This is a genomic window from Streptomyces paromomycinus, from assembly GCF_003865155.1.
GTDB classification, from domain to species: domain Bacteria; phylum Actinomycetota; class Actinomycetes; order Streptomycetales; family Streptomycetaceae; genus Streptomyces; species Streptomyces chrestomyceticus.
This window is the reverse complement of the sequence record NZ_BHZD01000001.1, coordinates 1,145,831-1,202,948: the sequence shown is the minus strand read 5'-3', so window position 1 is coordinate 1,202,948 and position 57,118 is coordinate 1,145,831. Positions and strand designations below refer to the sequence as shown.

At 72.7% G+C, this 57,118-nt stretch carries 43 protein-coding genes and 2 pseudogenes (1 of these 45 only partly in view); 21 read left to right on the top strand and 24 right to left on the bottom strand.

The features are described from left to right. The 5 genes in view from glgX to OEIGOIKO_RS04510 are tightly spaced (at most 12 nt apart) and all read right to left on the bottom strand, a layout consistent with a single transcriptional unit that may run on beyond the window. Positions 1 to 1,313: the 5' portion of a glycogen debranching protein GlgX gene (gene glgX / locus OEIGOIKO_RS04530; protein WP_125052062.1), read on the bottom strand. It extends 709 nt beyond the left edge of the window; the window shows 1,313 of its 2,022 coding nt (coding positions 1-1,313); the start codon lies at positions 1,311 to 1,313; its stop codon lies off the left edge, out of view. Beyond that, positions 1,313 to 2,566 (bottom strand): cupin domain-containing protein, encoded by a 1,254-nt coding sequence (locus OEIGOIKO_RS04525; RefSeq protein WP_125052060.1) that lies wholly within the window; start codon positions 2,564 to 2,566, stop codon positions 1,313 to 1,315. Before OEIGOIKO_RS04525 ends, glgX begins: the two co-directional genes overlap by 1 nt. A gap of 12 nt (positions 2,567 to 2,578) precedes the next feature. Continuing rightward, entirely contained in the window at positions 2,579 to 3,709 is a 1,131-nt protein-coding gene (locus tag OEIGOIKO_RS04520; RefSeq protein WP_125052059.1) for a cupin domain-containing protein, read from the bottom strand. Between the two features lies 1 nt (position 3,710). Continuing rightward, a complete protein-coding gene (locus OEIGOIKO_RS04515) occupies positions 3,711 to 5,519 on the bottom strand; it encodes a GMC oxidoreductase (protein WP_125052057.1) in 1,809 nt (602 codons plus the stop codon). 10 nt (positions 5,520 to 5,529) lie between these two features. Further along, positions 5,530 to 6,600 carry a gluconate 2-dehydrogenase subunit 3 family protein gene (locus OEIGOIKO_RS04510; RefSeq protein WP_125052055.1) on the bottom strand — a complete coding sequence of 357 codons (1,071 nt, stop codon included), beginning with the start codon at positions 6,598 to 6,600 and terminating at the stop codon, positions 5,530 to 5,532. A gap of 92 nt (positions 6,601 to 6,692) precedes the next feature. Here OEIGOIKO_RS04510 and OEIGOIKO_RS04505 point away from each other — a divergent pair, with 92 nt between their 5' ends. The 3 genes from OEIGOIKO_RS04505 (at position 6,693) to OEIGOIKO_RS04495 (ending at position 11,171) form a co-directional block, all read left to right on the top strand. Then, the gene (locus tag OEIGOIKO_RS04505) at positions 6,693 to 7,679 is read left to right on the top strand and encodes an NADPH:quinone reductase (protein ID WP_125052053.1); all 987 of its coding nucleotides are present in this window, start codon (positions 6,693 to 6,695) and stop codon (positions 7,677 to 7,679) included. 154 nt (positions 7,680 to 7,833) lie between these two features. Further along, positions 7,834 to 9,303: an NAD(P)/FAD-dependent oxidoreductase gene (locus OEIGOIKO_RS04500; RefSeq protein ID WP_125052051.1), complete on the top strand. Its 1,470-nt coding sequence runs from the start codon at positions 7,834 to 7,836 to the stop codon at positions 9,301 to 9,303. Further along, positions 9,303 to 11,171, top strand: coding sequence for a transketolase (locus tag OEIGOIKO_RS04495; RefSeq protein ID WP_125052049.1), 1,869 nt, complete (start codon positions 9,303 to 9,305; stop codon positions 11,169 to 11,171). The genes OEIGOIKO_RS04500 and OEIGOIKO_RS04495 overlap by 1 nt, the downstream gene beginning before the upstream one ends. A gap of 51 nt (positions 11,172 to 11,222) precedes the next feature. Here OEIGOIKO_RS04495 and OEIGOIKO_RS04490 read toward each other — a convergent pair whose 3' ends face one another. After that, on the bottom strand, positions 11,223 to 11,870 hold the full coding sequence (locus tag OEIGOIKO_RS04490; RefSeq protein WP_125052047.1) for an HhH-GDP family DNA glycosylase: 648 nt from the start codon (positions 11,868 to 11,870) through the stop codon (positions 11,223 to 11,225). A gap of 231 nt (positions 11,871 to 12,101) precedes the next feature. Between OEIGOIKO_RS04490 and OEIGOIKO_RS04485 the strand changes: the two genes are divergently transcribed. Beyond that, complete coding sequence (locus OEIGOIKO_RS04485; protein ID WP_125052045.1) at positions 12,102 to 13,136, top strand: phosphatidylinositol-specific phospholipase C domain-containing protein; 1,035 nt, start codon at positions 12,102 to 12,104, stop codon at positions 13,134 to 13,136. 19 nt (positions 13,137 to 13,155) lie between these two features. Here the strand turns inward: OEIGOIKO_RS04485 and OEIGOIKO_RS04480 are convergent, their stop codons facing one another. The 6 genes from OEIGOIKO_RS04480 to OEIGOIKO_RS41395 all read right to left on the bottom strand — a co-directional run bounded on the left by OEIGOIKO_RS04480 (position 13,156) and on the right by OEIGOIKO_RS41395 (position 18,544). Beyond that, complete coding sequence (locus tag OEIGOIKO_RS04480; protein ID WP_246177198.1) at positions 13,156 to 14,202, bottom strand: trypsin-like serine peptidase; 1,047 nt, start codon at positions 14,200 to 14,202, stop codon at positions 13,156 to 13,158. Positions 14,203 to 14,276: 74 nt separating this feature from the next. Next, entirely contained in the window at positions 14,277 to 15,422 is a 1,146-nt protein-coding gene (locus OEIGOIKO_RS04475; RefSeq protein ID WP_125052041.1) for an alpha/beta hydrolase, read from the bottom strand. 2 nt (positions 15,423 to 15,424) lie between these two features. Next, positions 15,425 to 16,336 carry a phosphatidylinositol-specific phospholipase C domain-containing protein gene (locus OEIGOIKO_RS04470; protein WP_125052039.1) on the bottom strand — a complete coding sequence of 304 codons (912 nt, stop codon included), beginning with the start codon at positions 16,334 to 16,336 and terminating at the stop codon, positions 15,425 to 15,427. A gap of 142 nt (positions 16,337 to 16,478) precedes the next feature. Continuing rightward, positions 16,479 to 17,528 carry an aminoglycoside phosphotransferase family protein gene (locus OEIGOIKO_RS04465; protein ID WP_125052037.1) on the bottom strand — a complete coding sequence of 350 codons (1,050 nt, stop codon included), beginning with the start codon at positions 17,526 to 17,528 and terminating at the stop codon, positions 16,479 to 16,481. A gap of 83 nt (positions 17,529 to 17,611) precedes the next feature. Beyond that, positions 17,612 to 18,370: a bestrophin-like domain gene (locus OEIGOIKO_RS04460; RefSeq protein WP_125052035.1), complete on the bottom strand. Its 759-nt coding sequence runs from the start codon at positions 18,368 to 18,370 to the stop codon at positions 17,612 to 17,614. A gap of 9 nt (positions 18,371 to 18,379) precedes the next feature. Further along, positions 18,380 to 18,544 carry a hypothetical protein gene (locus tag OEIGOIKO_RS41395; protein WP_170251551.1) on the bottom strand — a complete coding sequence of 55 codons (165 nt, stop codon included), beginning with the start codon at positions 18,542 to 18,544 and terminating at the stop codon, positions 18,380 to 18,382. A 767-nt stretch (positions 18,545 to 19,311) separates the two neighbouring features. Between OEIGOIKO_RS41395 and OEIGOIKO_RS04455 the strand changes: the two genes are divergently transcribed. Together OEIGOIKO_RS04455 and OEIGOIKO_RS04450 are read left to right on the top strand one after the other, a co-directional pair. After that, positions 19,312 to 20,694 (top strand): hypothetical protein, encoded by a 1,383-nt coding sequence (locus OEIGOIKO_RS04455; RefSeq protein WP_125052033.1) that lies wholly within the window; start codon positions 19,312 to 19,314, stop codon positions 20,692 to 20,694. A 149-nt stretch (positions 20,695 to 20,843) separates the two neighbouring features. Then, positions 20,844 to 21,659 carry a thioesterase family protein gene (locus OEIGOIKO_RS04450; protein WP_125052031.1) on the top strand — a complete coding sequence of 272 codons (816 nt, stop codon included), beginning with the start codon at positions 20,844 to 20,846 and terminating at the stop codon, positions 21,657 to 21,659. A gap of 242 nt (positions 21,660 to 21,901) precedes the next feature. Here OEIGOIKO_RS04450 and OEIGOIKO_RS04445 read toward each other — a convergent pair. Then, a pseudogene (locus OEIGOIKO_RS04445) lies at positions 21,902 to 22,687 on the bottom strand (IS5 family transposase). Between the two features lie 20 nt (positions 22,688 to 22,707). On the opposite strand from OEIGOIKO_RS04445, the gene OEIGOIKO_RS43430 reads away from it, so the two are divergent. Beyond that, positions 22,708 to 26,973: a polymorphic toxin-type HINT domain-containing protein gene (locus tag OEIGOIKO_RS43430; RefSeq protein ID WP_125052029.1), complete on the top strand. Its 4,266-nt coding sequence runs from the start codon at positions 22,708 to 22,710 to the stop codon at positions 26,971 to 26,973. A 605-nt stretch (positions 26,974 to 27,578) separates the two neighbouring features. Here OEIGOIKO_RS43430 and egtD read toward each other — a convergent pair. From egtD to OEIGOIKO_RS04405, 6 genes and pseudogenes are all read right to left on the bottom strand, one after another. After that, the gene (gene egtD / locus OEIGOIKO_RS04430; protein ID WP_125052027.1) at positions 27,579 to 28,541 is read right to left on the bottom strand and encodes an L-histidine N(alpha)-methyltransferase; all 963 of its coding nucleotides are present in this window, start codon (positions 28,539 to 28,541) and stop codon (positions 27,579 to 27,581) included. After that, positions 28,538 to 29,293, bottom strand: coding sequence for an ergothioneine biosynthesis protein EgtC (gene egtC, locus OEIGOIKO_RS04425; protein WP_125052025.1), 756 nt, complete (start codon positions 29,291 to 29,293; stop codon positions 28,538 to 28,540). The genes egtD and egtC overlap by 4 nt, the downstream gene beginning before the upstream one ends. A gap of 166 nt (positions 29,294 to 29,459) precedes the next feature. Beyond that, the gene (gene egtB / locus OEIGOIKO_RS04420; RefSeq protein ID WP_246177197.1) at positions 29,460 to 30,800 is read right to left on the bottom strand and encodes an ergothioneine biosynthesis protein EgtB; all 1,341 of its coding nucleotides are present in this window, start codon (positions 30,798 to 30,800) and stop codon (positions 29,460 to 29,462) included. Between the two features lie 317 nt (positions 30,801 to 31,117). Further along, positions 31,118 to 32,356 (bottom strand): annotated as a pseudogene (gene egtA, locus OEIGOIKO_RS04415) (ergothioneine biosynthesis glutamate--cysteine ligase EgtA); the annotation flags it as partial. A 299-nt stretch (positions 32,357 to 32,655) separates the two neighbouring features. Next, a complete protein-coding gene (locus OEIGOIKO_RS04410) occupies positions 32,656 to 34,161 on the bottom strand; it encodes a carboxylesterase/lipase family protein (protein ID WP_125052023.1) in 1,506 nt (501 codons plus the stop codon). A gap of 75 nt (positions 34,162 to 34,236) precedes the next feature. Next, positions 34,237 to 35,163 (bottom strand): MBL fold metallo-hydrolase, encoded by a 927-nt coding sequence (locus OEIGOIKO_RS04405; RefSeq protein WP_125052021.1) that lies wholly within the window; start codon positions 35,161 to 35,163, stop codon positions 34,237 to 34,239. Positions 35,164 to 35,356: 193 nt separating this feature from the next. Here OEIGOIKO_RS04405 and OEIGOIKO_RS04400 point away from each other — a divergent pair, with 193 nt between their 5' ends. The 5 genes from OEIGOIKO_RS04400 (at position 35,357) to OEIGOIKO_RS04380 (ending at position 41,835) form a co-directional block, all read left to right on the top strand. Beyond that, on the top strand, positions 35,357 to 38,173 hold the full coding sequence (locus tag OEIGOIKO_RS04400; RefSeq protein WP_125052019.1) for an ATP-binding protein: 2,817 nt from the start codon (positions 35,357 to 35,359) through the stop codon (positions 38,171 to 38,173). Positions 38,174 to 38,352: 179 nt separating this feature from the next. Beyond that, positions 38,353 to 38,874, top strand: a complete 522-nt coding sequence (locus OEIGOIKO_RS04395) for a phosphatase domain-containing protein (RefSeq protein WP_125052017.1) — start codon at positions 38,353 to 38,355, stop codon at positions 38,872 to 38,874. 85 nt (positions 38,875 to 38,959) lie between these two features. Continuing rightward, positions 38,960 to 39,283, top strand: coding sequence for a DUF6980 family protein (locus tag OEIGOIKO_RS04390; protein WP_125052015.1), 324 nt, complete (start codon positions 38,960 to 38,962; stop codon positions 39,281 to 39,283). A gap of 214 nt (positions 39,284 to 39,497) precedes the next feature. Next, positions 39,498 to 40,367, top strand: coding sequence for an alpha/beta fold hydrolase (locus tag OEIGOIKO_RS04385; protein WP_125052013.1), 870 nt, complete (start codon positions 39,498 to 39,500; stop codon positions 40,365 to 40,367). A gap of 340 nt (positions 40,368 to 40,707) precedes the next feature. Then, entirely contained in the window at positions 40,708 to 41,835 is a 1,128-nt protein-coding gene (locus OEIGOIKO_RS04380) for a selina-4(15),7(11)-diene synthase (RefSeq protein ID WP_246177196.1), read from the top strand. 44 nt (positions 41,836 to 41,879) lie between these two features. Here OEIGOIKO_RS04380 and OEIGOIKO_RS04375 read toward each other — a convergent pair whose 3' ends face one another. After that, positions 41,880 to 43,517 carry a phytoene desaturase family protein gene (locus OEIGOIKO_RS04375; RefSeq protein ID WP_125052011.1) on the bottom strand — a complete coding sequence of 546 codons (1,638 nt, stop codon included), beginning with the start codon at positions 43,515 to 43,517 and terminating at the stop codon, positions 41,880 to 41,882. Positions 43,518 to 43,623: 106 nt separating this feature from the next. After that, complete coding sequence (locus OEIGOIKO_RS04365; protein ID WP_125052009.1) at positions 43,624 to 44,079, bottom strand: SRPBCC family protein; 456 nt, start codon at positions 44,077 to 44,079, stop codon at positions 43,624 to 43,626. Positions 44,080 to 44,340: 261 nt separating this feature from the next. Here OEIGOIKO_RS04365 and OEIGOIKO_RS04360 point away from each other — a divergent pair, with 261 nt between their 5' ends. Continuing rightward, entirely contained in the window at positions 44,341 to 45,225 is an 885-nt protein-coding gene (locus OEIGOIKO_RS04360) for an SDR family oxidoreductase (RefSeq protein WP_125052007.1), read from the top strand. Positions 45,226 to 45,306: 81 nt separating this feature from the next. Further along, entirely contained in the window at positions 45,307 to 46,398 is a 1,092-nt protein-coding gene (locus tag OEIGOIKO_RS04355) for a glycosyl hydrolase family 18 protein (protein ID WP_125052005.1), read from the top strand. On the opposite strand, the gene OEIGOIKO_RS04350 is transcribed toward OEIGOIKO_RS04355, so the two are convergent. Then, a complete protein-coding gene (locus OEIGOIKO_RS04350; protein ID WP_125052003.1) occupies positions 46,342 to 47,223 on the bottom strand; it encodes a helix-turn-helix domain-containing protein in 882 nt (293 codons plus the stop codon). The genes OEIGOIKO_RS04355 and OEIGOIKO_RS04350 overlap by 57 nt on opposite strands. 196 nt (positions 47,224 to 47,419) lie before the next feature. On the opposite strand from OEIGOIKO_RS04350, the gene OEIGOIKO_RS04345 reads away from it, so the two are divergent. The 3 genes from OEIGOIKO_RS04345 to OEIGOIKO_RS04335 are packed head-to-tail and all read left to right on the top strand — an operon-like array spanning position 47,420 to position 50,804. Then, a complete protein-coding gene (locus OEIGOIKO_RS04345) occupies positions 47,420 to 48,418 on the top strand; it encodes an NADPH:quinone oxidoreductase family protein (RefSeq protein WP_125052001.1) in 999 nt (332 codons plus the stop codon). Beyond that, positions 48,415 to 49,632, top strand: a complete 1,218-nt coding sequence (locus OEIGOIKO_RS04340; RefSeq protein ID WP_125051999.1) for an acyl-CoA dehydrogenase family protein — start codon at positions 48,415 to 48,417, stop codon at positions 49,630 to 49,632. Before OEIGOIKO_RS04345 ends, OEIGOIKO_RS04340 begins: the two co-directional genes overlap by 4 nt. After that, positions 49,629 to 50,804 (top strand): acyl-CoA dehydrogenase family protein, encoded by a 1,176-nt coding sequence (locus OEIGOIKO_RS04335; protein ID WP_125051997.1) that lies wholly within the window; start codon positions 49,629 to 49,631, stop codon positions 50,802 to 50,804. The genes OEIGOIKO_RS04340 and OEIGOIKO_RS04335 overlap by 4 nt, the downstream gene beginning before the upstream one ends. 133 nt (positions 50,805 to 50,937) lie before the next feature. Here the strand turns inward: OEIGOIKO_RS04335 and OEIGOIKO_RS04330 are convergent, their stop codons facing one another. Then, positions 50,938 to 51,336 (bottom strand): hypothetical protein, encoded by a 399-nt coding sequence (locus OEIGOIKO_RS04330; RefSeq protein WP_125051995.1) that lies wholly within the window; start codon positions 51,334 to 51,336, stop codon positions 50,938 to 50,940. A gap of 237 nt (positions 51,337 to 51,573) precedes the next feature. Here OEIGOIKO_RS04330 and OEIGOIKO_RS04325 point away from each other — a divergent pair, with 237 nt between their 5' ends. Next, positions 51,574 to 52,971 (top strand): hypothetical protein, encoded by a 1,398-nt coding sequence (locus tag OEIGOIKO_RS04325; protein WP_125051993.1) that lies wholly within the window; start codon positions 51,574 to 51,576, stop codon positions 52,969 to 52,971. A 56-nt stretch (positions 52,972 to 53,027) separates the two neighbouring features. Here the strand turns inward: OEIGOIKO_RS04325 and OEIGOIKO_RS04320 are convergent, their stop codons facing one another. Next, positions 53,028 to 53,486 (bottom strand): CHAP domain-containing protein, encoded by a 459-nt coding sequence (locus OEIGOIKO_RS04320; RefSeq protein ID WP_125051991.1) that lies wholly within the window; start codon positions 53,484 to 53,486, stop codon positions 53,028 to 53,030. Positions 53,487 to 53,595: 109 nt separating this feature from the next. Between OEIGOIKO_RS04320 and OEIGOIKO_RS04315 the strand changes: the two genes are divergently transcribed. From OEIGOIKO_RS04315 to OEIGOIKO_RS04305, 3 genes are read left to right on the top strand one after another with little or no spacing between them, the layout of a single operon-like run. Continuing rightward, entirely contained in the window at positions 53,596 to 55,194 is a 1,599-nt protein-coding gene (locus OEIGOIKO_RS04315) for an ABC transporter substrate-binding protein (protein WP_125051989.1), read from the top strand. Between the two features lie 29 nt (positions 55,195 to 55,223). Next, entirely contained in the window at positions 55,224 to 56,189 is a 966-nt protein-coding gene (locus tag OEIGOIKO_RS04310) for an ABC transporter permease (RefSeq protein ID WP_125058436.1), read from the top strand. After that, on the top strand, positions 56,182 to 57,108 hold the full coding sequence (locus tag OEIGOIKO_RS04305; protein WP_125051986.1) for an ABC transporter permease: 927 nt from the start codon (positions 56,182 to 56,184) through the stop codon (positions 57,106 to 57,108). The genes OEIGOIKO_RS04310 and OEIGOIKO_RS04305 overlap by 8 nt, the downstream gene beginning before the upstream one ends. Positions 57,109 to 57,118: the final 10 nt, after the last annotated feature.

The window sequence follows — 57,118 nt, the reverse complement described above, 5'->3', positions numbered from 1 at the left end:
AGGGTCATGCCGTCGTGGCAGGTGAGGAAGTTGACGGAGGCGTCGGGGCCGCGCCGTTCGGGGGCGTACAGGTCGGCGGAGCCGGCGATCCGGCTCGCCAGGTCGCCGACGGCCGGGCGGCCCCGCCAGAAGTCGCGCACGGTGTTGCGGTAGCGGTCGTTCCATTCGTTCCAGCCGGGCGGGAAGCGGCCCACCTGGTAGCTGTCGGGCGCGCCGACGTCCCAGGGTTCGGCGATGAGTTTGACACGGCCGACGACCGGGTCCTGGTAGAGCAGGCCGAAGAAGGCGGCCAGCCGGTCGACGTAGCCGTACTGGCGGGCCAGGGTCGCGGCCAGGTCGAAGCGGAAGCCGTCCACGTGCATCTCGGTGATCCAGTACCGCAGCGAGTCCATGATCAGGCGCAGTACTTCGGGGCGGCCCGCGTTCAGTGTGTTGCGGGTGCCGGTGGTGTCGACGTAGCGGGCCGGGTCGGCCGGGTCCAGGCGGTAGTAGATCTCGTTGGCCAGGCCGCGGAAACTCAGGGTCGGGTCGTCCGGCGGGCCTTCGGCGGTGTGGTTGTAGACGACGTCGAGGATCACTTCGACGCCCGCCGCGTGCAGGGCCTTGACCATCGCCTTGAACTCGGTGACCTGGCCTCCTTCGTGGCCCGTCGAGCTGTAGGCGGCGTGCGGCGCGAAGAAGCCGACGGTCGAGTAGCCCCAGTAGTTGGTCAGATCGCGGTCGAGGAGGAACAGCTCGGGGAGGAACTGGTGCACCGGCATCAGCTCCACGGCCGTCACGCCGAGGCGGTTCAGGTGCCCGATGACGGCGGGGTGGGCCAGCCCGGCGTACGTGCCGCGCAGGGGCGCGGGCACCTCGGGGTGCTGCGCGGTCAGGCCCTTGACGTGCGTCTCGTACAGGAACGTCCGGGACCACGGGTGGCGTGGCGCCCGGTCGTCGCCCCAGTCGAACGCCGGGTCGGCGACCAGCGGGAGCAGCGTGCGCTTCCCGGTCGGCTTCAGGACGCGCGCGTACGGGTCGAGCAGCAGCCTGGACGGGTCGAAGCGCAGGCCGCGTGCGGGCGCGAACGGGCCGTGTGCGCGGTATCCGTAGCCCTGGCCAGGTCCCGCTCCCTGGACGTACGTGTGCCAGATGTCGTGGTCCACCGCCATCGGGAGCCGCCGCTCGCCGTCTTCGCCGAGCAGGCACAGTTCGACGGAGCCGCCGTACGCGCCCGCCGAGGAGTACACGGCGAAGGAGGTGCCGGAGCCGTCCCAGTGGGCGCCGAGCCGGTACGGGTCGCCGGGGGCGGGGGAGGCCGGGGGGACAGTCATCAGTCGTAACCGCCGAACATGAAGAGGGACGCCCGCTGGTCGGCGGGGTTCATCAGCCCGTGCAGGTTGCCGCCCTTGAGGAGGGCGAGGTGTCCGGCGGGCAGCCGGCGCACCTCGAAGGAGCGCACCCGGCTGCCGGAGTCGGCCCAGTCGCCGATCACCATCAGCCCGTCGCCCTCCAGCATCAGGAAGACCTCCTGGTTGTCGCGGTGCCGGTGCAGACCGATGCCGCAGGCCGGGTCGAGGACGTGCAGGTCCATGTAGGTGACGGCGAGGAAGGGTTCGACGTCGCCGCTCGCGTGCCCCTTGGTGCCGTACGCGTCGAGGTTGTACGGCTCCAGGGTGCGCCGCAGGTCGTCGGTGCCCGCCCAGCGGCCGTACTCGCTGAACAGGGTGCGGTATTCGAGGAAGCCCACACCGCCGTGCGGGTTGGGGCTGGTGCCGACGCCGAGGTAGTTGTCCCAGCCGCGGACCTTCATCTCGAAGCCGAGACGTACCGAACCGGAGGGCGGGTCGGCCGAGCCCGCGCCGTCGGGGCTCGCGGTCCAGCGCACGTCGAGGTAGCAGGGGAGCACAGGATGCATGGCGTGCCGCGGGGCGACCAGCCGCAGGTCCTGGTTGGTCATCTGGTCGCGGAGGAAGTCCTGGCCCAGGCCGGTGACGAGGTCGGGGCGGGGCTGGAGGAGTCCGGAGTCCAGTGCCGTCCGGCCGCGCGGGCCGAGCAGGTCGCGGAGGCCGTCGCCGACCCGGCCCCACAGCTCGACGGTGTAGAAGTCGGTCTCCTCGTCGTACGGCACCCGGACCGGCAGCGGGCGGCTGCCCTGGACGGAGAGGACGCAGCCGATGGCGTCACCGAGCTGACCGGCCTCGCGCCACAGCGCGGAGTCCGGGCCGCCCCGGTAGGACAGCTGGAGGAACGGGCCGCGCCAGTCGCCGATCTCGGCCCAGCCGCGTACCGCGCGGGTGTCGGCGAGGGTGAAGTCGCGGACGTTCTGCTTCTGGAAGTCGGTCTTGTCGTCCTGCTGTGCCGGGTCGAGCTGGTCCTGGTCGGGGGAGGCGGGCCCGTACAGCTGGAGCGTGCGCAGCGGGAACAGGTGCTGGAGCGAGTCCGGCTCGTACAGTTCGCGTTCGGCGGCGAACCGGGTGCGCTCGACCAGGCCCAGCAGTTTCAGCAGCGGGTTGGCCTCCGCGTAGTCCGGGGGCTTGACCGGGTCGACGCGGAAGACCGAGTCGGTGTGCACGATCTTGGGCATCGCGGGACCGCCTCAGGTGGTGTGGTAGAGGAACGCGACGAACTTCAGCGGCTCGGTGCCCGGGTTGCGGATGCCGTGCACGCCGCCGCTCTTGGTGTAGAGCACGCTGCCCGGTTTGACCGGCAGTTCACGGCACTTGACCGGGCCGATGCCGAAGACGGGCCGCTCGACCAGCGGGTAGTTCGCGGTCGTCGGGTCGTCGCCGTCGCTCAGGTACGCGGTGCCGGTGCCGGAGACGACGTAGTACAGCTCCTCCGAGCCGATGTGCCGGTGCGTGCCCTCCACCGCGCCCGGCGGCACCGTCACCTCGTGGAAGAACACCAGGTCGCTGCCGAGTTCACGCTGGAACAGCCAGCGCATCTGCACGATGTTGTCGTCCCGGCGCTCCGGATTGCCCTCGTCGGTCATGGCGTTGCGGTAATTGACGGGCGCGATCTGCGAGGCGTCCGGGATGAAGAAGCCGCGCTGGAAGTCGAGCAGGTAGTTGCTGTCGGCGACGGTGTTGCGGGGGTCGCTGGGCTCCTGGGTGCGGGGTTCCTGGTGGGAGCGGAGGTAGGCGTTGTCCCACTGCGGGTTGCCCAGCCGCTGGCCCGTCGGGTAGAGCACGCCGTCCTCGCGGAAGGCCATCGCCACCTCGGAGACCGAGCCGAGCAGCGGGGACAGCTGCGGTACGCGGGTGATGGGCGCGTTACGGCCCATCAGCGGCAGCACGCGGTGGTCGTGCGCGGTGCCGTCCGGCGGCTCCAGCGTCTCCCAGATCTCCGCCGCGTACGCGCCGATCGCCGGGTCCCAGTGCAGGGTGACGATGGCCTCGGCGGAGTCCGCCGGGTCCTCGCCGGTGACTTTCAACCAAGCCTTCGTACGGGGCCCCAGGCGCCGGTTGAACTCCCTGGCCTGCTCCACGAGCCGGATGCCGGAGTACTCGATGCGCAGCATCGGGCACAGCTTGGTGCCGCCGAGGAAGACGTCGCCCTTGATGGCGGTGCCGTCCGCCGAGCCGCGCACCTCGGCGACGTAGTAGCGGTAGCGGGAGGAGCGGGTCGCGTTCAGATAGCGGGCGTGGTAGATCCGGTCCGGGTAGAAGACGACGCGGAAGATCTCGTTCTCGGGGTGGGTGTAGACCTCGTCGAAGCGGCTGTCCATGTCACGGCCTCCCGACCCTGTCCAGCAGCGCGTCGCCGACGCGGAAGGAGTTCGCCTCGATGGTCAGCGTCGGGTTGGCGCTGCCCGAGGTCGGCATGAACGCCCCGTCGGTGACGTAGAGGTTGTCGAAGTTCCAGGCCCGGCAGTCGGGGTCGAGGACGGAGTCCGCGGCGTCCGCGCCGAACCGGGCCCCGCCCAGTACGTGGTTGGCGATCCGTACCACCGAACCGCCCACCGACCCCGAACTGACGTCGCGCACGTCACCACCGCGCACCAGGATCTGCCGGCACTGCTCGGCGAGCGCGTCCATCAGTGCCCGGTCGTGCGGGTGCCAGGTCTTGACGATGTACGCGACCGGGCGGCCCCACTTGTCCTTGACGCTCGGGTGCAGCTCGATGCGGTTCTCCCGCTGCGGCACCTGGTTGGCCATGAACGCCACGGACAGGCGCCGCCCGAAGCTCTCCTCCAGGTAGTCCTCGAAGCCGTTGCCGACGATGCCCGTGTCGTAGAGGTAGCCCTTCCACATGTTGTCCATGTCCATCGCGTGCCAGGTGCGGGCGAGGGAGATGGGCAGGGCGCCGTCGGAGGTGTTGTTGTAGATCACGCCGCCCGCCCACAGGCCCTGGGCGCGGAACCACCCGGGGCGCGCGCAGTGGTCGGTGGCCCAGTCCGAGTCCAGCGTCTTGGACTTGTCCGAGCGGTCCGGCACGATGCACTGCGCGCCGCCGAAGCAGTGCGTCAGGAAGTAGCGGCCCAGCAGGCCGTTGGCGTTGACGCGCTTGTCGAAGGCCGGGTCGAGCAGCCCGGAGAGCTGGAGCAGCCGTACGGACTCGATCGCCGAGCAGGCCACGACGACGGTGCCGGCGGTGAGCGTGCGCGGGCGGCCGCCCGGGTCGCGGTAGTGCACCTTCGTCACGCGCGGGCCGTCCGCCTCCAGGTGCGTGACGGTGCAGTTGGCCCGCAGGTCCAGGGCGCCGCCGCCGTTCACGTCGCGCAGCGGCGCCAGCAGCGACACCCAGGCGTTGGACTTCAGGCCCAGCGGGTCGCCGTAGCGGTTGACGAACGCCGTCTTGATGGTGTCGGTGTCGGCGGGCACGGTACGGCCGCTGGGCGCGTGGTCGCGGGTGATGACCGCGAGCGGGGTGCGGTAGCGGCGCATCCCGAGCGCGTCCATGCCGGCGGCCGCGTACGCGCTGATCGGGTTGGGCTCCAGCGGCGGCTGGTAGCGGTCCTGGGACGGGACCTTGGCCTGGCCCTCCCAGGTTCCGTTGATCCCGACCAGCTCCTCGGCCTTGGTGTAGTACGGCTCCAGCGCGGCGTAGTCCAGCGGCCAGTCCCGGGCCTCCCTGCGCACGTCGCCGCCCGGGTCGTCGCGCAGGTCGCCGCGCGACGCGTTGAGGGTGGCCAGCCGCAGGTCCTCCGGGGTGAAGCGGGGAGAGACACCGCCGTACAACTGGGTTCCGCCGCCCACGACTTGGGCGGTGTAGCCCTCGATGGTGACCCGGTCCCGGCCGTCGCTGTCGCGGTAGACGTGCGGCTCGTCGTTCAGGTCCGGTTCCACATGGCTGGAGTAGTACGACTCGCCGGTGTTGGCCACGCCCTGCACGGTGATGCGCTTCTCCGACCCGGTGGCGAAGCACTCGTCGCGCTTGAAGTCCGACAGGCCGGTGGGGCTCTGCGCCTGGGTGCGCAGCAGCGGCCCCTTCTCCAGGACGACCACCCGGTGGCCGGCCCGTACGAGCGTATGGGTGAGCGGTGCGCCGCCCGCGCCGCTGCCGATGACGACGACTTCGGCGCTCTCCCCGTCCATGCCGTCCCCCTCAGCCGCGGTAGTCGGTGTTGTGGCCCAGCGGCGACTCCAGCGCCCGCCGCCAGTCGAAGAGCGTGCCGTCCCGCGCGTCCCGGAACCGGCTCTCCAGATACATCCAGCCCGCCGCGCCGGAATTACCGCCGTGTTTCGGGTGCGCGAAGGCACCGGTCATCGCATGCCGCCGCAGGAGCAGCAGGAAGAACCGCGGACTTCCGTACCGGGAGTAGTCCCAGCCGTCCACCTTTTCGGTTTCCATCTGCCGGTAGAGATCCGCGTACAGATCCGCGGGCGCGGCCGCCGGGTCGAGTCCGCCGAAACGGGACCGGATGATTTCCCCGATGATTTTGAGGCAGGTGTGGTAATCATCGGCGTGGTGCTGTTCCTGGCGGGCGATCAGTTTGTCGATGTAGTTGACCGTGCCCACCTCGTCGTCCAGGAGATAGGACAGCGGGAATTCCTCGTCCCGGCGCGCACGGTCCAGCGACTCGTACACCCCGCGGATCAGACGCCGGTTCTCGTCGAGCCGGAAGGGCAGCAGATGGCACACCAGCCGGCCCAGCAGATCGCGCTCGGTACGGCTGAGCGACAGCGGCACGGTGCAGGCGTCGGTGAAGAAGCGGGACCACGGCTCGCCGTTGTCCAGGACGGTGCGCTGCGGGTTGACCGGGTCGAGCGGGTACGCCCCGTCCACCGCGAACTTGTACGTGTGGACCTGCCCCTTCGGGACGCGCACGGTGGTCGCCCAGAAGCCGGTCGGCTCGCCCGCGAACACCAGCGGACGCAGCGGCACCGGCGAGTGCAGCGGCCCGAAGGTGCCCAGTACGGCCACCGAGGCAGGGGCGGTGCGGCGGCCGTCGTAGACGAACGTCACGTCGTTGTACGGGTAGGAACCGGCCGCCGACACCCCGTCCCAGTGCGCGTCGACGACCGGGAAACGCCACGCCTCGCAGATCGCCGCACGCTCGTCGCCCGGCGCGTACTGGCCGAAATCATGGCGCGCGTCCCGGCTTTCCCTGGCGAGGTATTTGGTGCAGTGATTGAGAATGTACTGATCGTCCTTCTCGATGACCTCGATCTTCACCGCGCACCTCCGGGACGGCTTGAGGTGCCATTGAAAGTATTGCGCGCGACGGGGGTTGTCCACGCCGTCGGCAGACGCCGTATCGTGCCGGTATGCGCGCCGCTTGGTACGAGAACAGGGGCCCGGCCCGAAAGGTGTTCCAGGTGGGGGAGCTGCCCACACCCGAGCCGGGCCCCGGGGAACTGCGCATCCGGCTGGCGTTCTCCGGGATCAATCCCGGGGACGTGAAGAAGCGGCAGGTGTGGCTCGGGTCCGCCGCGCCCGCCTTCCCGCGTACCGTGCCGCACAGCGACGGGGCGGGGGTGGTGGACGCGGTCGGTGACGGGGTGCCGGCCGCCTGGATCGGCCGCCGCGCCTGGTGCTCGTACGCCCAGAGCTACCGCCCGTACGGGACCGCCGCGCAGTACACGGTCGTCCCCGAGGGCTGCGTCGGCGCGCTGCCCGAAACCGTCTCCGCCGAACAGGGCGCCTGCCTGGGCATTCCCGGCATCACCGCGCACCGCGCGGTGTTCGTGGACGGCCCGGTGACCGGACGGACGGTGGTGGTGGCGGGCGCGCTGGGCAGCGTCGGCCGCGCGGTGGCCGTCCTGGCGCGGCGGGCGGGCGCGCAGGTCATCGGCACGGTCAGCCGTCCCGGCCAGCTCGCCGCGCTGCGGGAGCTGGGCGTGGACCGCGCGGTGTGCGCCGGGGACGACGTGGTGGACGCGGTGCTCGCGCTGACCGGGGGACGCGGCGCCGACCGGGTCGTCGAGGTCGCCTTCGACGCCAACGCCGCCCTCGACGCGCGGCTGCTCGCCCCGGGCGGCACCATCGCCGCCTACGCCACCCACGAGCCCGCCCCCACGCTGCCCTTCTGGCCGCTGGCCTTCAAGAACGCGACCGTGCGGCTGCTCGGGTACGACGACTTCCCCCGGGAAGCGGTACGGCTGGCCCTGCCCGACATCACCGCGGCGGCCGCCGCTTCCGCGCTGAGCTATCCGGTCGCGGCCGTGCACCCCCTCGACGAGATCGCCGCCGCGCACGAAGCCGTCGAACGCCCGGGGACGCCGGGGCGGGTGCTGCTCGCGCTGCCGGACTGAGCGGCCCCGGCCTCCGCCGCCCGGGCCCCGCACCGGCGCCCGTGGCCGAACGGCGTCCGGTACGGCCGGACTGGGCCGTACGGCGTACATACCCGCGCGGAATGCGGGCACCCGGGCCGATCAGGGCAGGACCCCGAGGTGAGAGGAGACGCAGATGGTGGCGGAGGCCCGTAACGGGAGGCGGCCGCGCGTGGTGATCGTGGGGGCGGGCTTCGCCGGGTACGAATGCGCCCGCACGCTCGCCAAGAAGTCCCGCGGCGCCGCGGAGATCGTGCTGATCAACCCCAACGACTACTTCCTCTATCTGCCGTTGCTGCCCGAGGTGTCCGCCGGGATCCTGGAGCCGCGCCGGGTCTCGGTGTCGCTGACCGGCACCCTTCCGGACGTCCGGCTGGTGCTCGGCCAGGTCGGCGGCGTCGACCTGGACCGCCGCCGGGTGGAGTACACCGACCCGGAGGGCCGCACCGGCTCGCTCGGCTACGACCGGCTCGTGCTGACCGTCGGCAGCGTCAACAAGCTGCTGCCCATCCCGGGCGTCGCCGAGCACGCGCACGGCTTCCGCGGCATGCCCGAGGCGCTGTACCTGCGCGACCACATGACCCGCCAGATCGAGCTGGCGGGCGCCGCCGAGGACCCGGCCGAGCGGGCCGCCCGGATGACGTTCGTGGTGGTCGGCGCGGGCTACACCGGGACCGAAGTCGCCGCGCACGGCGTGACGTTCACCCGGTCGCTGGCCCGCCGCAACGCCGGGCTGCGCGGCGAGCCGCAGCCCCGCTGGATCCTGCTGGACCTAGCCGACCGGGTCCTGCCCGAACTGGACCACCGGCTGTCACGCACCGCGCACCGGGTGCTCAGCAAACGCGGCGTCGAGATCCGCACCAAGACCTCCGTCAAGGAGGCCACCTCCGAGGGGGTCCTCCTGGACGACGGCACGACCGTCGACACCCGGTCGCTGATCTGGTGCGTCGGCGTCCGCCCGGACCCGCTGGTCGAGTCGCTGGGGCTGCCCACCGAACGCGGCCGGCTGTGCGTGGACGAGTTCCTCGCCGTACCCGGCCACCCGGAGGTGCTCGCCTGCGGCGACGCCGCCGCCGTACCGGACCTGACCCGGCCGGGCGAGACGACGCCGATGACCGCCCAGCACGCGCAGCGCCAGGGCAAGGTCGCGGCCCACAACGTCGCCGCCTCCTACGGGCAGGGCGAGCCGCGCGCCTACAAGCACCACGACCTGGGCTTCATGGTCGACCTCGGCGGGGTGCAGGCTGCCGCCAACCCGCTGCACGTCCCGCTGTCCGGCCCCGTCGCCAACGCCGTGACCCGCGGCTACCACCTCATGGCGATGCCCGGCAACCGGGTCAGGGTCGCCGCCGACTGGCTGCTGGACGCGGCCCTGCCGCGCCAGGGCGTCCAGCTCGGCCTGGTGCGCTCCTGGTCGGTGCCGCTGGACACGGCGGCGCCGGAGCTGGCCCGCATACCGGCGGACGAGCAGACAGCGGCGGGTGAATCCGGCACAACGGGGGAACCGGGGGGATCGCAGGGACCGGGGGAGAGCACCGGCCCGAAGGACCGGCCCGAGGCGGCCGGACAGCGGCCCGACGGGCCCCGAAAAGCGGAAGGAACCTGATGACCACGCAGAACACCCCGGACGCCGACGCCCGGTACGACCGGCTGCGCGAGCTGGGACAGCAGCTGCGCGTCGACTCCGTACGCGCCGCCGACGCCGCCGGCTCCGGCCACCCGACCTCCTCGATGTCCGCGGCCGACCTGGCCGCCGTCCTGCTCGACACGCATCTGCGCTACGACTTCGACGACCCCGAGAACCCCGGCAACGACCACCTGATCTTCTCCAAGGGACACGCCTCGCCCCTGGTGTACGCCATGGGCAAGGCGGCCGGGGCCCTCACCGACGAGCAGCTGCTGACCTTCCGCAAGAACGGCAGCCTGCTGGAGGGGCACCCCACCCCGCGGATCCCCTGGGTGGACGTGGCCACCGGCTCGCTCGGCCAGGGCCTGCCCTTCGGCGTCGGTGTCGCGCTGGCGGGCCGCGACCTGGACCGCGTCCCGTACCGCGTGTGGGTGGTGTGCGGCGACAGCGAGATGGCCGAGGGCTCGATGTGGGAGGCGTTCGAGCACGCCGGGTACGAGAAGCTGGCCAACCTCACCGCGATCATCGATGTGAACCGGCTCGGCCAGCGCGGCGCCACCCGGCACGGCTGGGACCTGGACGCCTACGCCCGCCGCATCCGGTCCTTCGACTGGCACACGATCGAGGTGGACGGCCACGACGTGGCCGCCGTGGACCGCGCGTACGCCGAGGCGGCCGCGACCACGGACCGGCCCACCGCGATCATCGCGAAGACCCGCAAGGGCCAGGGCGTGCGCGAGGTGGCCGACCAGGAAGGCAAGCACGGCAAGCCGCTCAAGGACGCCGCGGAGGCGATCGAGGAACTGGGCGGCGCCCGTGACCTGCACGTGACGGTGCAGCCGCCGCGCGAGGCCGCGCCACGCCTGCGGACCGGCGGCGGCACGCCCGAACTGCCGGACTACAAGGTCGGTGACTCCGTCGCCACCCGCAACGCCTTCGGCGAGGCGCTCGCCGCGCTCGGCGCGGCCCGCGAGGACGTGGTGGCGCTGGACGGCGAGGTCGGCGACTCCACCCGCGCCCAGAAGTTCGGCGACGCCCACCCCGACCGGTACTTCCAGTGCTACATCGCCGAGCAGCAGATGGTGGCCGCCGCGGTCGGCATGCAGGTACGCGGCTGGGTACCGTACGCCACCACCTTCGCCGCCTTCCTCAGCCGCGCCTACGACTTCGTCCGGATGGCCGCCGTCAGCCGGGCCGACCTCAACCTCGTCGGGTCGCACGCGGGCGTCGCCATCGGCGAGGACGGCCCCTCGCAGATGGGTCTGGAGGATTTGGCCGCGTTCCGCGCCGTGCACGGCAGCACCGTGCTGTACCCGTGCGACGCCAACCAGGCGGCCCGCCTGACCGCCGCCATGGCCGACGCGAGCGGCATCCGCTACCTGCGCACGTCCCGCGGCGAGAGCCCCGTCATCTACGGGCCGGGGGAGGACTTCCCGATCGGCGGCAGCAAGACGCTGCGGGCCACCCCCGAGGACCGGGTCACCCTGGTGGCCGCCGGGGTCACCGTCCACGAGGCGCTGGCCGCCGCCGACACGCTGGCCGAGGAGGGCGTGGCCGCCCGCGTCATCGACCTGTACTCCCTCAAGCCGGTGGACCTGCCGACGCTGCGGGAGGCCGCCGACGTCACCGGGCGGATCATCACGGTGGAGGACCACCACCCCGAGGGCGGCCTCGGCGACGCGGTGCTGGACGCCTTCACCGACGGCCGCCCCGTACCGCGCCTGGCCCGGCTCGCGGTCCGCACCATGCCCGGGTCGGCGTCCCCGGAGGAGCAGCTGCGCGCGGCGGGCATCGACGCCCAGGCGATCGCGGCGACGGCCAGGGGGCTGCTCACCTCGACACCGTGACCCCTGCGATCCGGCAGCCCCACCCCGTGCGGGGCTGCCGGACGCGGTCCCTCACTTCGCCTTACGGATCTCCTCCGCGCCCTTCTTGTCCAGCGCCGCACGCACCAGCGCCGCCGCCAGCACGGCGGGCTCGGTCTTCTTCCCGGCGGCCTTGAGCAGCGCGTCGGGTGTGGTCGGCAGCCCTACGCGCTCCGCCCCCTGCAACGCCTTGGCGTCCAGGTGCGGCGCCAGCTCGGGCCACACGGCCTGTGCCTCCCGCAGGAAGATGTCGACACCGGCCGGCCCGAGACCGGGGACCACGCGCAGCAGCTTGCGCAGCCGGTCCGTGTCGCCGTCCGCCGCGTCCCGTATCCGCCGCAGGTCGCCGCCGTACGAGCCGAGCAACAGCTCCGCGCCGTCGCCCAGTTGGGTCGCGGTGCGTTCGTCGTAGCGCCGGTATCCGCCCTCGCCGAGGGCGTCCACCCGCTGCTGCCAGGTCGCGTCCTTCATCCGCCGCGCGGTCCGCAGCCCCGCGTCGGACAGCGCGCGGCTCGCCGCCACCGCGATGTTCGCCTGGATGCGGGCGCTGAGCAGGCAGGAGAGCACCAGCAGCTGGTACAGCGGCTGCGGCGTGTCCTTCAGGCGGATACCGGCCTCGTCGGCGTAGGTCCGGCCGTAGGTGTCCAGCAGGGCGCGGACCCGGGCGCGCTCGCCGCTCATGACCGCCTCCCGTACGTCGTGTCGTGCAGAGGTGTGTCCACGGTGTCCACGATGCCGTACATCTTCCTCACGTCCTGGTTTGCTCGGCCGTCACGGCGTTTCCCGGCCCGCGTACCCACCCGGTGGCCGGACCACCCGTCAACTCCCGTACGCTGCTCCTTCGACCGGAGGGGCTGGTGATTCCGGAGCCACAGGGGGCTGCCGGGGCCAGTGGAGTGAAAGCGGGGGCCCATGAGCAGGACACGGTGTGCGGGAGCGGCGGCGGTCGCCACGGCGGTGGTGTTGGCGGCCGGGAGCCCGGCCGGCGCGGCGCAGCCCGCCGGATCGTACGGCGCCACCACGTCCGTCGGCGTCCACAACGCCTACGAGAAGGCCAAGTACCCGTACTTCGCCGACGCGTTGGACTCCGGCGCGAGCCTCGTCGAACTGGACGTGTGGACCAACGCGCTCGGCAAGTCCTGGCGGGTCTCGCACAGCAACCCGTTGGGCAACAACAGCAACTGCGTCAACGCCGCCAAAGCGGGCGAGCTGCGCACCAAGAAGCGCGACCAGGACCTCGGCGGCTGCCTCGCCGACATGAAGGCGTGGCACGACGCCAACCCCGGCCACCGGCCCGTCATGGTCAAGGTCGAGATGAAGGACGGCTTCAACGACAAGGGCGGCCGGGGCCCGGCCGCCTTCGACGCGCTGGTCCGCGCCAAGCTCGGCGACGCGGTGTACGGACCCGGCGACCTAGCCGCCGGCCACCGCGACCTGGACGAGGCCGTACGCGCGGACGGCTGGCCCGCCCGCTCCGCGCTGAACGGCAAGTTCCTCTTCGAGCTCATACCGGGCACGGTCGAGGAGAAGAACCCCCTCGACAAACTGTGGACCGACCGCGAGTACGCCATCCACCTGAAGAACCTCGCCGCCCAGGGCAAACTCGCGCGGTCCACCGCCTTCCCCGCCGTGCACGGCGCCGCCAAGGGCGACCCGCGCACCCGCTACGCCGACGCGGCGCTGCGCCCCTGGTTCGTGGTCTTCGACGGCGACGCCGCGACGTACCTGAAGGACGGCGTCGACACCGCCTGGTACGACAGCCGCCACTACCTCCTGATCATGACGGACGCGCACCAGGTGCCCCCGGTCATCGACGGCACCAGGCCGACCGAGGCCCAGGCACTCGCCCGGCTGAACCAGCTCGCCGCCGCCCACGGCAGCATCGCGACCGCCGACTGGTACCCGCTGCCGAAGGTCCTCAAGACCGTGGTGCCGCGCGGCAAGTAGCGCGTACGGGCGCGCCGCCTCAGACCCGTTCCGCGGTGGCGCGCCGGTACAGCTCGGCGATGTCCGGGCCGAACCAGCTGCTGTACGAGGTCGCGTCGTCGCCGCCCCCGTCCAGGCCGCCGATGACGCCGGTCACCGTACCCAGACCGGTGTCCGGGTCGATGCCGGTGAGCAGCGGGCCGCCGCTGGTCCCGTTGGGGAAGCCGGCGCAGTCGAAACGCAGCTGGCCGGGGAGCGCGGTGGTGGTGTTCTGGCAGCCGACGGGCGTCTCCCGGTCGTCGGGATAGCCGACGGTCCGGGTCGGCAGGCCGGCGGGCGGGGCGAAGCGGATGCGCTCGGCGCCGGTCAGCTCCTCGATCCGCTGCGCGCCGGACCCGCTGCCGTGCGGGCGGCGCACCCGCACGAACGCCACGTCGTGCGCGTCGTCGTGGCCGTCCGCCCAGCGCGGATCGACGTCGATACGGGTCGGCACCCACACGCCGTACGGCAGGACGCCGTCGTGGTACCCGGGCGCGAAGACGAGGTTCGTACGGAAGCCCCGGTCGTAGACGCAGTGCGCCGCGGTGACGAGCAGGTCGCCTGCCGGGGAGTGCACCACGCTCGCGGTGCAGTGGTGGTCGGCGTCACCGTCGCCGCCCGGCGAGAAGAGCGGGCCGACGGCGGGGGAGACAGCGGCCGGGGTGGCTTCGAGGGGGCGGGAGACCGGCAGGTCGGCCGTCTTGGCAGGCGGGGTGGCAGGGGCGGCATCTCCGACGGACTCCGCTTCCCCACCCGCCGCCGTACGGGTGGTTACGCGAGGCGGAGCGGGGCGTTCCGTGTACGGGCCGGAGAGCAGCGCGCCGGCCGCCGCGTCCCCGTCGGCCGCTTCCTCGGTGTACGAGCCCGTGGCCGGGTCGCCGGAGGCCAGGTAGCCGCCGTGGGTGAAGGAGCGTACGGCCAGGACCGTGCCCGCGCAGGTCAAGGTCAGCGCGGCGCACAGACCGAGGGCGGCGGCGGTCCGGCGGCGTCTGCGCGGCCCGCCGAGGGACGGGGACCACGGGACGCGGTCACGCTCGGTCGTACTCACCAGCCGATCATACGGTCCCCGGGCGCTGTTCCCGCCGCCCGGCCGGGGCCCCGCCGCCGCAGCCTTCCCGCAGCTCAGGCGCCGAGCGCGCGCATCAGCATCGGGAACGACGCCACCAGCTCACGCTCCCAGTACGGCCAGGTGTGCCCGCCCTGGGAAGCGCACACGGTCGCCGGGATACCCAGTTGGGCCAGCCTGCCGCGCAGCTCCTGATTCATCCCGTACACCGTCCGCTCGACCGGATCCTGGGTGCCGTGCACGGGCGGGTCGGTGCAGCGGGCGGGAGACGGCGCGGGCGGGCGGTCGCCGTCGCCCCACGACCAGCCCGGCCCGCCGTCGGTCGTGCCGTCCCCGTACGAGAGGTACAGCGGGGTCCCGCGCAGCGAGGCCGCTTGCTCCAGCGGGCTGTTGCGCTTCCACAGCCACTGCTGGCGCAGGTCGGCCGGGTCGTCCGTGTCGAACGGGTAACCCGGCTCGCCCCAGAGACGCTTCCAGTCGACGAGGCAGGTCAACGCGCCCAGCTTGACGGCGTCCGGCCCGGAGAAGCCGCCGTCGGGCGACCGGTACAGCGGATGGACGGCGCCGCTGTACGAGGCGGCGGCACGGAACATGCCGGGGCGCGCCGCGGTGAACTTCAGCGCGCCGAGCCCGCCCATCGACAGACCGGCGACGGCCCGTGCCGTACCGGCCCGGTAGTCACGTTCCAGCAGCGGGCGCAGCTCGTCGAGGAGGTAGGTCTCCCAGGCCGGGGAGCCCCACGTCCCGCCGTTGTACCAGTTGCTGTAACTGCTGCAGCCGCTGGTCTCCGGCATGACGACCAGGACGTCGCGGCCGGCGGCCAGCTGCTCGACATGGGTGTTGGCGGTCCAGTCCTTGTGGTTGCCGCCTCCGCCGTGCAGCAGCCACAGCACCGGCCACGTACGGGACGCGTTCTTCGACCATCCCTTCGGCAGCAGCAGCCGTACCCACTTCACCGGTGCGTCGGTCGTGGGGGACGAGATACCGAGGTCGAGCATCCGGTCGCCGACCGGCACCTCGGCGACGACGCGGGCCGGGTTGCGGGTCTGGCTGCGCGCCGGACCGCTCGCGCGGCCGTCCGCCGCGTACGCGGGCTGCTCTGCCGCCGGAACCGCGAGGAACGGCAGCAGCAGAGCCAGCGCCAGGCCCGCCCAGCCCGCGCGCCGCGGCCCGCGTCCCCAGGGGAGTCGTCGCAGCCGCATGATCACACTCCCGTGTTGTGCCGGATCAGCGTCTCGGCCAGGCCCGCTTCGTTGGGGAAGTCCATCGGGACGATGCCCAGCCCCGTCCACCCGCGCGCCTCCGCGCCGTTCAGGAAGTTCTTCACCTGCGGGTTGAGCCGGTCCGCGTTGGAACGCGGGGGCAGCAGCGCGGCAGTGCTCACGTAGTTCATGAACAGCTTGCCGGGTTCCCTGACGGCCTTACGGAACTGCCCCTCGATCAGCGGGTACTTGCGCAGCGGCTCGGCCATGTAGTCGTCCTGGATGTCGAAGACGCGCGGATCGGCGTACCGCACGCCCGGCAGCCCGTCGGAGTCGCCCAGCAGCACGACCTTGCCGCGGGCCTGCCCGAGGGAGGGCAGCGTGCCGTCCAGCCGGAACAGCGACCGCCAGCCCTTGCCGTCCAGGTAGATGTCGAAGATCCGCCGGAACTCCGCCGCGCTCTCCTCGGAGTACTCCTGCTTGACGCGCATCAGCACGGTCTCCGACGGATGCGCCTGGAGGAACGCCCGGCACGCCACCAGTACGTCGCCGAACATCAGGTTCTGGTAGAACGCGCCGTGATGGATCGCGAAGACCGAGTCGATCGCCCGGCAGCGTACGTCCAGGAACCGGATGCCGCTGTCCAACTGCTGCGCGATGGTGGTGTTCTGGCAGACGACCCAGGGGCCGCCGTACCGGGCTCCGGAGTCGTGCGTGCCCGGTATGGAGAGCCGCTGCACCGCCGTACCGTCCGGAAGGGCGGACATCCAGTCCTGCACGGATGCGGCGCGCCGGGGCCGCCCGGCCGCCCGCCCGGCGGCCGGCGCCGCGACGGACTGCCCGCTCCCGGCTCCCGCCAGCACGCCCGCGGCCGACACCGCCGCCATCCCCTTCAGGATTCCCCGCCGGTCCATCCGTCCACCCCGGTCTCTCCGCCGCTCTGCCGCCCCTGCGCGAACAGATGATCGGCAGCATCGAAGCACAGGAACGCAACGCTGAACAGGCGGCGGCACGAACGTACGGAGAAGGCTGCGACGCCCGCTCCCCGTAAGGCCGTCAGTCGTCCTCGGGGCGCTTGCGGGGCGGGGCCGTGAGGGCGGGCCAGCGGCCGAGCATCCGCTCGCGCAGTGCACCGGCGAGGCGGCCGAGGCCGTGCAGGTCGTCGCGGTCGGCGGTGAGCCGGGCGACGACACCGAGCCGGTACGCGAGCCGCTGCCGCGCTGTGACGGTGCCCCACTCCCAGTCTTCCTCCGGGAGCCGGGCGAGATGGTCGGCGGTACCACGGTGGGCGCGCTGGACCAGCGCGTCGCCCCGGATCAGCCAGCCCGCGCACGCGTCGACGAGATCCCCGGGCGGCGCGCCGCCGGCCGCCGCCTCCCAGGCCGCCCCGTACGCGGCTTCCGCCTCGCGCAGCAGCGGCCCGGGCGTGTCCGTGACGCACCAGCAGGTCGGGAATCCCATGCGCAGGTACGCGAGTTCGGTGAGGCCGTTGCCCAGGGAGGACTGTTCGAAGTCGATGAACCGGATGCCGTCCGGGGTGTGCAGGTCGTTGCCGGGGCACGGGTCGCCGTGCAGCAGCGCGCCGCCGGGCGCGGTGCGAAGCCGTCCCAGCAGCGCCTTGAGTTCGGCGTCCGCCCCGTCCGGCACCGGTACCGCGAGCCGGTCGGCGAGAGCCAGGAAGGAGTCGATGTCCGCGCGGACCGGCCCCGGCCAGGCGGGCAGGGCCATCTGGTCCTGGTCCGCCGGTTCGGACACGGTGGCCGCGTGCAGGCGGGCCAGGGCCGCCGCGTAGCCGACCACCCAGTCGGGCGACGGCCGCCGGTGCTCGACGCGCTCCAGGACCAGGACCCGCTCGTCCGGGTCGGTGCCGAGCAGCCGCGGCACCACGGGCGGCGTCACCCGTGAGGCCAGCCGCAGCGCGGCCACCTCACGGGTGTACCGCTGGTCGGCGTCCGCGCTCTCCACGGCCTGTTTGACCACCGCTGGTACGCCGTTCAGCTCGACCCGCCACACCCGGGACCGCGGGCTGCTGCCCAGCCGCACCGCGTGGCGGGCCGGTCCGAGCCGGGCCCGCAGAGCTGCTGTGAACGGCAGTTCCTTCGCCATGCGCGCATGGTCGCACGGGGTGATCGCCTCCGTCGCCGCAATTACCCGGGCCCCCGGCGCCCGTACGGGGCCCTGCGAGCGCCTCACAACTCCGGGAAGAGGTCCGTGAACGGATCGGCGGAGGTCGTGATGCCCCGGCTGAACGGTGCGTCGAAGTCCCAGACCAGGAAGAGCAGGAAGGCGATCAGCGCGCTGAAGAGAGCGGCCATCAGCAACTCGCGTGCCGACCGGCGGATCTGGAGGGTGAAGATCAGCCCGATGGTGATCACGGCACCGGTGATCAGACCGAACCAGACCACCGGCGGCAGGGTCGGATCGATGCTGTCCGCCCGCGCGTTGCGGGCGTCGTCCGCCGCCGCGACCTGGTCGAGCAGCGGCTGGTAGGACTGCGACTCGTAATCGTCGCGCGGCCGGTAGTCGGTCACATCGGCCCGCACCTTGTCCAGCAGCTCATTGCCCCGCTCCGTGACCTCCCCCCGATCGGCCATGGCCGGCCACTCCTTGTGGACGACGTGCGAGACATAGGCGTCGACGTCCGCCCGGATGCGGTCCCGGGTGGCCTCCGGGTAGGCCCGTACCCGTTCGCTGACCTCGTGCAGGGCCTGCGCCTCGGTGCGTACGGTGTCCCCGGCGGCGCCGCGGGCCTCCCAGACCCCGGCGATGGCGAGGCCGAGGACGATCGCGTAGACCACCCCCACCATCATCGTCATGTACTCGATGACGTCGGGCGTCTCGGACGGGTCGTCGTCCTCCCCGATACGGCGCTGCCTGAGGACCGTGATGGTCAGCACGACGGCGCAGACGGCGGCGATCGCGATGGCCAGGACCAGCCATTCCGACAAGGTGGCCTCCTACGAGGAACGGCGCCCGGACGCACCGGACGAGCTGGACGAACGGGGACGCAGCGCGGCGGCGGCCAGCACGGCGGGCGCGGTGAGCAGCAGCATGGTCGTGACGGTCGACCGGCTGTTGTGCTGCTTACGGGCGGACGGGACGTACGTGCGGGGCAGCGCCACCGACGGCGTCGTGGTCGGTGTGGGATCCGGCGACGTGGGCCGGGCGGCCGGCGGCGCCGGGGGAGCCGCGGATTCGCCGGGTGCGGAACGGGACGGTGCGGGCGTCTGCCCGGGAACGGAAGGAGCAGGTGACTGGCGCTGCGGGCGCGACGGGGAGGGGGAGGGTGTGGGGCGGTTGGACGGCGGACGGGACTGTGTGGGCGTGGGGGAAGTCTGCGTGGGCGTGGGGGACGGCGTAGGAGTGACGGTGGGCGGCTTGGTCGGCGTCGGCGTAGGCGTAGGTGTCGGCGTCGGTGTCGGGCAGGACCAGAACAGGTCCCAGCGCCAGCCCGGTGGCATCGGCCAGCCGGTCGGGAGCTCGCAGACCCACTCCCAGCCCGGTGGCGCCGGCCGGCCGGGGTGCGCGCGCACCGACCCGTCCGCATCCGTACAGGTGTTCGTGCAGGCGTCGATGGGCCGACCGGGCGCCGCGCGCGCCCCGGCCGGCGTCGACAGCACGGCGAGTGCGACCAACAGCGGTAAGAGAAGCACCGCAGGTTGGAGGCTGCGGAAACGTTGCGATCCCTTCACGCCGTGATGTTGCACAAGGCGAGCCGCCGTCAGCCGCTGGTCGGGGCCGATTCCCCCGAACGATGGAATACCGGCCGGTTGCTTGCGGGAGGGCGGAGGATGTGTGCACGTCGCGGACGTACGCTGCTCCGGCGCCGCCGTCCACCCTCTACAACCATCCGGTCTCCCAGTACGTCTGACCGCGCATGAAAAGATCTATGGCACGTACACGGGGGCAGCGCCTGGCCGGGGCGGGGGCGGCAGTCCTCCTGACGGCACTCGGCACGGTGGTGACGTTCGGTGGCGCGACGCCGGTGGCCGCGGCCGGCGGTCCGCAGGCCGCGGGGGCGCAGCTGAAGGCCGAGCACCTCATGAACACGTACTACATACCGAAGTACCGGGCGTCGGCGCCCGACGCGGGGCCGACCGAGTACCAGATCAGCCTGAGGGCGACCGGACGCGCCGCCAGCGGGGAGCCGCTGACGGTCAAGAACGTCAAGGTGAACATCGACCTGGCCGCCCTCAAGAGCAAGGTGCGCGTGGCCTGGGAGAACACGGGCTACCACTGCAAGCGCTCGGGCTCCGTCATGACCTGCGCGCTGGGCGACATCCAGCAGGGCGCGCTGTTCACTCCGTTCCGCCTGCTGCCCGAGCCAGGTGCGGCGCTGGGCCCTGCCGGGGACATGAACATCACCGTGACCAGCACCAACGCCCCCACCGTCCGGCACACCACCCACGTCGTCATGGGGGCGCCGGTCCTGACCGCCCGGCAGAGCAAGGCGCTCACCGAGGTGCGGCCCGGTTCCGAACTGCGGGTGACGCCCGCCTTCGGCAACAAGGGCGACACCGCGCTCGACGACAGTTTCCTCGTCCTGCTGACGGCCGAGGAAGCGACGCTGCGCAAGCAGTACGACAACTGCCGCTACGACAAGGCCGAAGCCCCCACCAAGGCACTGTGCGAGCTGCCCGGCCCGCTGCCCGCCGGGGCGGCCGTCGAGACCGATGGCCCGCTGACGGCCGTGGTCGACAAGACCGCGATGTACGGCAAGGTCCACTACACCGTGCTCCGGGCGCACGACCCCCTCAACAACACCCTCCTGCCCGCCTCGTCGCCGCGCGGAACCGGCGGACCGCTGGGCGTGCGTCCCGTCGACGGCAGCGGGGACGACTTCACCCCGTCCGCGTACTGGAAGGCCGAGATGGCCGGCAGCACCCTGGACTTCAGCACGAACCAGATCAACGACCTCCAGGCCGTCGGATTCACCATCAAGGGCAAGATCGGCCAGGTGGTCGACACGCAGGTGCCCTACCCGCGGAACTTCAAGGGCGGCCTGATACGGGTGAAGCTGCCGGCCGGCGTCAGCCTGGTGCCGATCAAGGAGGGGAGCCACCCGAGCGAAGACTCCTACTGCGGCTACGCCCCGCAGGGCAACGGCCTGGTGGACTGCTACGGAATCCTCGACCGCAACACCTACCTGCGGGCCCGCATCGACAAGCGCGTCCCGGGCGCGCAGGGCAGCGTCTCCGCCGACTCGGACCCGGCGATCGACCCGAACCAGGAGAACAACACCGCGCCGGTGCAGGTCGAATACGTCCGCTGAACCGAAGGCCTGAGGGCGCAAGCCGGAAGCCGGAAGCCGGAGCCCTGAGAGCGGTAGCCGGATGCCGAACGCCGGATGCCGCGGCCACGTGCGTGCACAACTCCTGAACGGACATTGCCCGGCCGGCAGGCGTGCAGTAGGCAGTCTCCATGACTGATCTATGGCCGGCCGGGCCGGAACCGGAGGACCAGGCGTTCTACCGGAGCCTCGGTGGCGGCCGCTACGAAAGCGGCCCCGCCACTGTGGGCCCGTGGAGCGTCAAGTCCCAGCACGCCGGACCGCCCTCGGCGTTGCTGGGCCGGGCGATGGAGGAACACGAGGCCCGCGCGGGATTCCGTGTCGCACGTATCACCGTCGACCTGCCACGCCCGGTACCTGTCGCGGAACTGCACGTCCAGGTACGCACCCTGCGCTCCGGCGGGCGTACGGAACTGGTCGAAGGCGAACTGACTTCGCACGGCGAGACGGTGATGCTGGCCCGAGCATGGCGCATTGCCGCCGCCCCGGCCGACACCCCGCAGCTGCGGCCGGAGAGCGAACCGCCGCCCCTGCCCGGCCCGCAGGCGCCGCAGACCATGGCCGGAGCGCAGCCGTACGGCTACATCGCCGCCATGGAATGGCGCTTCGAGCCGGGCAAGGGATTCGACACCCCCGGGCCGGGCACGGTCTGGGCGCGCCAGCGCATCCCCCTGGTGGCGGGAAAGCCGGACACACCGCTGACCCGCGCGCTCACCCTGGCCGACAGCAACTGGGCGGTCGCCTTCCACCTCGACCACGTCCGCCAGTTCGTCATCAACACCGACATCACCCTGGCGCTGCACCGGGAGCCGGTCGGCGCATGGCTCTGCCTGCGGTCGGCTACGGCCGCGAGTCCTGGGGGATCGGGGCTGGCGGCTGGTCAGCTCTTCGACGGGGCGGGGGACTGTGGGCGCGTCCTGCAGACGTTGATGGTGGCTGGGCGGTGATGCGGCCACAGTGCGTGTGAGGAGGCCCGGACGGGTGTGAGGAGGCCCGGTCGGGTGCGAAGGAGGCCTGAAAACGTAGCGCGTCTCGCGGAACCGGCGAAAGCGGACAACTTTGGAAAGTCTGATTTGACTCCTTTTAAGAGAACATTAAGACTTCCCTGGCGTTCGTCGTGTACACATCCAGGTCGCCCGTACGAGGGGCTAGAGGGGTTCCTGAGGACAAAAATGGATAAGACGGTGTCCTATGTGGTGAGGCGTTGGAGGCGCTTGTAGCAGATCAGGGCTGCGGCGAGGCCGAGGAAGGCCAGGTAGTTGCGGGATTCTCGCTCGTAGCGGGGACTGAGTCTGCGGTAGCCGGACAGCCAGGCCAGGGTGTGTTCGATGACCCAGCGGCGTCGTCCCAGTCGCCGGCTGGACTCGATGCCCTTGCGGGCGATGCGCACTCCGATGTGCTTGCCCCACAGCCATTTCCGTAGGTGGGGGATGTCGTATGCCGTGTCGGCGTGCAGGCGCCGGGGTTTGCACCACCGGCCGCGGTGCGGGTCGTGCCGCGTCCGGAGGCCCAGGACCATCGGTTTCAGTGCCTGGACGTCGTGGGTGTCGGCGGCCGATACGCCGACGGCCAGGGGCAGTCCGTTCGCGTCCGACAGGAGGTGCCTCTTGGAACCCGGCTTGCCCCGGTCCACGGGGCTCGGACCGGTGAGGTCGCCCCCTTTTTTTCGCGCGCACGTGCGCGGAGTCGAGGACCACGCGGGAGACGTCAACCAGGCCCGCGTCGTCGAGCTGATGCAGGACTGCCTCGTGCAGCCGGCCCCAGACACCGGCCCTCGACCAGATCAGGAACCGGCGATGGGCAGTGGATTTCGAGATGCCGAAACACGGGGCAGAGCCCGTCAGGCACAACCGCTGACCAGCACATGGACGATGGCCGCGAACAGTGTCTCATCAGGCGTGTTCGGCGTCCCACCGCCCTGCGGCCGCGCCCGGCCCGGCGGGATCAGCGGCCTGGCCCCGGGCCGAACGGTCACGCATGGGCGTGACCGGAACCATGAGCAAAGCCGTTTCCGCGGTGGTTGCCATGGCGGTGCTGGGCACGACGGCGACCGAAGCCGTCGCCGCCATGCCCGCCAAGCCCGTCCAGGCATCGTCGTTCGCCCAGGCGATGGCGACGCTCGACGCGGCCGCCGCGTCGCTGCCCAAGCCCGGTGCCACGACGAAGGCGCCCGCCCAGTCCACGCTGGAACGGCTCAGCGCGGACCGTGACCGGATGCTGGTCGAGGACTACGCGGACGGTGACCCTGAAGAAGAAGTCCGCGAGGCCGCCAAGAAGGCCTTGGAGAGCGACGACCCGAACGCCATCCGGGAGTTCCTGGAACATGGCGAGGCCGAGGCCCGCAAGCGGGCCAAGGAAAAGAAGGAAAACAACGACGACGAGAACCGCAAAAAGATCGAGGCGATGCGCGGCACCGGCGGGCCGCACTTCAACGCCGAGGTCGAGCGTGTTCTGGGGTCCAAGGCCACTGCCAAGGACCGCGCGGATTTCCTGGCTTTCGGCGCGCAGATCGCACGGGACCAGGACGCCAAGGACGAGAAGACCGCCAAGGAGCGCGCGGCCGAACTCCGCAAGCGTGTGGAGATGCTCGCCACGGTTGGCGGTCCGCAGGTGAAGGCAGCGGCCAAGGCCGCACTCGCCTCCAACGACGACGCGGTCATCGCGGAGTTCCTGGAAAAGGGATACTTGGTCGCCGCACGCAAGGACGCCGATGACCAGGCGGCCCACGAGAAGGCCCTGAAGGACGCTCAGGAAGCCGCCGAGAAGCTCCGGGACCTGGCCCGCAAGGCCGCTCGCGCGGCCGAGGCCCGTACCAAGCTGATCGGTCACCACGGGGAAGCCGTCAAGGCCCTCAAGGACGCGTCCAACGCCATGACGTCGGCCGCCGCGGCCGCCCGTGAGGCAGACCGGATGCTCTCGGCCGACCGTGTCGGCAAGCGCCTGTCCTCGTACGACAACGTCAAGGCCGACGTGGCCCGCCAGGTGGAGTACGCGTCCCACGCGGCCAAGGCCGCCCAGATCGCGGCCGCCCAGGCCAAGATCCAGGCCGACGAGCTGGTGGACACCGGGCTGACCCACGGCGTCCAGTGGTCCGAGGTCGCCTCCGGCATGGCGGCCGCCGCCGACGCGGCGGTCAAGGCCAGCGAGACCGCCCAGCACGCCGTGGACGCCGACGCCGCGGCGCTCAACTCCAAGAACGCGGCCGAGGCGCACGAGCAGCAGGCCAAGCAGTGGCGCGCCAACGCCGAGCAGCACGCCAAGGCGGCGGCCACGATGGCCGCGGCCGCCGAGAAGCAGGCCAAGACCGCGGCCGACGCGGCAGCCCGGGCCAAGACGGCCCGTATCGAGGCGGAGAAGGCTGAAGCGGAGGCGTGGGAGCACGCCAAGAAGACCCGTGCGGCCCGCCTCGAAGCTGAGCGGCAGGCGAAGATCGCTGCCGAGCAGCGCCAGATCGCCGAGCGCGAGCGCAAGCTGGCCGCCGAGGCCCGCGCCCGTGCCGAGAGCGAGCGCGACGCCGCGGCTGCGGCACGGGCGCGCGCAGAAGCCGAGGCCCGTACCGCCTCCGCCCTGAGGGCCCAGGCCCAGTCCGCCGCCACCGCCGCCTCGGCGCGCGCGAGCGCCGAGGAGAAGGAAGGCATCGCGGCCAAGGCCGACGAGCGGGCTCGCGGTGACGAGCGGGCGGCTCACGAGGCCCGCGACAAGGCCTTCCAGGCCGAACAGAACCACCGGGCCGCGGAGGCCAAGGCCAAGGCCACCGAGGCGATCGCCGCCTCCGGCCGCGGTACCCTCAACGCTGCCGAAGCCCGGGCCGCAGCGGACGGCGCCCGTCAGGACGCCACCGCCGCCGGAGCGGCGGCCGGTCAGGCACGCAGCGCCGCCGACGGCGCCAGCGGTGCGGCCGTACGCTCCCGCGCCGCCGCTACCGAAGCCGCTGGGCACGCCGCCCGGGCCCGCGCCGCTGCGGCCGAGGCCACCGCGCACGCCGCCAAGGCCGACGCCGCGGCCAACAAGGCCGAAGCCGCTGCCGCTGCCGCCAACGCCGCGGCCAACAAGGCCGAATCCGAGGCAGCCGCCACGCACGCCGCGGCGCAGCGCGCCAACGCCCAGGCCGCCGAGGCCACCGCCCAGGAGGCCCGCGCGGGCATCGCCGCCCACGAGTCCGCCCGCCTGGCGGACCTGGCCATGCGGGAGGCCAAGAACGCCCTCAACGCGGCCAACCGCACCAAGGAAGAAGCCGAAGGCGCGGTCCGCGAGGCCGCGATGGCCCGACTCCAGGCCACCACCGCGGTACAGGCCTCTGTGGCAGCCCGCGGCACCGCCGCCGGCATCGCCGACCCGGCCAACACCGCCATCGAGATGACCGCGCCCTTCACCGGCTCGGACGTCGACGCGGACTTCGCCACGCAGGTGGCCAAGGCCGCCCTGGAGACCGGCAAGGAGCAGGTCGAATCCGCCGAGGCCAAGGCCGCCGAGGCGCTCAAGGCCGCCAAGGCCGCCGAGGACGCCGCCAAGCGCGCCAACGCCCAGGTGGCACCGGCCTTCAAGGCCGCCGCCGACGCGGCGACCTCCGCCGCGAACGCCGCACGCTCGGCCGCCAACGCCATGAAGTCCGCCGCCCAGGCGGCCGACGAAGGCGCCAAGGCCCGTGCCGCGGCAGCCAGTGCCAACAAGGCCGACGCCCAGGCCCAGGCCGACGCCAAGGCCGCCCGCCAGGCAGCCAACCAGGCCTACGCCGACGCCAAGGCGGCCCGCCAGGCCGCCAACGCGGCCGAGGCCGAAGCCTCCCGCGCCCGTGGCGCCGCCGCCGAGGCCACCCAGCACGCCAACGCCGCTGCCGCCGCCGCTTCCAAGGCCGAACACGAGGCCGCGGTCGCCCAGAGCGCCGCCACCCAGGCCGAGAACGACGCAGCCGCCGCAAGCAAGCTCGCCGACTCCGCCGAACAGCACGCCAAGTCGGCAGAGGAAACCGCGAAGAAGGCCAACCAGTACGCCCAGGAGGCGAAGGAAGCCGCCGAGAAGGCGGAGGCTTACGAGCGTGAGCAGGAGCGGAAGCGGCGCGAGGAGTCGCTGAAGGAGGAGAGCGGCAAGGGGGACTCCGAGGAACTCACTGCGGGCCAAGAGGCAGCTCTCAAGGCCGCCGGCATCACGCCTGAAGAGTACAAGGCAGCTCTCGAACTCGACGACAAGGGATTCCTCGGCTTCCTCAAGGAACACGGCGCCGAAATCCTGGTCTCCCTTCTTGGCCTTGACGACGTCAAGGCGTGTTTCACCAAGGGGGACATCGAGGCTTGCGTCTGGACTCTCATCGGCGCGCTCCCTTGGGGCAAGGCCTTCCAGGCCATCAAGGAAGCCCCGGCGATCGCCAAGGCCATCTACCGGACAGTCACGGGCATCGGCAAGTTCATCGAGGAGTCCGACAAAGCGAAGAAGCTGATCCGCAAGAGCAAGGAGATCATCGACAAGGTCCGCAAGGTTCCTTGTTTCACCGAGGAAAAGAAGAACAGCTTCACGCCGGAAACCCCGGTGTTGATGGCTGACGGCACGCATAAGCTGATCGAAGCGATTCAGGTCGGCCAGCTGGTTCTGGCAACCGACCCGGAATCCGGACGGACCGAGGCGCGACCGGTTACGGATGTGATCGTCGGTGAGGGGCAGAAGCACCTGGTTGAGGTCACCATCGACACCGATGGCGCGGCCGGGAACGCCACCGGAACACTGAAGGCCACTGGAGGGCACCCCTTCTGGGTCGTGAACCGGGCCCGATGGCTGGACGCCAAGGATCTCAAGGCAGGCGATCAGCTCCGCACCGCTGGCGGGGACCTGCGCGACGTCGTCGGCATCCGTGCCTGGACCGAGGTACGTAAGGTCTACAACCTCACTGTGGCGGGTATCCACACGTATTATGTGCTGGCAAGCGGAACTCCGATCCTCGTTCACAACAGTGATCCCTGTGACGTCGTTCCCAGCGTGGATGTTCTCGATGGGACGTGGAAGCGGATGGGATTTTCGGACCGGAACGCGTTCGGTAACGTAGCGTGGGGCGGTCGGAGTCTGGCTGATGCGAGCAAGCTGAAGACCCCGGAGCAATTGGCGAAGATGAGGGAAATAGGCTTGACCAAGGAGGATGCCCAGTACTGGCGCAACTTCTACGCGAATATCCACAAGAAGTCTGCGGAGAAATTCCCGGACAACCCGGAAAAGGTCAACCCTAGTGCCAAGTCGCGGGCGGATCTCTTCCAGTACTACATGGATAACCTCTGAGGGTGAGTATGCGCTTTGTGATCCGCACAGATAGGCCAGTGGTGGTGGCTTTCGAGCCGACTGCGGCCGAATACTTTCTGGAGCCAGGAGAGGACATCGTCGTTGAATGGTTCGGAGAGGGGGGAGATGGAATGGTTTCCTTGGAGTCGGCGAACTTCGTTGTGTCTGCCCCGAGTGGCGGGTACAGCAGGGCGTGGGACTCGAACGGTGTGGAAATCTACATAGGTCCTGAGTCTGGGCCGGAGGCGCGCTAACCTGAACGGTATGGCGAAATGGTGCGATTTTGCGATGACGCCCTTTCGTTGTACCGCTCGCAAAGTTGTGGTGCAGTCGCAGTGGTGTGACTGGCGCATTTGTGAGTTTCGTGCTCATTTTCGCCGGGCGCTGCGTGCAAAGAATGGGGCCCCGTCGAAAAGTTATTTCGGCGGGGCCTCTTGACGTCAATTAACGACATCAATGGACGATGCTCGGTTGGTTGGGGGCTTTGGGTGATTCGACCGAGCAACTCTGGCTTGCAGTCCGTGTCAGCGCCCTGAAGCCCTGAGTGCTTGAGGTAGGGCGCCTTGCGCCAAGTGACACTTGTTACGCGAGTGGGCTACCGACAGTCACCCCCGCACGGCCAACGAAACCCCGAACCTCCCCTCCCCATCAGTCCACCACCGGCTCAGCTCGAACCCGGCGGCCTTCAGTTCGTCCCGCACCCCCTCCTTCCGGAATTTTGCCGAGATCTCTGTCCGGATTTCTTCGCCTTCCGCGAAGGGGACCGCCAGGTCCAGCGCCGGGACCTTGACCGTCAGTTCCTTCTTCGCGCGCAGGCGCATCTCGATCCATTCGCGCTCGGCGTTCCACAGCGCTACGTGCTGGAAGTCGGACGGGTCGAAGTCGGCCTCCAGTTCTCGGTTGATGACGTGGAGGACGTTTTTGTTGAACTCGGCGGTGATGCCGGTCGGGTCGTCGTAGGCGGCGATGAGGGTGGGTTCGGGCTTTACCAGGTCGGTGCCCAGGAGGAGAGCGTCGCCGGGGGAGAGGAGGGCGTGGGTGGCGCGGAGGAAGGTGGTGCGTTCTTCCGGGAGGAGGTTGCCGATGGTGCCGCCCAGGAAGGCGAGGAGGCGGGGGCCGGGGGTGCCGGGGAGGGCGAAGCCCTGTTGGAAGTCGGCTACGAGGGCGTGGACGGTGAGGGAGGGGTGGAGGCCGAGGAGGGTTTCGGCGGCGGTGGTCAGGGCGGATTCGCTGACGTCGACCGGGACGTAGGTGTGGAGATCGGTCAGGGCCGCGATGAGGTGGCGGGTCTTGTCGGAGGAGCCGGAGCCGAGTTCGACGAGGGTGCGGGCGCCGGTGGCCGCTGCGATGTCGGCGGAGTGGTTGATCAGGATTTCGCGTTCGGCGCGGGTGGGGTAGTAGTCCGGCAGGGTGGTGATCTCGTCGAAGAGTTCGCTGCCTCGGGCGTCGTAGAACCATTTGGGCGGGAGCTGTTTGGGGGTGCGGGTGAGGCCGTGGGCGACGTCGGCGCGGAGCGCGGCGGTGGTGGCGTCGGCGGGCAGGGTGCGGGTGACGGTGAGTGAACTCACGCGGCGGGCTCCTTGAGCGGGGTGAGGAGGACGTCGGTGGGCGTGGCCGCGAGCAGGGTGTACGCGGGGACCTCGGTCCAGTGGGGGGAGGCGTCGTACGGCTCGGAGGCGACGGTGGTGCTGCGTCCGGGCTCGGCGAGGTAGAAGAGGGAGTCGCCCCAGGTGGTCGCGGCGATGGTGGCGCCGTCGGTGAGGAGCAGGTTCAGCCGGGCGCCGGGCGCGGCGGCGGACACCGCCGTGACGGTGTCGGCCAGTGCCTCGGCGGGGTCCAGGCCGGCGCTGAGCCGGTGGTGCACCAGTGCCCAGAGGAAGGCCGAGTCGCAGCGGGCCTGGAGGGAGAGGAGTCGGTGCGGGGGGAGTTCGGCGGCCAGGTCGGCCAGGGAGCCGGGCCAGCCCGGTACGGCGCCGTTGTGGCTGAAAAGCCACGGTCCGTCGGCGAACGGCGCGGCGGCCGCCTCGGCGTCCGCGCCGGCGAAGGTGGCGTCCCGGACGGCGGCGAGCAGAGCGGTGGTGCGCACCACCCGGAGCAGGTCGAGGACCCCGGTGTCGGCCCAGATGGGCCCGCCTTTGCGGTACCGGGCGGGAACCGGGTCGCCGGGCGCGTACCAGCCGACGCCGAAGCCGTCCGCGTTGACGGTGCCGTGGATCTGGTGGCGTGGCTGCCACGACTGGCGGTACAGGCCGTGGGAGGGCGCGGTGATCAGGGAGCCCAGGGGGACCTCTGGCCCCAGGTAGGCGATGTGGCGGCACATCAGTTTCGCCTCCGGGGGGTGGTGGGTGGTGTTGCGCCTCCGGGGGTGGCGTGCGGCGGGGTGGCGTGCGGTGAGGTGGCGTGCGGCGGGGCGGTGTGCGGTGAGGTGGCGTGCGGTGAGCTGGCGTGCGTTTGCGCCGGGGTGCGTCCCGGCCGGGCCGGGGCCCTCATGCGCCCTCCGGGTCGGCGTCGCGGGCGGTGCGGAAGCCGGCGAAGATCTGGCGCCGTACCGGGAGGTCCCAGTTGCGGAAGGTGCCCCGGCAGGCCACCGGGTCGACGGCGAAGGAGCCGCCGCGCAGCACCTTGTACGGGCCGCCGAAGAACACCTCCGAGTACTCCCGGTAGGGGAACGCGGCGAAGCCGGGGTAGGGGAGGAAGTCGCTGGCGGTCCATTCCCAGACGTCGCCGATGAGCTGGCGTATGCCGAGGGGGGACTCGCCGTCCGGGTAGCTGCCGACGGGGGCGGGGCGCAGGTGCCGTTGGCCCAGGTTGGCGTGGGTGGGGCCGGGGGTCTCGTCGCCCCACGGGTAGCGGCGGGAGCGGCCACTGACCGGGTCGTGCCGGGCGGCCTTCTCCCACTCCTCTTCGGTGGGCAGCCGTCGGCCCGCCCACCGCGCGTACGCGTCGGCCTCGTACCAGCTCACGTGCAGGACCGGTTCGTCCGGTGGTACCGGTTCGGTGACGCCGAAGCGTCGCCGTAGCCACTGGCCGCCTTCCTGGCGCCAGAACAGCGGGGCGTGCAGGCGGTGTTCGCGTATGTGGTCCCAGCCTTCGGCGGTCCACCAGCGCGGTTCGCTGTAGCCGCCGTCCTTGATGAAGTCGAGGTAGGCGCCGTTGCTCACCGGTGTGGTGTCGATCAGGAAGGACGGCAGGAGACGACGGTGCGCGGGGCGTTCGTTGTCCAGGGCCCACGGTTCGGTGGAGGTGCCCATCGTGAACGGGCCGGCGGGCACCAGTACTTCGGCGGGCAGGGGGCCGTCGGTGGTGCGCGGCGGCTCGGGGGCCGTCAGCGCGGCCGGGCCGCGCCGCAGCTGGTGGGTGATGAGCATGGTCTCGTCGTGCTGCTGCTCGTGCTGCGCGATCATGCCGAAGGCGAAGCCGGAGTCGAGCAGGGGTGCGCCGTGCAGCGGGCTGCTCTCCAGCACGTCCAGGACCCGGCTGCGGACGTCCGCCACGTAGCCGTGTGCTTCGGCGGGCGGCAGCAGGGGCAGGGACGGACGTTCGGCCCTCGGGTGCTCGAAGGCGTCGTACACGGAATCGATGTCCGGGCGCAGTGCGTCCCGCTTGCCGACCGCGCGCAGCAGCCACTGCTCCTCCTGGTTGCCGATGTGCGCCAGGTCCCAGACCAGGGGCGACATCAGCGGGGAGTGCTGGGCGGTGAGGTCGTGGTCGTCGACGCAGGTGGTCAGCGCGCGGGTGCGGTCACGCGCGGCGAGCAGGGCGCGCGCCGCGCGTTCCCGGAGTGCTTCGGGGTCGTGAGACTCGGGGTCGTGGGGCACGGAGGTCACAGGCTGTCCTTCCCGCGGGTGAGCTGGTCCTCGTACGCGGCGTCCTCCGCCGAGCCCGTGAGGGGCGCAGGTGCCGGTCCGGGTGGCGCGGCGGCCGGCTCCGGCGCCGCGGCGGCCGTCCCGGGCGATCCGGCGGCCGCCCCGGGCGACCCGGCGGCGGGGACCGGCGATCCGGCGGCGGGGACCGGCGATCCGGCGGCAGGGTCCGGCGATCCGGCCGCGACCGGGCCGGGTGGCACCGCGACCGGGCCGGGTGGCGCCGGACCAGGTGGCACCGCGTCCGCCACCGCCCTCTCCGCCGCCACCATCTCCTCCTCCCCGTACGCCCCGTCCAGCAGATCGTCCGCCGGGCAGCGGCCCCGCGCCACGTAGCGCTCGGTGAAGCCGGCGACCGCTTCGCTCACCTCGGTCGGGGCCCCCAGCCGGGGCAGCGCCTCCTGGGCGATGGTGAAGCAGGCCAGGGCGGCGGCCCGCAGCTCGGGGTCGGTCAGCGCGCCCCGGGTGGCGTGCCGCCACAGCGGGTTGCGCGGCGCGGGACGGGAGCCGGCCGTCTCGGCGAGGGGTTTGACCACGCGGTACGCGCTCTCGGCGGCCTCCGGGTCGTCGAACAGCGCGGCCGTGACGGCCAGCGGCACGATCCAGCCGCCGTCCCCCGGCTGCGCGTCGATCATGCGCAGCTCCAGGTGTCCGCGCGGCCGTACGGGCGGGAAGAGCGTGGTGACGTGGTAGTCGAGGTCCTCCTCGGTCGGCGGGCGCGGCGCACCCGTGCGGACCCAGTCGCGGAACGTCAGCCCCTCGGGCGCGTCCCATGGACCGTCGTCGCTGCGGACGCACATCACGGGCGCGTCCAGGACGTAACCGGCCCAGGCGGCACGCGGGTCGGGGCCGTCGGCCGGGGCGAGGGTGCGGGCCGGGTCCATCTGGGACCACACCACCTGGCGGGTGGAGCGGTAGCCGGTCGGGCAGCCCTCGCTGACGGGAGAGTTGGCGAAGGCGGCGAGCAGGACCGCGCCCAGCAGGTGGGCCAGCCGCCAGCGGCGGCCGAGCCCGAGCGGGCCCGGCTCCTCGTGGCCGGCGTCCAGGCAGACCTGTACGGAGGCGGTGCCGCACATCATGGATCTGCCCGCGTCGCCCCAGCGGTCGAAGTACGCCTCCATGGCGTTGTAGCGGGGTTCGGTGAGCACCCGCCGCGGGGGGTGCCAGGGATTGTGGCCGTGGCCCGCCATACCGAGGCCCAGCTCCCGCATCGCGGGGCGGACCAGGGCCAGGTCGGCCGAGACGGCTTCGATGCACGCGGTGAGGGACGTGGCGGGCAGCGAGCTGAGCTCCAGCTGTCCGCCGGGTTCGAAGGTGAGGGCCGACCGCAGGGGGAGGGCCCGCAGTGCGGTGGCCGCTTCGCGGTGTCGTACGGGGTCGACGGGACATCGGGGGTTGTGAGCGTCGTGGACCAGCCACTCGATCTCGACACCCAGGCGGCGGGGTGGTCCGGTCTTGAAGCAGATGCCACGCAGGTGGGCCTCCAGCTCCGCCTCCGTGACCGCCGGCCGTGCGGGCATGGGCTCCAACTCCCTCGGATCGGGACGACGGCTGTCGTCCGACGGCGGAATTGCCGCCCTCCACCTAAGCGGGTGCGGGCGGTGCGCTCAAGGGCACATTCTCGTCGCGGCGGTGCCGGTGCGCGAGGGCACCGGCCCGGAACGGTGTGGTCCCGGGGCCGGTGCACCCGCTCCTGCCTGGGGTTTTCCGGCAGTGACGCGCGATGCGGAGGGTTCGTTTCTTTGTGCGAATTTGGGGGAAGGGGAGAGGTGCGGGACGCCGAGGCACGCCGGAGGTGCACCGGGTGTCGGGCGCCGCGTCAGGCTGCCCAGGCCCGCCGTTCCGGGGCGCGCGGGTCGTCGGTCAGGGTCCACTCGGCGTCGATGCGCATGGTGGTCCGGCGCCCGGTGTCGTACGGGGCCCAGCCGGGGCTGCCGGTCGCGGCGAACCGGACCCAGCTCCCGTGCATCCGGGTGGCCAGGTCCGCGGGCGGCGCACCAGGGCCGAGCAGTGCGCCGGGCCCGCGCAGTCCGGGCAGGTCCGTGCGGTCGAAGACGAAGGGGAGCTCCACGGCGTGGGCGGCGCCCAGCGTCCCGTCCAGTGCCTGGGAGCGCCACGCGAACTCGTACCCGAAGGTGGCTGCCCCCGGGTGGGCGGCATGCGCGGAGGCCAGGGCCCAGGTGCCCGCGCCGAACAGCGCGTCGCCCATGACGGCGGACCGCAGCGCCCCGGCGGACGCCCCGGGACGCGTCGTCCGGTACGTCCCGACGAGCCGCGCCGGGTCCGGGTGCGCCTGAGCCGCCGCCGCGTCGACGTCCGCTTCGGCCGAGGTGGTGTACCGGCCCACCGGAGCCAGGTAGAGATTCCCTTCCTCGGCGTTGGTTCCGATGAGCAGGTCCACGTCGGAAGCGGCCCCCGCGGCGACGGACGCGGCCGGCTGGGTGTCCAGGACCAGGCTGAACGGGCTGAGGCCGAGCAGCGGGTCGCGGTGGGCGGCGGTCCGCAGGCAGATGCCCGCCAGCCGGGCAGCGGTCTCGACCAGCCGGGCATCGTCGAGGTCCGCGAAGGCGTCGGCGTGCGGCCGGACGCCCAGGTCCGCGGCGGCCGCCCGGGTGACGCGGGCGGCCTGCTCGGTGCTGAAGGTCCCCAGCCCGCTGCCGCTCTGGACGATCGCCCGGCGGACGAGGCCCGCGGCCTCCGGGGAGGCGAGCACACCCCCGACGACGGTGGCCCCGGCGGACTGGCCGAAGAGGGTGACACGGTCGGGGTCACCACCGAAGGCGGCGATGTTCTCCCGTACCCAGCGCAGCGCGGCGACGACGTCGAGGAGACCGCGGTTGGCGGGGGCTCCGGGGAGGTCCAGGAAGCCCGCGATGCCGAGCCGGTAGTTCAGGGTGACCAGGACGACGCCGTCGCGGGCGAAGCCGGCGCCGTCGTACAAGGCGGACCGCGTCGATCCGGCGACGAACCCGCCGCCGTGGACGAACACCATGACGGGCAGGCCGCCGCTCGCGTCCCGCGGCGTCCGGACGGTGACGGTCAGGTAGTCCTCGCCGCGGCTCCAGCCGGCGCCGAAGTAGGGCGTCATGTCCAGGCTGCCCAGGTCACGCGCGGACTGCGGCGCGTTGGGGCCCGGTGTGGTGGCGTCCCGTACGCCGTCCCAGGGCGCGTGCGGGCGCGGCGGCGCGAACCGGCCGGGACCCACCGGAGGGGCGGCGTAGGGGATGTTCCGGAAGACGGCGCTGCCGTCCTGGCGCAGGCCGCGGACCGCTCCCTGGGCGGTGGTCACGACGGGGGCCGGGTGGTGGTTGTGATGTACAGGCATGTGTCTCGGGTCTCTTCGGTCGCTGTTCTCTCAGGCCTCTTCGGCCTCTGTGGATCCTCTGGTCCCTCCCGGCGCTCAGTCCCGCTCGGTGTACGGCGTGAACGGGGCCCACCCCTTGATGGCGAAGGTGTTCCCGTCGCGCACCACCTCCGCGGCGCCGTGCCCGCCCAGATGCGCGGGAATGACGAGTGCGTTGGTGTCGGCCGCCCGGCCCAGCACCTTGCGCCGGGTGGCGCGGGCGCCCGCCGGGTCCTCGCAGAAGCAGCTGTTGGCGTCCGGCGCGAGGATCTGCGCGGGACTGTGCAGCAGGTCACCGACGAACACCGCGCGGTCGGTGCCGGACGCGAGGGTCAGTACGGACGAGCCGGGGGTGTGCCCGGGAGCCGCGTCCAGACGCAGATTCGCGTCGATACGGTGGCTGTCCTCCCACAAGTGCGTCAGCCCCGCCTCGTGCACGGAAGCCACGCTGTCCTCGAACACGTTCTGATTTCCGCGGCCGAGTTTCGGCTGGTGGCCGTTGGCGGGGTTCCAGAAGTCGAAGTCGTCCTTCGGCATCAGATACGTGGCATTCGGGAAGGTGGGAATCCAGTTCCGGCCGTCCAGATACGTGTTCCAGCCGACGTGGTCGACATGCAGATGCGTGTTGATGACGACGTCGACGTCCTCGGGCGCGACACCGGCCCGGGCCAGAGCGGCCAGGAAACCGGTGTCCAGACGGCTCCAGACCGGGGAGTACGGGCGCTCCTTGTGATTGCCCACGCCCGTGTCGACCAGGATCGTCCTGCCTTCGCTGCGCAGCAGCCAGGTCTGGATCGCGGAGTTGACGACGCGGGTTTCGGGGTCCAGGAAATCCGGGGACACCCAGGAGGAGTTCTTCTCCCACACCTCCTCCGGGACGTCGGGGAAGAAGGTGTCCGGCGTCATGTGGACCGGGCCGAAATATTCCCGGACGCGGGTGACGGTGACATTTCCGAGTTCGATGGTTTCCGTGCGCTTTTCCATGGGGTGCCTTCGCGAATCCGTGGGTTTTCCCGGAACCGTACGAGCGGGACCGACGCGCGAGGTATCCGTCAGGTGACTGCATCCGCACCTGCACCCGCACCCCGCGCCCCCGCACGCCGGTTCCGCCGCTTGTAGCCTGGGTGGCACGAGGCACGACGGCTCCGGTCCAGGAGCCCGCATTCCTGGAGACGGCGTGGACGAGTACCGAGCGGCCCCCGGCACGGTCACGGGACCGGCGCCGGTACCGGCCCCGGAGGACCTCCTCGTCGGCCGGGACGCGGAACTCGCCCGCCTCTTCCGCACGGTGGACTCCCGTACGGCGGACCCGGCAGCCGAGGCCGGCCCGGTACTGCTACTCACCGGCGACGCGGGCACGGGCAAGAGCGCGCTGCTGGACTCCGCGGCACGCCGGGCAGCGGCCCGGGACACCCGCGTCCTGCGCGCCTGCGGGAGCGAGTCGGAGGCGGACCTCGCCTTCTCGGCGCTGCACCAGCTGCTGCGGCCGGTACGGGCCGAGGCGGACGTGCTGCCGACGGGGCAGCGCGCGGCGCTCCACGACGCGTTCGGTACCGGGCAGGCCGGAGCGTCCCCCGGCCCCCTGCTGACCGGGCTCGCCGTCCTGGGCCTGCTGTCGGCACTGGGGGAGCGGGGCCCCGTACTCGCCGTACTGGACGACGCCCAGTGGTGCGACCGCGCCTCTCTGGACGCCCTGGCGTTCGCCGCCCGACGGCTGGCGGAAGAACCGGTCACGGTGCTGGTCGGCGCCCGTACCGGCGACCGCCTGCCGGGCTTCGACCGCCAGGTGCCGGTACTCACCCTCGGCCCCCTCGACGACGCGGCGGCGCACCGCCTGCTGGATCTTCAGCCGTGGCGTCCCACCGGCCGGACCAGGGCCCGCATCCTCGACCAGGCCGGCGGCAACCCCTTGGCGCTGACCGAACTGACGAGGGCCGCCGCCGACCCGGAGAGCGGCCTCGCGGCCGGGGAGCCGCCGTCCGCCGGTCCGCTCCCGCTCACCGACCGCCTGGAACGGCTCTTCGCCGCCCGCCTGCCCGGCCTCCCGGCCCGTACGTCGCGGGCGCTGCTGCTCCTGGCCGCCATGGACACCGCCGACCACGCCGCCGTAGCAGCCGGGCTGTCGCACGTCGAGGACGACGCCTGGCTGCCCGCCGAGCATGCCGGGCTTGTCCGCCGTAGCGGCCGGGACACCCGCTTCCGCCATCCGCTGGTCCGGTCCGCCGTCTACCACGCCGCGCCTTTCGACGCGCGGCGCGACGCCCACCGCGCGCTCGCCGGGATGCTGCCGGACGCACCGGACCGCCGCGCCTGGCATCTGGCCGCCGCCTCCGTACGTCCGGACGCGGCCGTGTCGGCCGAGCTGGAGCGGACCGCCGACCGGGCCCGGCGCCGGGGCGGCCACGCGGCAGCGGCCAAAGCGCTGCAGCGTGCCGCGGAGCTGGCCCCGCGGCGCGCGGACGGCGCCCGGCTGCTGGTCGAGGCCGCCGGCGCGGCCGTGTACACCGGTGACCTCGTCTGGGTCGAGGAACTGGCCGCAGCGGCTCGCGCCCGGACCGACGATCCGGCGCTGCTGGCCTCCGCCGCGGCGCACGCCGGCCGGCTGGCGACGCTGACCGTACGCCACAGCGTGGTCTTCTCCCGCCTGGCCGGTGCCGCCGAGGAACTGGCGGCCGCGCAGCCCGCCGTCGCCTTGGATCTGCTGGCGGGGGCCGCGGTGGTCCGTTTCTATTCGGGCGAGGAACTCCAGCGCCGCCGCATCGAGGGCATCCTGCGGCGCGTTCCCGAGCACGCGCCCGCGTCACACGACTGGCTGCGCGCCTGGGTACGGGCCGTGTCGGCCCCTGACGACGGGCGTCCGCAGCTCGTCCGTGCCCTCACCGCCTCGATGGCCGGGGCGGAACACCAGCCGGGCAGACTCACCGCTCTCGCGGTCATGGCATGGGTCCTGGACGAGACTCCGCAGGCCGCGCGGGCCTTCGACGCGGCCTTCGACCGCTGGGAGTCGCACGAGCCGCTGCCGGAGGGCCTGGGGGGCGCCGCCGCCTGGACCTACGTGGAACTGGGCAGGTGGGGGCAGGCCCGCGAAGTCTGCGCACGGATGGCCGCGGTCGGTGCCACGGCGGGCCTCGACCACGCCGTGGCGTGTGCGGCGGCGGTGGACGCCGTCGTACTGGCCCACCAGGGCGACGCGGCAGCAGCGCGCGCCCGCGCCGCCGACGCGCTCGCCCTGATAGACCCGCTGGAGAGCCGCTCCGTCACCGTCTACGCCCGTCGCGCACTCGGCGCAGCGGCAGCCGCGGAAGGCGCGTACGACACCGCGTACGACCAACTCCGCGCGGCCTTCACGGCGGACGGCGCGCCGCTCCACTACCACGCGTCCTGCCCGGCCCTTGCGGACCTGGCCGCGGCTGCCGTGCGCAGCGGCCGACGCGAGGAGGCCAGCGCGGTCGTCGAGCGCTGTGCGCGCACACTCGGGGGGCACGCCTCACCCCGGCTGCGCGCGCTGCTCAGCCGCGCACGTGCTTTGCTGGCGGCGCCCGAGGACGCCGAGCCGCACTTCCGGGCGGCCCTGGCGGAACCGGTGCTCGCCCACTGGCCTTTCGAGCGTGCCCAGGCCCTGCTGGACCTCGCCGAATGGCTGCGGCGCCGACGGCGTATCGCCGAGGCGCGGCCGCTGCTCGCCGAGGCACTGGAGACGTTCCGGCGTCTGGGGGCCCGCCCGTGGGTCGACCGCGCCCGGACCGAATCGCGTGCCGCAGGCCTCGACGTCACCGCACCGGCCCCTGACGCGCTCGCCGAACTGTCCCCCCAACAACAACAGATCGTCGGACTCGCGGCCCGTGGACTGACCAACCGCGAAATCGGCGAGAAGCTCTTCCTCTCCCCGCGCACCGTCGGCTCGCACCTCTACCGCAGCTTCCCCAAGCTGGGCATCACCGCCCGCTCCCAGCTGCGCGATCTCGTCGAGGGGGCGCTGCACGGGGCCGGCTGACGTCGGCGGCCGACGAGCGCGCCGTGGCCCGCCGGTCCGCCCGCGCGCGGACCGGCGGGCCGATCGCGGCTCACGTACGCTGCTTCCGGCCGCCGTCGCGAGCACGGGTTCCGGCGGCCTCACGGACAGCGCCGTACGCACGGGCGGTGTCCGGGCGCCGCACGGGACGAGGGGACGCGATGGCGAGAACGACGAGAACGACGGGTGGCGGCCGCGGCAAGGCCGCGCGGCCCCTGGCGGTCTTCGACCTGGACGGCACCCTCGCCGATACCGGGCACCGCCAACACTTCCTGGAGCGCCGGCCGCGCGACTGGAAGGGCTTCTTCGCCGCGGCCCCGGACGACCCGCCGCTCGCGGCGGGTGTGGAACTGGCCCGGCAGAGCGCCCAGGAGTGCGAGGTCGTCTACCTGACCGGCCGCCCCGAGCGCTGCCGCCGGGACACCCTGGCCTGGCTCGGACAGCACGGCCTGCCCGAAGGGCGGCTGTACATGCGCCCGGACGAGGACCGGCGTCCCGCCCGGTACACCAAGCTGGAACTCCTGCGCCGCCTGGCGGGCGGTCGCGACGTACGCCATGTCGTGGACGACGACGAACTGGTCTGCGACGCCTGCGAGCAGGCCGGCTACCCGGTCGTACGGGCCCGCTGGGCCGTACCCTCCGCCGACCTGAAGGACGCGCAGGAACGCGAGGGGCGCACCTGACCTCCGCGCCGCCCCAGGTGCCGGTGAGCGTCACCGTGCGTGATCTACTGCTGGTCGTGCAACCGATCGAAGAAACATCGAGGTCATGACCGACCACTGCTGCGACATGATGCGGGACCAGGTGGAAGCCGTCTGCGACCGGCACGACGATCCTTTCGCCTGCCCGGACGCGCTGATCCGTTTCAGCGCCGAATTCCGCGAGTACGGCCTGATCATCCACGACGGCGGTACGTCGAGCGTCACCATCACGTTCTGTCCCTGGTGCGGCCGGCGGCTCCCCGAGTCGCAGCGGGACCGGTGGTTCGACGAGATGGAACGCCGGGGGATCGACCCGTGGGAGGACGAGGTCCCCGCGGAGTTCGAGGACGGACGCTGGCTGGCCTCGCTTACCCAGGAACAGCGCGGCTGAGGCAGCACGGCGCAACGCCGCACCGGCCCGCCGTCCCGCACCACCATCCCCTCGCCTTCCGTCCCTCACCCCTGCACCCGGCCTCACATGCTTGCGATGGCGGTAACCCCCTGAGAGGGTGAGCCGCGCCGGCTGGTGGTGGTGCACACGCGCCCGGCCGAGGTACGGCGGCTGCGCCCGGCGATGGTTCGAACAGCCTGGAGGGGAACGGACGGTGGACGGTACGACCACAGGCGTGGCCCAGGTGGACGGTGTCCGGCTGCACTACACCCGGGCGGGTTCCGGCCCGCTGGTGGTGCTGCTGCACGGCTGGCCGCAGACCTCCCGGTGCTGGTGGCCGGTCCTCGGCGAACTGGCCGGGGACTACACCGTCGTCGCGCCCGACCTGCGCGGCTACGGCCGCAGCGACAAGCCCACGACCGGTTACGACAAGCGGCGGATGGCCGCCGACATGGCGGGTCTCGTCGAGTCGCTGGGGTTTGAGCGGGCCGCCGTCGTCGGGCACGACCGGGGCGCCAGGGTGGCCCACCGCTGGGCACTGGACCGGCCCGAACAGGTGGAACGGATCGCGCTGCTGGACATCGTGCCGACGCGTGAGATGGCGCGCCGCACGGACGCCACGATCGCCGCCGGGTACTGGCACTGGTTCTTCCACCTCCAGCCCGACCTGCCCGAGCGGCTGGCCGGCGCGGACGTCCGCGGCTACCTGGAGTACTTCTTCGAGCGCTGGACCTACAACCGGCACGCGCTGACCGACGAGGCCGTGGACGCGTACGTGGCGGCGTTCTCCCGCCCCGGCGCGTTGCGCGCGGGCTTCGACGACTACCGGGCCGTGGAGGCGGACGTCGCCCTGGACGACGCGGACTTCGCCGAGGGGCGGCTGCTGACCGTACCGGTCCTGGCCCTGTGGGGCGCGGCCGGCCTGCCCGCGCGGCTGCCGACGCTGGACATCTGGCGGGACCATTCCGCGCAGCCGGAGCTGGTGACCGGCGCGGAGATCGCCGAATGCGGGCACTTCGTCGCGGAGGAGGCCCCGGAAGCGCTGCTCGCGCATCTGCGTGCCTTTCTGCCGAAGTCCGCTTGACGGCCGCAGTCCGTTCGACGGCTGAAGACCACCTGTCGGCCGGAGCCCACCTGACGGCCGGAGCCCGCCCGACGTCTCGCCCGACGGCCCGTCAGGGCAGCGGTGGCAGGCCGCTGTCGGTCGGGCGCCGCGGCTTCCGCCGGCGGGCTGCGCCCGGATGGCCGGACGTCGCCGAAGAAAACGGACGATCTCCCTCCGAGATTTGTCATAGACACGAGGACGCTATTGGATCAGGGGCACTGGATGCGTACTATGCGCCATAGTTGATCAATCAAAGACCGACATGTCTGTTTCCAAATCCGGCCGAATGTGCCATGACGCTGCTGAGAGGTGGTCAGGCGTGGGACCCGAGCTGACCGTTCCGCCGACCTACTCGCCCATCCCGCCCGCCGTGCACCCCCGGCACGTGGAGATCGAGGCCCGGACGACCGCATGGGCGAATCGATTCTCCATAGGCTCGGACGAACTGCGCGGGCGGCTGGTCACCCATGGGATCGGCGGCTTCTCGGCCCGCATCCTGCCCGACGGCCGCGAGGAGGTCGTCTCCCTCCTCGCCGACTTCGTCCTGTGGCTCTTCGGCGTCGACGACGGGTACTGCGAGGAGAGCGATCTCGGCCACGATCCGGGCGCGCTCACCGGCGTACTGCACCGGCTGCTGCGCGTCGCGCAGAACCCCGAGGCCCCCGTCCTGCCGGGCGACAGCCTCGCCGAGGGCCTGCGCGACCTGCGGTGCCGCATCGCCCGCCACGGCACGGTGGGCCAGGCCGCGCGCTGGATCGACGCCCTGCGCGAATACTTCTTCTCCGTGGTGTGGGAGGCGTCCTACCGGCGCTCGGGCGCCGTGCCGAGCCTGCCCGACTACACCCTGATGCGCCTGTACGACGGGGCGACCTCGGTCGTCCTGCCCATGCTGGAAATGGGGCACGGCTACGAACTCCAGCCGCACGAGCGCGACCACAAGTCCGTGCGCGCCGCGGCCGAGATGGCCTCCTTCATCATCACCTGGGACAACGACATCTTCTCCCACCACAAGGAGAGCCGGGGCTCCGGCTACTACCTCAATGTGCTGCGCGTCCTCCAGAACGAGTACGGCATATCCCAGGAGGAGGCCCTGACCACGGCGATAGCCCAGCGGGACCGTGTGATGACGCTGTTCATGCGCCTGAGCGCGCACCTGCGGCAGCAGGCCAGCCCGCAGCTGCGCCAGTATCTGCACAACCTGGGTACGTTCATCCGCGGCTCCCAGGACTGGGGTATCACCTCCCTGCGCTACACCACCCCGGACGACCCGGCCCGGCTGCCCTCGACGTTGCGCTCCACACCCACCGACGACAGCCGCGCGCCGCTGGACATCCCCGTCATCTCCTGGTGGTGGGGGCTGGTCCCGGCCACTCACGCCCAGGCGGGACATGGCGCGGTGGACGACGGTGCACGCGCGCACGCGTGGGCGGCGCAGCCCGCCGGCTGACGGACCTGGCGGGGTGACTCGCCGTCCGGCCCCTGCCCGGCGGGTCACTCCGCCGGGTCGTCCGGACGGTCACCGAGCCGGTTACGGCCGGTCAGCGACCGCTGGAGACGGGTGAGCGCGCTGCTCGGCGACCGTTTGCGCAGGGCGGCGCGCGCCGCGTTGGCGCCGGGCGCGCCGTGCACACCACCGCCCGGATGGGCCCCGGCCGATGCCAGGAAGAGGCCCTTGACCGGGGTCTCCGGCCGCCCGGTACCCGGCACCGGGCGGAAGACGAGCTGCTGGTGCATGGCGGTCGTGCCCCCGTTGATGGCGCCTCCGTGCAGGTTGGCGTCCAGCGCCTGCAACGTGGGCGGCGCCAGGACGCGGCGGGCCCGGATACGGGCGCGGAAGCCCGGCGCGTACCGCTCCACCTGCTCCTCCACCCGGTCCGCCATCGCCTCCTGCTCACCGCTGCTCCAGGAACCGGTGATCCCGGCGCCCCCGGCGTCCGCACGGACGTCGTGCGGTACGTGGGTGTACGCCCACGCCGACTCGGTCCCGGCCGGCGACCGGGTGGCGTCGGCGGTGGTCATCTGCCCGAAGAGGGCGAACGGCCGGTCGGGGACCCGGCCCGCCGCGAGCTGCGCGGCGAACCGCGTCAGTTCGTCCACGCCCTCGGCCAGGTGCACGGTGCCCGCGGTCGCCGCTTCCCGGCAGGTCCACGGCACCGCGCCGTCCAGCGCCCAGTCGACCTTGAACGTCGCGAAGTCCCACTGGAAACGGCGCAGGTCCGCCGTCAGCCGTGTGGGCAGATGCCGGCTGTCGACCAGTTCGCCGTAGAGGGACGGTACGGACACGTCGGCCAGTACGGCCCGGCCCGCGGGCACCGACTCGCCGCCCGCGGTACGCACCGCCACAGCGCGGCCCGCCCGTACGACGACCTCGGTCACCCGCTCGCCGCACCGCAGGACACCGCCGCGCGCCTCCAGCCGCCGTACCAGAGCCTCCGTCAGCGCGCCCGCGCCGCCGACCGGTACGGGAAAGCCGTACGACTGCCCGAGCATGGACATCAGCCATCCGAAGCCCCCGCTGCCCGCGGCCTCCGGCGCCAGGTCGGCGTGGAGTGCGTTGCCCGCGAGCAGCAGCCGGCCGCCCTCGCCGCCGAACTCCTCCTCGCCCAGCCGCCGTACGGGCAGCACCAGCGTGCGGGCCAGCCGCAGACCGCCCGCGCTGTGCAGGCGGGCGGCGAGCCGGGCCGTGGCCCGCACCGGCGGGAACGGTGTGAACAGCGCGCCCAGGATGTCCGGCCCCACCCGGTCCCAGATCTCGCAGAGCCGCTGCCAGGCGTCGCCGTCGCCGGCGGCGAAGCGGTCCAGCCCGTCGGCGGTGGCCGGCCGCCGCCGTTCCAGCACCGCGCACCGGCCGTCGGCCAGCGGATGCGCGAGGACGCTGGGCGCGTGGCTCCACCGCAGCCCGTGCTCGTCGAGGCGGAGCGCGTCGAGCACCGGGGAGGCGGCGGCCAGCGGGTAGAAGGAGCTGCACAGGTCGTTGACGAAGTCGGGGTGGACGCCGCGGTCGCTGCGGACCGCGCCGCCCGCCTCGGGCTGCGCCTCCAGGACTTCCACGCTCCAGCCCGCGTCGGCCAGCAGATTCGCGGCCACCAGCCCGTTCGGGCCGGCGCCGATCACCACCGCGTCGGGCATCGCGGCCTCCTTCCCGCCGGACTCGCCAGGCCCGCCGGACTCGCCAGGCCCGCCGGACTCGCCAGGCCCGCCGGACCCGCCAGGCCCGCCGGACCCGCCGGGCCCGTCACGCCGTCTCGCTCGGCTGTCGCGGGCAGCTCTCGACGACCTTGGCCAGCCGGCTCAGCATGCGGCGGTGCCGGAGCTGGAACAGGGCGTCCAGGACGGTGTTGTGCACCAGTCCGCCGGGCCCTTGCAGGGGGTGTTCGTCCATGATGACCAGGCTGTGGTCGCCCCAAGGACGGATCTCGACGGCGATCCGGGCGGTGCCGAGCGCGCCGCTGTCGACCTCCAGCTCCAGTTCCCAGGGAGGCTCGCAGCGCCGGACGACGGTCCGGCCGGTCAGCGTCCACGGGCCCAGGTGCACGCTGTAGGAGAGCGTGGATCCCAGCTCCGGCCAGTCGCCCTCGCACGGCCGCGACCGGTACGGCCCGACCACCCACTCCTGGTACCGCCGGCCGTCGGCGAGCACCGCCCACACCGCGTCGGGATGTCTCTTGATCAGCTGATGCCTTACCGCCATGCGGTCTCCAACGTCGGAAGGAACCGGTCGCCGGCGTCGCCTGCCAGCCTAGGCCGGGGCTCTCGATCCGGCCTCCGGGACCTCACCCGTGTGCCCGCGAGGCCGCGGGCCACACACGGGCCGGACGACCGTGTCCCGGGCCGCGCCGCTGTCACGGCGTCACGTTGCAAAAGCCCGTTCCCGGGTACTGGTCCCCGATCGCCGCCCTGCCCCGCCCCGCCACCCATACCGCTACCGCCCGCAGCCCGTGGAGGCCCGACCATGAGCCACGACCTTCCCCTGCGCGGACGCACCGCCGTGGTCACCGGCGCCGCGCGCGGCCTGGGCGCGCACATGGCGCGTTCACTCGTACGGCGGGGAGCCGACGTGGCCCTGCTCGGGCTGGAGGAAGACGCGTTGGAGCGGGTCGCGGCCGGCTTGCCGGGACACGCCGAGCACTGGCCGGTGGACGTCACCGACGAGGACGCCATGGACCGCGCCGCCGCCCTCGTGGAGCGCCGCTTCGGCCCGCCCTCCGTCGTCGTCGCCAACGCCGGGGTGGTGGCGGGCGGCCCCTTCCTCGACACCGACCCGGCCGTCTGGCGCCGCGTCGTCGAGGTCAACCTGATCGGCAGCGCGGTGACCGCACGTGCCTTCCTGCCCGCCCTCCTGCGCACCCGCGGCTACTTCCTCCAGGTCGCCTCCCTCGCGGCCGTCGGCCCGGCGCCGATGCTGTCCGCGTACTGCGCCTCCAAGTCGGGGGTGGAGACGTTCGCACAGGTCCTGCGCGCCGAGCTGGCCCACCGCGGGGTGGGCGTGGGGACCGCGTACCTCAGCTGGGCGGACACCGAGATGGTCCGGGCCTCCGACCGCCGGACGGCGATGCGGGAGCTGCGCGCCCACCTGCCGTGGCCCGCGTCGAAGACCTACGACGCCGGGCCGGTGGCCGACCGTATGGTCCGGGGCATCGAACGGCGGGCCGCGGCGGTCTACGCACAGCCGTGGCTGCGGGCCGGCCAGGCGGTGCGCGCCGTCCTGCCGGGGATCGTGGCGGAGGGCTCGCGCCGCGCGTTCCTGCGCCTGGCGGGCCGCACCGACCTCACGGCGACCGGTCTGCTCGGAGCGGGCGGCCGGGCGGCCGAGGCGTCCGGCGAGACCCGCTGCTGACCGCGCGGAGTACGGGGGAGGGCGCGGCCGTTCGGCGCAACCGGTGCGGCGGGCCCACCGCACCCGGGACAAGCTCGGCACATGGATCAAGCATCGGCTCCCCGGGTGCGGCCCGGGCTCGTCTTCCTGCTGACGGCGGCCGGGGTCGCTGCCGCCCTGACCCCCGGCGCCGCGGCCCAGGAGCGTACGGACGCCCCGGCGCCCGCCGCCGCGGAGTCCGTCCGTACGGCCTCCGCCTGGCTGCCCTACTGGGACGACACCAAAGCCGCCTACCGCGACGCCCTCCAGCACGCCGCGCAACTGCACACCGTCAGCCCCTTCTGGTACCGGGCCACCTCCACCACCACCATCAAGAGCCAGCCCGGCGCGGGCGACAAGCAGGTCATCGCGGGCCTGCACAAGGCCGGTATCAAGGTCGTGCCGACCGTCAACGAGTCCATGGACGCCACCGCGATGGCCGCGCTGCTGCACGACCGGTCCCGCCGCCACGCGCACATCGCGGCGCTGCTGCGGCTGGTGGCCTCCCGTGCGTACGACGGCGTCGACCTCGACTACGAGACGATGGCGACCACCGGCAGCGCCCGGATGCGCGAGCGTGTGCGCACCGGGTACGCGCTGTTCGCCGACGAGCTGTGCGCCCGGCTGCACGCCAAGGGCAAGAGCTGCGTCATCACCGTCATGGCCCGTACCGGCACCTCCGGCAAGGCGTACGACTACGCGCGCCTCGGCAAGGCCGCCGACCGCGTCCGGATCATGGGCTACGACCTGCACTGGGCCGAGGGCTCCCCGGGCCCGCTGTCCTCGCTCGCCTGGTACGAGGAGTTCCTGCGGTACGCCACCCGCACCGTGCCGCGCGACAAGCTCGAAGTGGCCTTCCCCGGTTACGGCTGGGACTGGACCCAGGGCGTCAAGGCCCGCGCCAAGCACCTGACCTGGAAGGAGGCGGAGGCGCTGCGCCGCCGCAAGGGCGCCGCCTACCGGTTCGACGCGAAGTCCGGCACGCCCCACTTCACGTACAAGGCGGGCCGGGCCGTGCACCACGTCTGGTACCAGGACGCCCGAGGGGTCGCCGCGCACCTGCCGCTGCTGAAGAAGTACGGCGTACGGAACACCGGGCTATGGGCGCTCGGGTTCGAGGACCCGCGGTTCTGGAAGGCGCTGGGCGGCGAGTAGCCGCAGCGCCGCCTCGGACGGCGAACCGGCCCGCGCGGTGAACATCAGCAGGCTCTGTCCGGAGGCGTCCGGCGTCTGAAGCATCTCGAAGTCCAGCTCCATGGCGCCCACCAGCGGGTGGTGGAAACTCTTCACGCCGAAGCTGCAGTTGCTGACCGCGTGCCGCGTCCAGAGCGCGCTGAACTCGGCGCTCTTCATGGACAGCTCGCCGATCAGCCCGGCCAGCTGCTGGTCGTCCGGATGCTGCCCCGCCGCCATGCGCAGCGCGGCGACGGCCCGCCGGGTCTCCGCCTCGCGGTCCGGATACAGCTCGCGGGTGTGCGGGTCCAGGAACAGCAGCCGCTGGGTGTTGGGCCGGTCCAGCGGCCGTCCGGGGCTGTCGAAGTCCAGGTGGCCGGCCAGCAGCGCGTGCCCGGCGGGGTTCCACGCCAGCACCTCGAAGCGCCGGTCGAGTGCCACGGCCGGCACCTCACCGAGCGCGGCGAGCAGTTGGAGCGTGCCGGGGCGCGCCTTGTCGGGCCGTACGGCCGGGCGGCGGCGGGCCCGGGCCGGGCGGGCGAGGTCGCGCAGGTGGGCGCGTTCGTCCGGGGACAGCCGCAGGGCGCGGGCGAGCGCGTCGAGGACGCCGTCCGAGGCGTTGTGGCTCTGGCCCTGTTCGAGCCGGGTGTAGTACGCCACGCTCACCCCGGCCAGTTGCGCCAGCTCCTCACGGCGCAGGCCCGGTACGCGGCGCCGGGCGCCGTAGGAGACCAGGCCGACGTCCTCCGGCTGGAGGCGGGCGCGGCGGGTCCGGAGGAAGTTGCCCAACTCGGCGGTGGTGTCCATAGGGGCCAGTGTCGTCCACCGGGCGGCGCGGTGCCTGACCCTGCCGGTACCAGGCTCCGGGCGGCCTCGGTGCGAGGCATCCCGCGATCGGCTGTTCCCTCCGGGATACCGACCGCTTAGTATGCCGAGGGTCGCGGGACCCGGCGGGGTCCGGCTCCCCGCGCTCCCCGCGTACCCGAGGTCTGTGGAGGCACCTGTGAAGGCATGGCGCGTACACGAGAACGGCGAGCCTCGCGAGGTGATGCGGCTGGAAGAAGTGCCGGACCCGCAGCCCGGGCCGGGGCAACTGCTGCTGCGGGTGCGGGCGGCCGACGTCAACTTCCCCGACGCGCTGCTGTGCCGCGGCCAGTACCAGGTCCGCCCGCCGCTGCCCTTCACCCCGGGCGTGGAGATCTGCGGCGAGGTGCTCGCCGCGGGCGAGGGCGCGTCCGCCGAGGTGGGCGCCCGGGTCCTGGCCCAGCCTCCGCTGCCGGACGGCGGCTTCGCCGAACTGGCCCTCGCGGACGCGGCGTCGGTGCGTCCCGCCCCCGACGCCTTGGACGACGCGGAGGCCGCCGCACTGCACATCGGCTACCAGACCGGCTGGTTCGGCCTGCACCGCCGGGCCCGCCTCCAGCCCGGCGAGACGCTGCTCGTGCACGCCGCGGCGGGCGGGGTCGGCAGCGCCGCCGTCCAGCTCGGCAAGGCCGCCGGGGCGCGGGTCATCGGGGTGGTGGGCGGCTCCGACAAGGCGGCCGTCGCCCGCGAACTGGGCTGCGACCTGGTGCTGGACCGCCGCACCGACGACCTCGTGGCCGCCGTCAAGGAGGCGACCGGCGGCCGGGGCGCGGACGTGGTCTACGACCCGGTGGGCGGCGACGCGTACGCCAAGTCCGCCAAGTGCGTCGCCTTCGAGGGCCGGATCGTGGTCGTCGGCTTCGCCAGCGGCGCCGTACCGGCCCCCGGCCTCAACCACGCCCTCGTGAAGAACTACACGATCCTCGGCCTGCACTGGGGCCTGTACAACACCAAGGACCCGGCGGCGGTCGACGCCTGCCACGAGGAACTGACCAAGCTGGCCGCCCAGGGCGTCATCAAACCGCTGATCGGCGGCCGGGTGCCGCTGTCCGGCGCGGCCGAAGCCGTACAGCGGGTCTTCGACGGCACGACCACCGGCCGCCTCGTCGTCGTCCCCGGTCTGGAGGACGTGCGATGACGGCCGGGGAGACCACCGAGGCCGGGCGCCTCGACGCCGACGGGCTGCGCCGCCGCACCGCCGAACTGCTCGCAGCCCACCCGCCGGCCACCACCGCCCCGCTCGACTTCCTGCGCGCGCGCTTCGACGCCGGACTGGCCTGGGTGCACTTCCCCCGGGGCCTCGGTGGACTCGACGCGCCGCGCGCGCTCCAGGCCGTCGTGGACGCCGAGCTGGAGGCGGCGGGCGCGCCGGACAACAATCCGCGCCGTATCGGCATCGGCCTGGGCATGGCCGCCCCCACCGTCCTCCGCTTCGGCACGGACGAGCAGAAGAAGCGCTTCCTGCGGCCGCTGTGGACCGGCGAAGAGGTGTGGTGCCAGCTGTTCAGCGAGCCCGGCGCCGGCTCGGACCTGGCCGCGCTCGCCACCCGCGCCGTACGGGACGCGGACGGCACCGGCTGGGTCGTGGACGGCCAGAAGGTCTGGACGTCCGGCGCCCACCAGGCCCGCTGGGCGATCCTCATCGCCCGTACGGACCCGGAGCTGCCCAAGCACCGGGGCATCACCTACTTCGTGTGCGACATGACCGATCCCGGCGTCGAGGTGCGGCCGCTGCGGCAGATCACCGGCGAGGCCGAGTTCAACGAGGTCTTCCTGACGGGTGTGCGGATTCCCGACGCGCACCGCCTCGGCGAGGTGGGGGAGGGCTGGAAGGTCGCGCAGACCACGCTGATGAACGAGCGGGTGGCGATCGGCGGCGCCCGGCTGCCGCGCGAGGGCGGCATGATCGGCGTCGCCGCGCAGGCGTGGCGCGAGCGCCCCGGATTCCGCACCCACGACCTCCACCAGCGGCTGCTGCGCCACTGGGTGGACGCCGAGGTCGCCCGCCTCACGGGGGAGCGGCTGCGCCAGCAGCTCGCGAAGGGGCAGCCGGGCCCGGAAGGCAGCGGCATGAAGCTGGCGTTCGCCCGGCTGGCCCAGCAGATCAGCGGCTGGGAGGTGGAGTTCCTGGCCGACGAGGGGCTGTTGTACGACGACTGGACGCTGCGCCGCCCCGAGGGCGTGGACTTCACCGGACGCGAGGCCGGCTACCGCTACCTGCGCGCCAAGGGCAACTCCATCGAGGGCGGCACCTCCGAGGTGCTGCTGAACATCGTCGCCGAACGCGTCCTGGGCCTGCCGCCCGAGCCGCGCACCGACAAGGACGTCGCCTGGAAGGACCTCCCCCGATGACCGCTCCGAACGGGGCCCAGGCCGCACCGGCCCCCGCACAGCCCGAGGCCGCCCCCGACCTCCTCTACTCGGAGGCCGAGGACGACCTGCGGGCCGCCGTCCGCTCGCTGCTCACCGACCGCGGCGGCCCGGCCGCCGTCCTCGCGGACCTGGAGAGCGGCCGGACGCACGACACCGGGCTGTGGCGCTCGCTGGCCGCCGACATGGGCACGGCCGGACTGCTGGTCCCGGAGAAGCTCGGCGGGCAGGGCGCGAGCGCCCGGGAGGCCGCCGTGGTCCTGGAGGAACTGGGCCGCTCGGTGGCCCCCGTTCCGTACCTGACCAGCGCGGTGGTGGCCGTGACAGCGCTGCTCGGCTGCGAGACGGACCGCCCGGAAGTGGCCGGACCACTCGCCGCACTTGCCGAGGGGCGCAGCGTCGGCGTGCTCGCCGTGCCCCTGCCGACGGCCCCGGGCACCCTGCCGGAACCGGCCGTACGGGCCGACGCGGACGGCGCGCTGAGCGGCGAGGTGACCGGCGTCGCGGACGTCGCCGCCGCGGACGTGCTGCTCGTACCGGCCGACGGCCCGTACGGATACGCGCTGTACGCCGTGGACATGACGGCCGACGGCGTGCGCACCGAACCCGCCACCGCGCTCGACCTGACCCGCGTCCCGGCACGCGTCACCCTCGACCGCGCCGCCGGACGGCTGCTGGCCGGGCAGGACACGGCCCGCGCGGCGGTGACCGGGGCCCTGCTCACGGGTGCGGGACTGCTCGCCTCCGAACAGCTCGGCATCGCGGAATGGTGCCTGGCCGAAACCGTGCGGCACACCGGCCGGCGCACCCAGTTCGGGCGCCCCGTGGGCTCGTTCCAGGCGCTCAAGCACCGGATGGCCGCACTCTGGCTGGAGGTCGCCTCGGCCCGCGCGGCAGCCCGCAACGCCGCCGACGCGCTGGCCACCGGCAGCCCGGACGCGCGGGTGGCGGTGGCGGTCGCGCAGGCGTACTGCGCGCCCGTAGCGGTACGGGCGGCCGAGGAATGCATCCAGCTGCACGGCGGCATCGGCATGACGTGGGAGCACCCCGCCCACCTGTTCCTCAAGCGCGCCAAGGCCGACGAGATCGCCCTGGGGACCCCGGGCCGGCATCGCGAGGCGCTGGCGGAGCTGGTGGAACTCCCGGCTCCGTAGGCGCTTCCGGTGGGCTCGAACGCCCCGCACGGCCGGTTCCGCAGCGGTTCGTGCGGGGCGTCGGGCGCCGGCCCCCGCCGAGGAGGCCGCGGTATTCGAACGTGGAAGTCCTGGACCTTTCGCCGACGAGGGCCTACCCGATCAGTCTCAACGGCCCGCTGACATCGCTCTCCTCGCCGTCCTGGGTCGTCACCTCGACCGTGTAGGAGGTGCCCGGCGGCACGGCGGGCAGGGTGGCCAGCGCCTCGCCGGCCTTCCTGGTGCCCGCCTTGGGTGCGACCAGCGACAGCCGGTCGTGTGCGCCGGACGGCGTGCGGGCGCTCAGCCAGACGTCCACCTCCTTCCCGGTGGTGTTCGACCACTGGACGAGGAGACTGCCCTCCACCTTCGCGCTGGAGCCGGCGGCCGGTGCCGTGACCTTCAGGGCCGGGCCGGCGGCGGACGGGGCGGCGGCCGGTCCGACCGCGAGGGCGGCTGCCGCGGCGGTGGTGGCGGCTCCGACGGCCATGCCTTTGGCCTTCGCCGTACGCATGATGACCTCCGTGTCGTCGGGGGCGGTCGGGCCAAGCTTCCCCGCGCGGTGAGATCATCACCGGTGCCGGGGCGACGGTCACCGCACCGGAGGCCCCTGAGCGGCCGGGGCGCCGCGGCTGTACGACACTGTGTCCCCGCGGCGGTGCCGCCCCCGGTGTCCGGGGCCGCGCAGTGCGACTCCGCCCGTTACGCAACCGTTATGTCTAAAAAGTGCAGTTCGGGTAGCGTCGTAGTCATGAAGATCGCAACCCGTCGCCCCACGGCCTCCGGGACGGCGCTCCGCCGGTACCCGCAGGCCGGGCCGGCGTCCCTGCTGGCCGCCGTCCTCCTGGCGGTGCTCACCGCCGTGGCACCCGGCGCGCGGGCCGCCGGCGGGCTCGACGAGGCGGCGGACGCCCTGAAGAAGGGCCCGGTGTACGTGGACCCGCGGGCGTCCGGCGAGCTGTCGTCCGCCGACGCGGACGCCCTCGCCAAGAAGATCAAGGACTCCGGGAAGCCGGTCTTCGTCGCGGTACTGCCCAAGGCCGCCGAGTACCGGCCCGAGACCCTGCTGCGGGACCTGCGGACCAAGACCGGCGTCAGCGGCGTCTACGCCGTCGAACTCGGCGACCGGTTCAACGCCGCCGCCGACGCCCGGGTGCTGTCGCACAACTCCGTACGCAACCTCGTCGGCGCGGTCCAGCGCTCCGGCTACGGCACCACCGAGGAACGCCTGAACAGCTTCGTGGACACCGCCACCCAGCAGGCGTCCGGCCACGAGCCGGCCTCCTGGGGCGGCGACGGCGCCGGTGTCAGCACCGGCGCGCTCGTCGGCCTGGGCGCGCTGGCGGCCGTCGGCGGTGGCGGTGCCTACGCGCTGCACCGCCGCAGCAAGAAGCGGCGGGCCGAGGAGGAGCGGGCCGCGCTGGAACAGCTGCGCGTCGTGGTGGACGAGGACATCACCGCCTTCGGCGAGGAGCTGGACCGGCTCGACTTCACCCCCGGCGAGCCCGGCGCCGACGACGCGATGCGGGCCGACTACAGCCATGCGCTGGACGCGTACGAGAACGCCAAGACGGCGATGGCCCGCGCCGAACGCCCCGGCGACGTCGAGCAGGTCACCAAGGCCCTGGAGGACGGCCGGTTCGCGCTGGCCACCCTGGCCGCGCGGCGCGAGGGCAAGCCGCTGCCCGAACGCCGGGTGCCGTGCTTCTTCGACCCGCGGCACGGGCCGTCCGTCGCGGACGCGGAGTGGGCGCCGGACGGCGCGGCGCCGCGTACGGTCCCGGTCTGCGCCGCCGACCAGGCGCGCCTGGCGGACGGGCAGGAGCCGATGGCCCGCACGGTGCAGACCGAGTACGGGCAGCGTCCTTACTGGGACGCGGGCCCGGCCTACGGCCCCTGGGCGGGCGGCTACTTCGGCGGCGGCATGCTGCCGGGCCTCCTCATGGGCACCATGCTCGGCAGCGTCATGATGGGCCCGTCCGCCTACGCCTCCGACTTCGGCGGCGGCCAGCAGGGCGCGGAGGGCGGCGACGTCTCCGGATCGGACTTCAATCCGGACGACTTCTCGGGCGGCTTCGGCGGCGGCGGTGACTTCGGCGGCTTCGGTGGCGGCGACAGTGGCGGCGGCTTCGGCGGCGGGGACTGGTGACGCGCGCCGCCCGGCCGGCGGCTGTCGGCTGACCGGAGTTGCCGGGTCGGTGACGGTCACCGTCCGACCGGCGCCGCCCGGACCCGCTTCGCGCCCAGGAACCGCGCGTAGCGGGCCCGCCGGGCGAAGTCCGCGTACGTCCACACGGCGGGCCGTCCGACTTCCTTGCAGAGGTGGAGCACCTGGTCGGGTCCCAGGTGCACGCCGACGTGTGCGCCGTACCCGGCGGGCCGTTCCGGCGCCTCCCCGGCGTCGAAGAGCACGAGGTCCAGCGGGCCCGGCGGCTCGGCCCGTACGGTCGCCGCGGTGTCCGCCCACAGCTCGGCGGACCGCAGCGGCGGCACCTGGCGTCCGAAGCGGCGCAGCACGGCGTAGGCGTAGAGCTGGCAGTTGGCGCCCGCCGTCACGTCGTACAGGTGGTGGCCCGGCGCCGGGGGAGCGCCGGGGTGCCGGGCGCCGTCGTACGGGACGTCCCGCAGGGCGGCGGGCAGGCGGGGGAGCGGATCGGCGGGCATGTGCTCATGATGACGGGTCCCGCGAGGGGGTGGCGGAGCTTCCGTTTCTCACATGTTGTTTAATTGCCTGCACTTTGCAACAACATACGGTCTTCAGTAGGGAGTGGGCATGAGGTCCCGGTCGATACGCTCAGCGACCGCCGCGGCACTGGCGGGGACGGTGGCGCTCACAGCGGCGGCCTGCTCGACGCCCTCCAGCGGCAAGGGCGGCGCGTCCGGAGCCCAGGACTCCGCCGTGGTCGGCATCGCCTACGAACCGGAGTCGCTCAGCCCGCTGCTGGGCTACGGCAAGGACGGCAACTCCAAGATCTTCGACGGGCTGCTCACCCACGACGCGGACATGAAGCTCAAGCCCGCGCTGGCCGCGAAGCTGCCCGAGGTCTCCGACGACGGCAGGACGTACACGTACACCCTGCGCGACGGCGTGACCTTCAGCGACGGCAAGCCCTTCACCGCCGACGACGTGGTCTTCACCTACGAGACCATCCTCGACGCGAAGACCAACAACGCCTCCAAGGCCGAACTGGACGCCCTGGAGAAGGTCGAGAAGAAGGACGCCCGTACCGTCGTCTTCCATCTCAAGTACCCCTACGCGCCGTTCGCCGAGCGCACCGTCCTGCCGATCGCCCCGCAGCACGTCGCGGGCAAGCAGGACATCAACCACGGCTCCTTCACCACCGCGCCGATCGGCACCGGCCCCTACATCCTCACCAAGTGGTCCAAGGGCGAGAAGCTCGTCTTCAAGGCCAACCCGCACTACTGGGGCGGCGCCCCCAAGGTGAAGAACTTCACCATGGCGATCATCAAGGACGACGACGTGCGCGCCACCCGGCTGCGCTCCGGCGACCTCGACGGCGCGATCCTGCCGCCCAACCTCGCCGCCACCTTCAAGTCCGACCAGGACAAGAAGTCCCTGGCCGCCAAGACGTTCGACTACCGCACCGTCACCCTGCCCACCGCCAACAAGGTCACCGGCGACCAGGCGGTCCGCCGGGCCCTGGACATCGCGGTGGACCGCAAGGCCATGGTCGACGGCATCCTCGACGGCGCCGGCAAGCCCGCCTACGGACCGGTGCCGACCGACAGCCCCTGGTTCGCCAAGGGCACCGAGCGCGCCCACGACCTGAAGAAGGCCGAGCAGATCCTCGACGACGCCGGCTGGAAGAAGGGCGAGAACGGCATCCGCGCCAAGGACGGACAGCCCGCCTCCTTCAAGCTCTGGTACCTGGCCGGCGACAAGCTCCGCCAGGAGCACGCGCTCGCCTTCGCCTCCGACGCCAAGAAGGCCGGTGTCGAGGTGAAGGTCGAGTCCGGCCCCTGGGAAGCGATCATGCCGAACATGAAGACCGACGCGGTCCTCGCGGGCGGCGGCAGCCCCGCCGACCCGGACTTCGACCAGTATCTGCTGCTGCACTCCTCGCTGGCGGGCGACGGCTTCAACAACATGTCGCGCTACGACAACCCCAAGGTCGACAAGGCGCTGGTGGACGCCCGGCGCACCGACGACAAGGCCGCACGCAAGGCCGGGTACGACACGATCCAGCGCGAGCTCGTCGACGACCCGGCGTACGTCTTCCTCACCCACATCGACCACCTGTACGTGGTCAAGGACCGGTGGAAGAACCTCACCACCCAGGTCGAGCCGCACGACCACGGCCTGGCCTCCGGCCCGTGGTGGAACGTGGAGGACTGGCAGCCCGCCGCGTGAGCCGCCTCGCACAGCTGCCCTGGGCTCCCATGGCGCGGATGACCGGACGGCGCGCCCTGTTCGCCGTACCCGTCCTCCTCGCCGTCACCCTCGGCGTGTTCGCCGTCGCGGCCGCCGCGCCCTTCGACCCGGTCAGGGCGTACGCCGGGACCGCCGGGCTCACCGCCTCCCAGGCGAACCTCGACCAGATCCGGCACAACCTCGGCGTCGACCAGCCGCTGCTGGGCCGCTGGTGGCACTGGCTGACCGGCGCGCTCACCGGCGACCTCGGCGACTCCGCGACGCTGCGCGCCCCCGTCTCGCAGGTCATCGGCGAACGCATCGGCTGGTCGGTGCTGCTGTGCGCCCTGGCGTTCGTGCTCGCGATCCTGGTGGGCACGCTGCTGGGTGTCCTGGCGGCCCGCCGGCCCGGCTCGATGCTGGACCGCGCCGTCACCTCCGCCGCGTACACCCTGGAGGCCGCCCCGCCGTTCTGGCTCGGTCTGCTGGCCGTCTGGCTGTTCGCGCTCAAGCTCGGCGTCCTGCCGGCCGGCGGCCTGACCGACACCGGCAGTGAGATCGCCACGGCCGGGCAGGTCGCGCGGCACGTCGTGCTCCCGGCGCTGGTCCTCGCCGTCTCCCAGCTCCCGTGGTTCGTGCTGTACGTACGGCAGGGGGTCGGCGACGCACTGGAGGAGGACCCGGTGCGCGGCGCGCGGGCCCGCGGCCTGAGCGAGCGCACCGTGCTGTTCCAGCACGCTCTGCGCTCCGGGCTGCTGCCGGTCCTCACCCTGGTCGGCTCCCGCGTACCGGAACTGATCACCGGGGCGCTGCTGGTGGAGTCCGTCTTCAGCTGGCCGGGCATCGCCGCCGCCACCGTGGACGCGGCGACGAGCGTGGACTTCCCGCTGCTGGCCGCGCTGACGGTGCTCGCCACGATCGCCGTGCTGATCGGCAACCTGCTCTCCGACCTGTTGTACGGACTCGCCGATCCGAGGGTGGGATTCGATGGCTGAGACGGTGAACGCACCCGGCGGCACGGCCGGCACGTCCGCCGGCACCGACTGGCACCGGCGCTCCGCGCGGCCCGGCGGACACGGCGCCCGTACCCGTACCCGGGCCCTGCGCGTCCGCACCTCCGCCGTCCTGGTGGCGGCCGTCCTCCTGGCCGTGATCGTCGTCCCCCTGCTGTTCCCCCTGGACCAGCAGGCCGTGGACCTCGCCGCCAAACTCCGGGCGCCCTCCCCCGCCCACCCCTTCGGCACCGACGAGGTGGGCCGCGACCTGCTGCTGCGCTGCGTCTACGGGCTGCGCGTCTCGCTGCTCGTCGGTGTGGTCGCGGCGCTCGTCGCCACCGTCATCGGCACCGCGGTCGGTGCGCTGGCCGGAGCGCTCGGCGGCTGGGCGGACCGGGGCGTGATGCGCGTCGTGGACCTGTTCTCCTCCGTGCCGCACCTGCTGCTCGGCATCTTCATCGTGGCGATGTTCCGGCCCGGCGTCTGGCCCGTGATCATCTCGGTGGCGCTGACCCACTGGCTGTCCACCGCGCGGATCGTCCGGGCCGAGGTGCTCTCGCTGCGCTCCCGCCCGTACATCGACGCGGCCGTCTCCGGCGGGGCCTCCCGCCTGCGGGTCGCCGTCCGCCACCTGCTGCCGGGCGTCCTGCCGCAGGCCGGGCTCGCCGCCGTCCTGATGGTCCCGCACGCCATCTGGCACGAGTCCGCGCTGTCCTTCCTGGGGCTCGGGCTGCCCGCGCACGAGGCGAGTCTCGGCAACATGGTCAACAGCGCGCGCAGCTCGCTGCTCGCGGGCGACTGGTGGCCGACGCTCTTCCCGGGCCTGTTCATCATCGTTCCCACGCTCGCCGTCGCGGGCCTGGCCGGTGTCTGGCGCGAACGCATCAACCCGCGCCGCCGATCGGAGCTGATGCTGTGACCGAGCCGTC

Bases quoted from the DNA above. Each gene is read 5' to 3' on its own strand.
- OEIGOIKO_RS04525 (WP_125052060.1), bottom strand. From the start codon at position 2,566: ATGCCCAAGATCGTGCACACCGACTCGGTCTTCCGCGTCGACCCGGTC.
- OEIGOIKO_RS04520 (WP_125052059.1), bottom strand. From the start codon at position 3,709: ATGGACAGCCGCTTCGACGAGGTCTACACCCACCCCGAGAACGAGATC.
- OEIGOIKO_RS04515 (WP_125052057.1), bottom strand. From the start codon at position 5,519: ATGGACGGGGAGAGCGCCGAAGTCGTCGTCATCGGCAGCGGCGCGGGC.
- OEIGOIKO_RS04505 (WP_125052053.1), top strand. From the start codon at position 6,693: ATGCGCGCCGCTTGGTACGAGAACAGGGGCCCGGCCCGAAAGGTGTTC.
- OEIGOIKO_RS04500 (WP_125052051.1), top strand. From the start codon at position 7,834: ATGGTGGCGGAGGCCCGTAACGGGAGGCGGCCGCGCGTGGTGATCGTG.
- OEIGOIKO_RS04495 (WP_125052049.1), top strand. From the start codon at position 9,303: ATGACCACGCAGAACACCCCGGACGCCGACGCCCGGTACGACCGGCTG.
- OEIGOIKO_RS04490 (WP_125052047.1), bottom strand. From the start codon at position 11,870: ATGAGCGGCGAGCGCGCCCGGGTCCGCGCCCTGCTGGACACCTACGGC.
- OEIGOIKO_RS04485 (WP_125052045.1), top strand. From the start codon at position 12,102: ATGAGCAGGACACGGTGTGCGGGAGCGGCGGCGGTCGCCACGGCGGTG.
- OEIGOIKO_RS04475 (WP_125052041.1), bottom strand. From the start codon at position 15,422: ATGCGGCTGCGACGACTCCCCTGGGGACGCGGGCCGCGGCGCGCGGGC.
- OEIGOIKO_RS04470 (WP_125052039.1), bottom strand. From the start codon at position 16,336: ATGGACCGGCGGGGAATCCTGAAGGGGATGGCGGCGGTGTCGGCCGCG.
- OEIGOIKO_RS04465 (WP_125052037.1), bottom strand. From the start codon at position 17,528: ATGGCGAAGGAACTGCCGTTCACAGCAGCTCTGCGGGCCCGGCTCGGA.
- OEIGOIKO_RS04455 (WP_125052033.1), top strand. From the start codon at position 19,312: ATGGCACGTACACGGGGGCAGCGCCTGGCCGGGGCGGGGGCGGCAGTC.
- OEIGOIKO_RS04450 (WP_125052031.1), top strand. From the start codon at position 20,844: ATGACTGATCTATGGCCGGCCGGGCCGGAACCGGAGGACCAGGCGTTC.
- OEIGOIKO_RS43430 (WP_125052029.1), top strand. From the start codon at position 22,708: ATGAGCAAAGCCGTTTCCGCGGTGGTTGCCATGGCGGTGCTGGGCACG.
- egtC (WP_125052025.1), bottom strand. From the start codon at position 29,293: ATGTGCCGCCACATCGCCTACCTGGGGCCAGAGGTCCCCCTGGGCTCC.
- OEIGOIKO_RS04410 (WP_125052023.1), bottom strand. From the start codon at position 34,161: ATGCCTGTACATCACAACCACCACCCGGCCCCCGTCGTGACCACCGCC.
- OEIGOIKO_RS04405 (WP_125052021.1), bottom strand. From the start codon at position 35,163: ATGGAAAAGCGCACGGAAACCATCGAACTCGGAAATGTCACCGTCACC.
- OEIGOIKO_RS04395 (WP_125052017.1), top strand. From the start codon at position 38,353: ATGGCGAGAACGACGAGAACGACGGGTGGCGGCCGCGGCAAGGCCGCG.
- OEIGOIKO_RS04390 (WP_125052015.1), top strand. From the start codon at position 38,960: ATGACCGACCACTGCTGCGACATGATGCGGGACCAGGTGGAAGCCGTC.
- OEIGOIKO_RS04375 (WP_125052011.1), bottom strand. From the start codon at position 43,517: ATGCCCGACGCGGTGGTGATCGGCGCCGGCCCGAACGGGCTGGTGGCC.
- OEIGOIKO_RS04365 (WP_125052009.1), bottom strand. From the start codon at position 44,079: ATGGCGGTAAGGCATCAGCTGATCAAGAGACATCCCGACGCGGTGTGG.
- OEIGOIKO_RS04360 (WP_125052007.1), top strand. From the start codon at position 44,341: ATGAGCCACGACCTTCCCCTGCGCGGACGCACCGCCGTGGTCACCGGC.
- OEIGOIKO_RS04355 (WP_125052005.1), top strand. From the start codon at position 45,307: ATGGATCAAGCATCGGCTCCCCGGGTGCGGCCCGGGCTCGTCTTCCTG.
- OEIGOIKO_RS04350 (WP_125052003.1), bottom strand. From the start codon at position 47,223: ATGGACACCACCGCCGAGTTGGGCAACTTCCTCCGGACCCGCCGCGCC.
- OEIGOIKO_RS04340 (WP_125051999.1), top strand. From the start codon at position 48,415: ATGACGGCCGGGGAGACCACCGAGGCCGGGCGCCTCGACGCCGACGGG.
- OEIGOIKO_RS04335 (WP_125051997.1), top strand. From the start codon at position 49,629: ATGACCGCTCCGAACGGGGCCCAGGCCGCACCGGCCCCCGCACAGCCC.
- OEIGOIKO_RS04330 (WP_125051995.1), bottom strand. From the start codon at position 51,336: ATGCGTACGGCGAAGGCCAAAGGCATGGCCGTCGGAGCCGCCACCACC.
- OEIGOIKO_RS04325 (WP_125051993.1), top strand. From the start codon at position 51,574: ATGAAGATCGCAACCCGTCGCCCCACGGCCTCCGGGACGGCGCTCCGC.
- OEIGOIKO_RS04320 (WP_125051991.1), bottom strand. From the start codon at position 53,486: ATGCCCGCCGATCCGCTCCCCCGCCTGCCCGCCGCCCTGCGGGACGTC.
- OEIGOIKO_RS04315 (WP_125051989.1), top strand. From the start codon at position 53,596: ATGAGGTCCCGGTCGATACGCTCAGCGACCGCCGCGGCACTGGCGGGG.
- OEIGOIKO_RS04310 (WP_125058436.1), top strand. From the start codon at position 55,224: ATGGCGCGGATGACCGGACGGCGCGCCCTGTTCGCCGTACCCGTCCTC.
- OEIGOIKO_RS04305 (WP_125051986.1), top strand. From the start codon at position 56,182: ATGGCTGAGACGGTGAACGCACCCGGCGGCACGGCCGGCACGTCCGCC.